The 57,671-nt window shown below is 36.0% G+C and carries 34 protein-coding genes and 1 pseudogene; 8 read left to right on the top strand and 27 right to left on the bottom strand.

Annotation, left to right across the window (positions count from 1 at the left end; genetic code table 11):
- Positions 1–413: 413 nt before the first annotated feature.
- The 7 genes from ABXT06_RS21775 to ABXT06_RS21745 all read right to left on the bottom strand — a co-directional run bounded on the left by ABXT06_RS21775 (position 414) and on the right by ABXT06_RS21745 (position 13,430).
- On the bottom strand, positions 414–1,133 hold the full coding sequence (locus tag ABXT06_RS21775; protein ID WP_289058623.1) for a SusE domain-containing protein: 720 nt from the start codon (positions 1,131–1,133) through the stop codon (positions 414–416).
- 66 nt (positions 1,134–1,199) lie between these two features.
- Positions 1,200–2,807, bottom strand: a complete 1,608-nt coding sequence (locus ABXT06_RS21770) for a RagB/SusD family nutrient uptake outer membrane protein (protein WP_286969941.1) — start codon at positions 2,805–2,807, stop codon at positions 1,200–1,202.
- A 35-nt stretch (positions 2,808–2,842) separates the two neighbouring features.
- On the bottom strand, positions 2,843–5,821 hold the full coding sequence (locus ABXT06_RS21765; RefSeq protein WP_274257207.1) for a SusC/RagA family TonB-linked outer membrane protein: 2,979 nt from the start codon (positions 5,819–5,821) through the stop codon (positions 2,843–2,845).
- A gap of 1,039 nt (positions 5,822–6,860) precedes the next feature.
- A complete protein-coding gene (locus ABXT06_RS21760; protein WP_354592618.1) occupies positions 6,861–8,972 on the bottom strand; it encodes a glycoside hydrolase family 97 protein in 2,112 nt (703 codons plus the stop codon).
- Positions 8,973–9,218: 246 nt separating this feature from the next.
- Positions 9,219–10,853: a SusR family glycan utilization regulator gene (gene susR / locus ABXT06_RS21755; RefSeq protein ID WP_286969943.1), complete on the bottom strand. Its 1,635-nt coding sequence runs from the start codon at positions 10,851–10,853 to the stop codon at positions 9,219–9,221.
- Positions 10,854–10,978: 125 nt separating this feature from the next.
- Positions 10,979–11,386 (bottom strand): hypothetical protein, encoded by a 408-nt coding sequence (locus tag ABXT06_RS21750; protein ID WP_354592617.1) that lies wholly within the window; start codon positions 11,384–11,386, stop codon positions 10,979–10,981.
- A gap of 577 nt (positions 11,387–11,963) precedes the next feature.
- A complete protein-coding gene (locus tag ABXT06_RS21745; protein WP_239457777.1) occupies positions 11,964–13,430 on the bottom strand; it encodes an outer membrane protein assembly factor BamB in 1,467 nt (488 codons plus the stop codon).
- A gap of 154 nt (positions 13,431–13,584) precedes the next feature.
- Here ABXT06_RS21745 and ABXT06_RS21740 point away from each other — a divergent pair, with 154 nt between their 5' ends.
- A complete protein-coding gene (locus ABXT06_RS21740; RefSeq protein WP_142479131.1) occupies positions 13,585–14,649 on the top strand; it encodes a sensor histidine kinase in 1,065 nt (354 codons plus the stop codon).
- A complete protein-coding gene (locus ABXT06_RS21735) occupies positions 14,636–15,361 on the top strand; it encodes a LytR/AlgR family response regulator transcription factor (RefSeq protein ID WP_111376076.1) in 726 nt (241 codons plus the stop codon). Before ABXT06_RS21740 ends, ABXT06_RS21735 begins: the two co-directional genes overlap by 14 nt.
- Before the next feature lie 72 nt (positions 15,362–15,433).
- Here the strand turns inward: ABXT06_RS21735 and ABXT06_RS21730 are convergent.
- Positions 15,434–17,101, bottom strand: a pseudogene (locus ABXT06_RS21730) (BCCT family transporter).
- A gap of 1,006 nt (positions 17,102–18,107) precedes the next feature.
- The gene (locus tag ABXT06_RS21725; protein ID WP_129746996.1) at positions 18,108–18,359 is read right to left on the bottom strand and encodes a hypothetical protein; all 252 of its coding nucleotides are present in this window, start codon (positions 18,357–18,359) and stop codon (positions 18,108–18,110) included.
- Between the two features lie 373 nt (positions 18,360–18,732).
- Between ABXT06_RS21725 and ABXT06_RS21720 the strand changes: the two genes are divergently transcribed.
- The 5 genes from ABXT06_RS21720 (at position 18,733) to ABXT06_RS21700 (ending at position 27,585) form a co-directional block, all read left to right on the top strand.
- Positions 18,733–19,233: a TraB/GumN family protein gene (locus ABXT06_RS21720; RefSeq protein WP_354592616.1), complete on the top strand. Its 501-nt coding sequence runs from the start codon at positions 18,733–18,735 to the stop codon at positions 19,231–19,233.
- A 635-nt stretch (positions 19,234–19,868) separates the two neighbouring features.
- A complete protein-coding gene (locus ABXT06_RS21715) occupies positions 19,869–20,951 on the top strand; it encodes an efflux RND transporter periplasmic adaptor subunit (RefSeq protein WP_129053238.1) in 1,083 nt (360 codons plus the stop codon).
- Between the two features lie 21 nt (positions 20,952–20,972).
- Positions 20,973–24,179: an efflux RND transporter permease subunit gene (locus ABXT06_RS21710; protein WP_129053237.1), complete on the top strand. Its 3,207-nt coding sequence runs from the start codon at positions 20,973–20,975 to the stop codon at positions 24,177–24,179.
- Complete coding sequence (locus ABXT06_RS21705) at positions 24,169–25,605, top strand: TolC family protein (RefSeq protein ID WP_354592615.1); 1,437 nt, start codon at positions 24,169–24,171, stop codon at positions 25,603–25,605. Before ABXT06_RS21710 ends, ABXT06_RS21705 begins: the two co-directional genes overlap by 11 nt.
- A 753-nt stretch (positions 25,606–26,358) precedes the next feature.
- On the top strand, positions 26,359–27,585 hold the full coding sequence (locus ABXT06_RS21700; RefSeq protein WP_354592614.1) for a chloride channel protein: 1,227 nt from the start codon (positions 26,359–26,361) through the stop codon (positions 27,583–27,585).
- Between the two features lie 1,404 nt (positions 27,586–28,989).
- Here the strand turns inward: ABXT06_RS21700 and ABXT06_RS21695 are convergent.
- The 10 genes from ABXT06_RS21695 to ABXT06_RS21650 all read right to left on the bottom strand — a co-directional run bounded on the left by ABXT06_RS21695 (position 28,990) and on the right by ABXT06_RS21650 (position 48,435).
- Positions 28,990–31,035 (bottom strand): kojibiose hydrolase, encoded by a 2,046-nt coding sequence (locus ABXT06_RS21695; protein ID WP_354592613.1) that lies wholly within the window; start codon positions 31,033–31,035, stop codon positions 28,990–28,992.
- Positions 31,036–31,157: 122 nt separating this feature from the next.
- The gene (locus tag ABXT06_RS21690; RefSeq protein ID WP_354592612.1) at positions 31,158–33,281 is read right to left on the bottom strand and encodes a glycoside hydrolase family 97 protein; all 2,124 of its coding nucleotides are present in this window, start codon (positions 33,279–33,281) and stop codon (positions 31,158–31,160) included.
- A gap of 17 nt (positions 33,282–33,298) precedes the next feature.
- Positions 33,299–35,809: a glycoside hydrolase family 31 protein gene (locus ABXT06_RS21685; RefSeq protein ID WP_354592611.1), complete on the bottom strand. Its 2,511-nt coding sequence runs from the start codon at positions 35,807–35,809 to the stop codon at positions 33,299–33,301.
- Between the two features lie 133 nt (positions 35,810–35,942).
- A complete protein-coding gene (locus tag ABXT06_RS21680) occupies positions 35,943–37,703 on the bottom strand; it encodes an endo-dextranase (RefSeq protein WP_129053255.1) in 1,761 nt (586 codons plus the stop codon).
- A gap of 2 nt (positions 37,704–37,705) precedes the next feature.
- On the bottom strand, positions 37,706–39,169 hold the full coding sequence (locus ABXT06_RS21675) for a SusF/SusE family carbohydrate-binding protein (RefSeq protein WP_354592610.1): 1,464 nt from the start codon (positions 39,167–39,169) through the stop codon (positions 37,706–37,708).
- Positions 39,170–39,181: 12 nt separating this feature from the next.
- Positions 39,182–40,660 (bottom strand): RagB/SusD family nutrient uptake outer membrane protein, encoded by a 1,479-nt coding sequence (locus ABXT06_RS21670; RefSeq protein WP_164973668.1) that lies wholly within the window; start codon positions 40,658–40,660, stop codon positions 39,182–39,184.
- A 10-nt stretch (positions 40,661–40,670) separates the two neighbouring features.
- Positions 40,671–43,742 carry a SusC/RagA family TonB-linked outer membrane protein gene (locus ABXT06_RS21665; RefSeq protein ID WP_354592609.1) on the bottom strand — a complete coding sequence of 1,024 codons (3,072 nt, stop codon included), beginning with the start codon at positions 43,740–43,742 and terminating at the stop codon, positions 40,671–40,673.
- A gap of 463 nt (positions 43,743–44,205) precedes the next feature.
- Positions 44,206–45,942 (bottom strand): SusR family glycan utilization regulator, encoded by a 1,737-nt coding sequence (gene susR / locus ABXT06_RS21660; protein WP_354592608.1) that lies wholly within the window; start codon positions 45,940–45,942, stop codon positions 44,206–44,208.
- A 54-nt stretch (positions 45,943–45,996) separates the two neighbouring features.
- Positions 45,997–46,680: a 3-keto-disaccharide hydrolase gene (locus tag ABXT06_RS21655; protein WP_354592607.1), complete on the bottom strand. Its 684-nt coding sequence runs from the start codon at positions 46,678–46,680 to the stop codon at positions 45,997–45,999.
- 693 nt (positions 46,681–47,373) lie between these two features.
- The gene (locus tag ABXT06_RS21650) at positions 47,374–48,435 is read right to left on the bottom strand and encodes an amidohydrolase family protein (protein ID WP_354592606.1); all 1,062 of its coding nucleotides are present in this window, start codon (positions 48,433–48,435) and stop codon (positions 47,374–47,376) included.
- A gap of 353 nt (positions 48,436–48,788) precedes the next feature.
- Here ABXT06_RS21650 and ABXT06_RS21645 point away from each other — a divergent pair, with 353 nt between their 5' ends.
- Positions 48,789–49,748 carry a helix-turn-helix domain-containing protein gene (locus ABXT06_RS21645; RefSeq protein WP_354592605.1) on the top strand — a complete coding sequence of 320 codons (960 nt, stop codon included), beginning with the start codon at positions 48,789–48,791 and terminating at the stop codon, positions 49,746–49,748.
- 3 nt (positions 49,749–49,751) lie between these two features.
- Here ABXT06_RS21645 and ABXT06_RS21640 read toward each other — a convergent pair whose 3' ends face one another.
- The 8 genes from ABXT06_RS21640 to ABXT06_RS21605 all read right to left on the bottom strand — a co-directional run bounded on the left by ABXT06_RS21640 (position 49,752) and on the right by ABXT06_RS21605 (position 56,879).
- Positions 49,752–50,189 (bottom strand): Rid family detoxifying hydrolase, encoded by a 438-nt coding sequence (locus ABXT06_RS21640; RefSeq protein WP_354592604.1) that lies wholly within the window; start codon positions 50,187–50,189, stop codon positions 49,752–49,754.
- A gap of 65 nt (positions 50,190–50,254) precedes the next feature.
- Complete coding sequence (locus tag ABXT06_RS21635) at positions 50,255–51,166, bottom strand: alpha/beta fold hydrolase (RefSeq protein WP_095927785.1); 912 nt, start codon at positions 51,164–51,166, stop codon at positions 50,255–50,257.
- Positions 51,167–51,301: 135 nt separating this feature from the next.
- Positions 51,302–52,123 (bottom strand): alpha/beta fold hydrolase, encoded by an 822-nt coding sequence (locus tag ABXT06_RS21630; RefSeq protein ID WP_354592603.1) that lies wholly within the window; start codon positions 52,121–52,123, stop codon positions 51,302–51,304.
- 225 nt (positions 52,124–52,348) lie between these two features.
- The gene (locus ABXT06_RS21625; RefSeq protein WP_354592602.1) at positions 52,349–52,762 is read right to left on the bottom strand and encodes a cupin domain-containing protein; all 414 of its coding nucleotides are present in this window, start codon (positions 52,760–52,762) and stop codon (positions 52,349–52,351) included.
- Between the two features lie 39 nt (positions 52,763–52,801).
- Entirely contained in the window at positions 52,802–53,275 is a 474-nt protein-coding gene (locus ABXT06_RS21620) for a Dps family protein (RefSeq protein WP_354592601.1), read from the bottom strand.
- A 918-nt stretch (positions 53,276–54,193) separates the two neighbouring features.
- Positions 54,194–55,195: a hypothetical protein gene (locus ABXT06_RS21615; RefSeq protein ID WP_354592600.1), complete on the bottom strand. Its 1,002-nt coding sequence runs from the start codon at positions 55,193–55,195 to the stop codon at positions 54,194–54,196.
- Positions 55,153–55,602, bottom strand: coding sequence for a hypothetical protein (locus ABXT06_RS21610; protein ID WP_354592599.1), 450 nt, complete (start codon positions 55,600–55,602; stop codon positions 55,153–55,155). The genes ABXT06_RS21615 and ABXT06_RS21610 overlap by 43 nt, the downstream gene beginning before the upstream one ends.
- Positions 55,603–56,051: 449 nt before the next feature.
- Positions 56,052–56,879 carry a helix-turn-helix domain-containing protein gene (locus ABXT06_RS21605; protein ID WP_341688313.1) on the bottom strand — a complete coding sequence of 276 codons (828 nt, stop codon included), beginning with the start codon at positions 56,877–56,879 and terminating at the stop codon, positions 56,052–56,054.
- Positions 56,880–57,671 lie beyond the last annotated feature (792 nt).

Genomic DNA, 57,671 nt, shown 5'->3' with positions numbered 1-57,671 from the left:
ATGACTATTTAGCGGAAACATATTACTATTTAGCATTAGCATACAAAAAAGAGAGCAATATAAGTTTGTTCAAAGATTTTTTTAAAAGGCAAAGATTTTTATAAGAAAGGATATGCAATTAAAGAATAATTACACTTATCCCTTGATAAAATTTACTATCAAGAAATAGAAAAATTGTTAAAATAATTTCTTGCCTGATTCTGAAAATAACATGACAAAAAGAATCAGCGAAGCCGATCGAGAAGTGAGCATTATGATTCAAAATATTGTAGCTACAGCAGTGAGGGCTATCAAAAAAAAAAAGAATATAACCTAACTACGAACAAACTATTGATTGGCAGTAATTTCGATTTGTCCCGATAGCATTATTAAAAAAAGGCCATCCTAAGATGGCCTTTTTTAATAATGAAAAATTAATAATTTTTTGTAACAGTGTAAGTTTTTGCAGTGAAGTCAACAACAATAGTATAGTTTCCTGCTGTTACAATTGGAATATTCGTGCCGCCTGCATCTAAAGTTCCATCACTTCCATTATCGCCGTAATTTGTTGCCCAGTCATCATCTAATCTAAATTTGATTTCCCCCGCGGCTAAATCCATCGTGATGGAATATTTTTTAGAAGCTGAATTATAATTTAAGTCAGCATCGGCTGTCCAACCGTCACCACCTGTTGCTGCTGCCGTCGCGCTGCCAATTATGCCCCAGTTTGGCCATGCAGGGTATGGCGTTACGGTGATAGTGTAAAAATTAGATGTTTGCGGCAGTGCGTTAACTGCACCGACTGTAGATCTAATTCGTACATCCAGCTTTCCTTCGACAAAAGATGTAAGCCCAGCATTTAAAGCGACGGCATTTAATTCTTCAACTGTAAAGCTTTTAAATGTAGCGGTGGTTACACTCGCTATAGTAGGATTTTTAAAATCGGTACCAGCTTTTGCCACTTCAATTGTATAATTAATAACTGTTTCAGTTCCCTCATAATGTGCTTCATTCCAAACAAAAGTAGTCGCTAAGCTTGTAGCATTGGCATTTTCGAGCACAATATTAAAATTAGATTGCGGAGTGAGCAGTACTGGCGCAATCCCCTCAGTGATTACCGGTCTGTTTTCAACATCATCAGCATTACATGACACTATTAATATGGCAATTAATGCAGCCAGAATTTTATATATATTTTTCATTTTATTATCTTTTATATGTTAGTTATATCCAGGGTTTTGTTTTAAAGTCGGGTTAGCTTGAATGGTTGTGCTGGGAATTGGCATAATATCTCTGTAGGATTGTGTAGAAGTCCCATTTTGAATGCCTCCCTTCCATTGCCATAGTTTACTTGAACCGGTAAATTTGTCAAATCGAATTAAATCAGTTCGCCTGTGGCATTCCCAAAACAATTCTCTTGCCCTTTCTGCAAGAATAAAATCTAATGTTAAATCGGAAGTTGAAATACTAGTTGCATTAGCTCTTTTTCTGATTTTATTCACGTAACCTAAAGCTGTTGCGATATTGCCGTTTGATGCACCTCTTAAAGTTGCTTCAGCATACATTAAATATGCATCTGACAATCTAAACATAGGAAAATCTGTATCTGGAATATCATTTCTTTGCGCTGCGCTTCCATCAGAATTTACATTAGTGTACTTGGTAACTGCGTAACCGTTTGAAAAAGCGCCTACGTTAGCAATATCTAAGGTTTGTCCATTGGTATAGAAAGTGCCTCTGACATCTCCAGTAGCATTTTCATCGGGAAACAATTGAACAAATTCTTTTCTTGTTCTGATGCCTGACCAGCCCCCATCCATCCCTTGGGTCGCGGCATCCATTGTTCCTCCTATAGAAGCGTGCAAAATGAAGCTCATACCTCCGCCTGTAGCTCTAATAGCATTACCGTCATTGATCACCGGGAAAATAAATTCATTTTGCGCTCCATTGACATTATTGTCAGCTGCAAATAAATATCGGTATGGCACATCTGCAAAACTGTAAGCTGAATTAATAACATCATTGCAGGCCGCTATTGCCTCATCATTCTTTGCCGTTCCGCTATATACTTTTGCATTAAGATAAATTTGCGCCAATAAAAATTTAGCAGCTGTTTTATCTATTCTTCCGTATTCATTTGCTCTTGAAGCGGCAAGGCTTTTGTCTAAATCTTTCAATTCGGATTCAATGAATGCAAAAACTTCTGCTCTTGCTTTTTGTTCGGGATAGAAAAAACCAACTGGGTCCTTCTCCGTGATAATAGGCACATTACCAAAGAGATCCATCAAATTATAGTATGAAAATGCTCTTAAGAAGCGGGCCTCTGCCCTAAAGGTGGTAATTTCACTTTTCAGGCTGGCATCAACACCTCTTTCTGCTAATTTTTCATCTGTGGTTTGCCTTAAAAATTCATTAGCAATACTAATATGGTAAAAAGCTCTGGAATACAATCCATATAAGAATTGATTATTGGTGCTCCACGTCTGAAAATTTAATGCTGGCAGACCATCATCTCCCCACGATACAATAGCTTCGTCCGTTGTAAACTCTTGCATTGCAAACAATAACCTCAAATAGCTGCTAAAATCTCCTCCAATTCCAGCAATATCAGCAATTCCATCACCATCATTTCCTCCGACATATAAACCTGCATACAGCTTAGCCAATCCTTGTTTATAGGATGAGGGGTCTTTAAAAAAGGAATCTGATAAAAATTCATCATCGTCTTTTGGGGTCACTTCTAGGTCGCTTGTACACGAAGTAAGCACCATATTTAATCCAAAAATGAATAGAAGAAAATAAGCTATATATTTAAATGATATTTTCATTTTTATTTTTTTAAAATTTGTTCATGAATGTACTATTACAAATTGGCATTAACTCCAAAGAAGTAAGTTCTGGCTCTTGGATAAACATTACCATCAATGCCATTAAACTGTTCAGGATCCAAACCGTCGTATTTTGTGAAAGTCAAAACATTTTGAACTCCTGCAGAAAATCTCAATGCGGCAGACTTTAATATCTTTTTCCCTAATGCATAGCCTATTGTCAGGTTATCTAATTTTATGAAAGATGCATCTTTTATGAAATAATCAGAATAGTTGCGTTGGGTTCCATTTGAATTAGTTTCAGCATCAAAACCCGTGTTATAATAATCTATAGTAACATTGGCCAAATCAGTTTCTCTTCTTAAGCCTGCCTGCAGGTATCCTTTATCAGAGCTTATATTGTCAAAAACATAATTTCCTAAACTAGCTCTCCAATTCATTGTAAAATCAAAATTTTTGTAATTCAATGTGCTGACAAAGCCAAACGTATAATCCGGTGCCGCTTTGTGAAGCCTGTAACGGTCCTCGGTGTTAATTTGCCCGTCTTTATTTCTATCTGCGTAAGCTCCTTGGATCGGTCTTTTATTTGCATCATATAGCTGCTCATAAACATAAAAGGTATTGGGAGCAAATCCTACAGAGTTAATTTGTATCTGATTACCATTACCACCTGCAATACCTCCAGTGGTATATCCTTGAAAACCCGGAACAGTAAAGCCTAAATTGGTTATTTCCTGTTTAATATAAGTTGCATTAAAAGCTAAATTCCAGTTTAAATTATCATTTTTTATAATGTCTGATTCGATGCTAAATTCAACACCATCTGTCTTTACGCTGCCTACGTTAGAAAAACCCTGATTTCTCATATTCGCGCCATCAGGATAAGCAATAAAAGCTAAAAGATCATTTGACTTTTTATTAAAATAGTTGATGGATCCTGTTATTCTATTATTGAATAATCCATAATCTAAACCTATATTGGCTTCAGCTAATTCTTCCCATTTAATGTCTGGATTATAACCTTCAGTTCTTGCTACCCTGTAGATAGTGTTTCCAAAAATATACTGAGAGTTCACCGTGCCCAAAGTCACTCTTTTTAGATAATCGTACGAAGCACTAATATCCTGCTGTCCAGTCTCACCATACCCTAATCGTAATTTAAGATTTGATAAAGCACTATTATCTTTCAAAAACGACTCACTTGAAATGTTCCATGCGAAAGCAGCGCCTGAAAAATTACCCCATCTGTTTTTTTCAGAAAAACGCGAAGTACCGTCTCTTCTATAATTCAATGTTAATAAATACCTGCCATCATATCCTAGATTTACACGACCAAAGTAAGACTGCAAATTAATATCTGGATCCGTTTGAACATCAGGCTCAGTACCGGGAACTCTTACATTATTAGTTGTAAATCCTTCTCTTTGAAACATTTGATAGTTATAGCCTGCCGTAACATCAGTTTTAAACTTTCCTAAATCTTTGCTATAATTAAAATAGGCATTTAAGTTTTTATTTTGGCGCGAGTCCGTATAATGCGTATTTCCTCCTTTATTCACCCAATTTCCTGAGCTAAAAACATTAGGCTGATATCCAGTGGCACTTTCAGTGCTTATATCTATAAATCCGTTGCTATCAAATTTATCAATGCCCAATTCAAGCACAGCCCTTAAATCTTCAAAGAAATGCAAATTATAATCTAACCTTACATTTCCCCATTTTCTAGTAGAGGTTGAACTGTTGTTCGTCTGATCTAATAAAGCCACAGGGTTCCTTCCTGGCAATAAGGGTAAATTGCCATTTGCTTCTAACCATTCGAAATATCCGCCATAACGAGATCCCGTCTGGTATACTGGCTGCGTAGGATCAAATCCTATTGCATTGCCAATTACAGCGCCTTGATTTTGAAATCTATTTTTACCAAAAGACAAATTACCGCTAATATCAACTTTTAAATGGTTATCAAATAAAACAGGATTCATAGTCAATGAAGCAGTAGTCCTCTCAAAGCTTGTATTTTTTAATATTCCAGGGTTGTTAATGTTGCCTAAAGAAAGCCTAACAGGAAGCTTGCCAAATAGCGCACCGCTTGCGGATACATTATTGTTGGTTGTCAGTACAGTATGAAAAATTTCATCTTGCCAATTTGTATTGGCAGTGCCTAACAATGCCTTCTGAGCTGCTGAACCTTTTTCATTTACTAAATTCCGAAATTGATCAGCACTCAATACATCGACTGTATCAGCAACAGTATCCACGCCGGTTTGAGAATTGAATGAAACCTTCATTCCAGCCTTAGAGCCTTTCTTTGTTGTAATTACAATTACACCATTTGCAGCCCTAGATCCATAAATTGCAGCCGCAGATGCATCTTTTAAAACTGTAAACGACTCAATATCATTAGGATCTATTGTAGCCAAAATACTTGTAGCCCCGTTCGGTACCGCATTACTAGTGGGAAGTCCGTCTATTACAATTAAAGGTTCGTTTGAAGCATTTAACGATGAGCCTCCTCTAATTCTAATGTCCGCTTTTGCTCCAGGCGCTCCTCCGCCTGTTATATTCACGCCTGAAATACGGCCCTTAATTAAACTCTCAGAAGTAACGTTAATCCCTTTATTAAAGTCTTTTGCTGCAATTTGTGAAACAGAACCTGTTGCATCTTTTTTCTTAACAGTTCCGTAACCTACCTGAACTAGAACTTCTTTGAGCTGGTTTGCATCTTCTTCTAAAAAAACATTTAATGTTTTTTGTCCTGTGTAATCAATGGTCTGGGTTTTGTATCCAATGAAAGAAACAACAATTTTGTTTCCGCTTCTAACATTTGACAGTTGGAAATTACCGTCAAATCCCGTAGATGCACCGTTTGGAGCACCTTGTACATTTAAATTTACTCCCGGTATTGGCTGACCCGTCCTTTTGTCAGCAACAGTACCGCTTAACGTGTTCTGGGCTAATACTGTAAAAGGCACCAATAGGAATAAAAATAACAACTTTCTGTAAATTGTTTTCATAAGTTTGGTTTAAATAAGTTTGGTTGTTAGTAATACTGATTTTGCAAAATCGCTATGACCTAAGGAGAGATTATTTCGATTTCGCTGAAACAAAATTATGAAGCGTTTAAAGTCTTAATTTTGACAATAAAAAAAATGTAGCTAAACGAGTTACCGCATATACACAAACACCTTAAAAACAAACAATTAACACCATTTAACACCTGTAAAAAGTAGTGCCTATGTAGTAAAAAATCAGATTTGAGCTAGGCAAATCGCATTTGCAAAAAAGTTAGTTTAACATTAGATTTATTATGCTAGTAAAAATTGTTAATTCTTTAATGCTCTGCGCTTCAATCGAAATATTTTAAATTAAAATGCCTTAAAAAAACTAATTGGTTTGATCTCTCTCAATAATCCTGAAGGCACAAAATCTAATATATTTTGTAGAAGATTTTCTGATTTGATCCTTAAGTGTTGATAATGCAGAATATGCAGGAAGATTTTTAATTCTGTCCACCGCCAAAGGTTTGTTTCAATAGTTTTTTCTTGCTAGGAATCTCCAAAGCCATAACTGAAAATTCATAATTCCCCCAAAAAAAAGTCACAAAACAGGAAGGAGAAACTTTAAGTTATCAGGCTAAATACGCAAAGGCAGATCAGAAATTGAATTTTCAGAGTAGCATCCTTGCCGAAATGGCGGGATCTTTTGAGGCTGATATACCGAATATATCTTTTAATTGTGAATATGGTCCGCTTTTGAATGCTGATGGCTAAAAAGCCATCTATCATTAAAAACTTGAAGGAGACTAAACTTCTAGAAATATTCAGCACCATAATCGTTGGAGGCTCAACTGAAAGAAAGCATTCTAGGAAGTACTTATGGGGATGCATCTTGGAATTGAAATTTTCCGAGTTGAAGTAAAAAAAAATGAATAGAACTGTTTGCACTATGAAGATAAAAACCCCTCAAATTGCTTTGAGGGGTTTAGGGATAATAAAACAGCTTTCGATGCTATTTAAACAATTAAATAGGTAAAATTTCCAAAGTCATTAGTCTCTATTTCAATTCAACAATACTAATAGCATAACCGCCTCCCGGAGCAGTATATTGCGCTAATTTAGATTTACTATTAACTTTTATCTTTCGAATACTATAAGCCTGCGGATTGGTTTTGTAATGCGCTTCTTTTGCATCTGCATAAATGGTTGCTTGGTAATTTTTACCTTTTTCTAGGAAATCCAAAGTAATAGATGAAGTTCTTGATCTTTCACCATTTACGCTACCTATAAACCAATTCTCTGTTCCTTTCGCTTTTCTTGCAACTGTAATGAATTCTCCAGGGTCAGCTTCTAAATATTTACTCTCACTCCAGTCTACAGCAACATCTTTAATAAATTGGAAAGCATCTGGAAAACGCTCGTAATTTTCCGGCAAATCAGCAGCCATTTGCAATGGGCTGTACATTGTTACGTACAATCCTAATTGATTTGCCAAGGTGCTGTTTAAATGCGAAGTGTTTTCTGGATTAATTTTGCTGATATTCATTTCAAAAATTCCAGGAGTATAATCCATTGGGCCGCCAATTAATCTGGTAAATGGCAAAATTGTAACGTGATTAGGCTTGGATCCCCCAAAAGCCTGGTATTCTGTTCCTCTAGCCGATTCATTTCCAATTAAATTTGGATAAGTTCTGCAAATCCCTGTTGGACGAATCGCTTCATGTGCGTTGACCATGATTTTATAGTCTGCCGCTTTTTCAATTGCAAACTGATAATGATTGACAAGCCATTGATTATAATGATTTTCACCGCGCGGAAGGATTGACCCCACATAGCCGCTCTTTACAGCATCATAACCATTGTCTTTCATAAAACGATAAGCCTTGTCCATATGACGTTCATAATTGCGTGTAGAGCCGGAAGTTTCGTGATGCATGATTATTTTAATCCCTTTCGATTTGGCATACTCCTGAATTCCTTTTACATCAAAATCAGGATAAGGGGTTACAAAATCAAAAACATAATCTTTAGACTGGCCAAACCAATCTTCCCAGCCTTCGTTCCAACCCTCTACCAATACCGCACTAAACCCATTTGCAGCTGCGAAATCAATGTATTTTTTTACATTAGCCGTATTGGCGCCATGTTTTCCGTTGGGTTTAGCTTTTGCATAATCGGTAAGCCCTAATTGCACTGTTGGATATTCATCGGTATAGGCCCAAGTGCTTTTCCCTGTAATCATTTCCCACCAAACCCCAACGTATTTCATTGGTTTAATCCAAGAAGTATCCTCGATTTTACAAGGATCATTTAAGTTCAAAATCATTTTTGAAGCCAAAATTTCCGTGGCATCATCACTTGCCATAATAGTTCTCCAAGGCGATTGGCAAGGTGCCTGCATATAGCCTTTATCACCTTTGGCGTCTGGCGTTAACCACGATTCAAAAACCATATTCTTGTCATCCAAATTCAAATGCATACATGAATAATTAATTAAGGCGGCTTCATGCAGATTGATAAAAAGCCCATCTGCTGTTTTCATCATCAGGGCCGTCTGGACTCCTGTCGGCGAAAAAGATTGCTGCGAAACATTTTCGGTAGTGGCTTTTTTAGTCAAACCTCTTATTTCAGACAATTTAGAAGTCGTATAATCGTATTCCTGAGTATCATAATCTCCTGGAATCCAGAAAGCGGTATGGTCTCCATTCATTGCAAACTGGCTTTTTTCTTCTTTAATAATAAAATAAGTTAGATTTTTTTGCAAAGGAAATTCATAGCGAAAGCCTAAACCTTCGTCAAACAATCGGAAACGGATAACCAGCTGTCTATCGGTTCCTTTTTGGTTTAGGGTTACCGCCAATTCATTATAATGGTTACGAATGCTGGCTACTTCTCCCCAAACTGGCTTCCAGTTTTCGTCAAAAGTACTCTTGGCAGAATCAATAACTGTGAAATCATTCAGTAATGATTTTGAATCATTTTTCAGCTCCAATCCCAGTTTGCTCGGCTTAATAACTACCTTGTCCTTATAATTCAAGCTATAAATGGGTGTGCCATCACTTTGTAAAGAAAACTTCATTTGAAATTTTTGATTGGGAGATTTTAATTGCTGCGCCAACAAGCTATTAGATGCCAGGCACAGCAAGGTCAATAGTAAGAAATGTTTCATTTGAATTGAGTTAATAAAATTAATGGTTTGTTTTAGCTTTTTTAGTTTCATCAAATTTAAAGCGTTTTTTCGGCCACAATTCTTGCTATGATGGTTTGGTAGCAAAAAGTCAGCCCTAAAAAGCATAATGAATTTATTTTAAATAACTTAACGATACTTAATCCTACGAAAAAGTAGTAATTTGGTAGAATAATAAAAGCCTTTTTACTATAAGAAGAGTAAAAAGGCGGCAAATTTTAAAAAAAACTATATATTAGTCTCTATTCGCATCACATTTGCTTCAAATTTATCCCGAGGACCTAAAGCTTTATTTCTTAGTTTGGTTCTGTAATTATAAATCGTAGATAAAGAATAGCGCAAAAAATCCGCAATTTTTACACTATCTGAAATTCCTAGTCGGATTAAGGCATATATTCGCAATTCAGTATTCATCAACTCTCCGGGTTTTAATTTAATACACTCATTATCAATAAGCAATTCATTAAATTCTTCAATGAAATTTGGAAAAAGAGACAAAAAAGTCTTGTCAAAATTTTTGTAAAATTCTTTTAATTCCACTTCAATGAATTCTTTAGATTTCACGGCTTTGACTAATTCGGCTGTTTTTCCACTGGAAAGAATAACATTCAATCTACGCTGATATTCCTCTAACTTGCTAATATATAGCGAGCACTGATCCATATAACGCCCAATGTAAATTTCCTTAACCAAATTAGCCTCTATAAGCGTTGAGTTGGCATAATTTAATCTTTCATTAAAACTGTTCAACTCTTTATTTAATTCAACGAGCTTACTGTTTGCCAAACTAATTTCCCTTTTGGCTACGGATTTTTTTTTCATCTCTTTAAATAGCAAAACCAAAGCAACCATTAACAATAGAGATAAAATACTCACACTTATTAAAAACATTATCAATTGCCAACGGTTGGTTTCATTCTGTTTTTGATAAGCTAGATCGATGATAGACAGCATTCTAGAAATTTCGTAGGTCCTCAAACGGGCATTGCAAAAAAGCGCATCTTCCAAAGAGCGTTGGATATATTTATAGGCCCGGTCTACATCATCTTCTTTATACATGATAAAAGCCAAAGATCGAAGTGAAATGTATTCCCTTTTATCTAATTTCAAATCTGAAATTGCCGATTTGATTAACCACTTTTTCTCCTGATGGAAATTTTTCTTCTTTTGGTAGGTTCTAGATATAATATAGGCTACGATTGCTCTATCAGGATCATTTTTATCCATTTTATAAAAATAATCGTGCAACATTTGAAGGGTCTTGTCATATTGCCTTTTTTCAAACAAAATATTCGCTTGAGTAATAACATTCGATTTTGACTCGTACTTAAAAACGGAATCCCGAAACTGTTCGCTCAATTGTTCGTAGCTTTTTTTTTCCTGTTTGGAGGCGGCATATATGGACATATACAGATACAGGGAACTCTGTACGCCGTAGTAGAAGCTCTTAATTTCAGGCGTAGAATGTATATCGATCCCTTGCAAAATATCGGTTGCTTCTTTATACATCCCCAAAGTTCCCATAATAGATGCTAAATTCAATTTTGCAGTATTAATTTTGGTTAAATCCTTTAAGATGTTAGCCGCTATTAAACTTCTACGGGCATAATTTAAAGCTGAATCTGACTGATAAGCCCTGTATTCATTATATAACTTTTCAAATATCTCATATTTCTGAACGTTCGTAGAAGTTAATTTCTTCAAACTGACAAGTTTACTTATTTCAGTTTCCTTTTTATTATGATAGATTTCTCTTTTATCAATAGCAGCATCTAATTCATCTAACAATGAATTAATTTCATCTTGAGAATATAGTTGTGCAGGAAGGCAGATAATAAGGAATAAAGTCCAAAATTTATTCATTCTGTGTTTATTTTGTTTAGATTAAGTTTATAGTTTAATATTATTATCTTGCATTATGAAATCCACCAAAATCAAAAGTCGTGGCTCAAAACGCATCATCATGAAAAGATTTTAAGGATTGATCACTACATAAAAAATCTGCTTGATTTCATCCCCCTGACACAGAAGCCAATATCGTTGAGCTCCAATTCCGGCGAAGGCCAGGTTAGTGTCGCATTATATCGCCAGTGTCCTTCAGCGGCCTTTCCTGCTTCAATCTTTCCTCCCGTCCCCGTAAGTGACGTTCTGCTTTTATCAACAGAAATATAATCAGCATCTACTCTTTGAAACAAATGTGAAATTTCTCTCTGCGTGTTCTTAATCGATTCTCTTGAACCTAAGACATGGCTGGAGATTGCATTTCCATCAATAAAATATTTCCTGTTTTTCCAATTGTGCTTGAAATCCAATCCGCCGGAATACGCTGCTTTTCGCAAAAGCAGAAATTGCGGTTCATCCGTATTTCTGCTGGTTGCCGTTACAATTGCTCCCAAAAAACTATTTCGGCCGTTAAAATCCTTTTAACATAACCAACAAGATTATTGGTAAGCGGTTCTATATGCACTTCTTGTCGTTCTTGACCACTATCGATTTTGACATATTAGTCTGTCATTACACTTTCCAGAATACCGAGAGACCAACCGTTCTTTAAATTAATCACTCTTTACTCTCGATATTTATGACAAATGAGAACCCCGGTCTTTTATCATGGTAGCTGTCAGTATTAACGTCAACCGACCGCCATCAAAGCCATCACTTCTCGACAAACGTTTTATGATTATCCGGTTCATTACCATATTATCTAAAAGCAAAGTACAGGAATTTGGAATCACAGAGTATTTTAGATTTCGTCTGCTCTGTTGGCGGTGTATTCTCATCAGAAAGATTTCCTATAAAATCTGTTTGCCCCCTCAATATCCAAACAGGCATCGTGTTCCTAATGATTTTATGGCATTAACTTTCTTTTCGATTTTGGAAATATCCTATCCTAAACAAATAAAAAGAGAATAGGAATGCCAGAAAAAAAACCGCATTTCATTGTATAGCCGTACAATTTTATTTGGGTTTAAATTATTTGAATTTTGGGTATGAATTATTTCTTGATTTTAGCCCAATTGCGTAACAATTCCCGTCAGCGCTTCCAAAATAAACAGTGTTATTGGAAATAAAAGGAGAAGAAACAATGGAGCCCAATTTATAAAATTGATCCATCACGGTTTTATTGACATCGTAAAAAGAAAAATCAGCCCCTTTGGCAGCATAAGAAAAGTCAAGGAAGCCATTATTTAATATTTCAGAGGCATATAACATTCTGCTATCTGTGCTGAAACAGTTCCATTGCTTGCCCGAAGATTGAACGTTTACTGCAAAGAAATTACCGGTAAAATCTCCAAAGTAAGCCGTATCACCAGCAATCGCCGGAGAAGAATATACATAACCGTTTGCTTTAAACTTATATAATTCTTTTCCACTTTTTGCATCCAGGGCCAACAGTGCAAAAGTGTCGGATGTGCCGACATACAGAACGTCATTCGCTACAACTGGCGAACTGATAATCCAGGAATAAGCCGCGTCATACTTCCAAACCAATTTTCCGGTTTTGGCATTGAGCGCAAATAAAAAAGGATCACGAGCGCCAAAATAAACCATATCATTAGCAACTGCTACGCTAGATTCAATTCCTTTAAAGCCCAATTGCATTCCTGTTGCAAATTTCCATTGCATTTTTCCAGTCTCTGTATCTACGGCATACAGATTAGCATCCCAACTACCAATATAGAGTGTGTTCTTATACAGGACAGGACTGCAGTGAATCGATCCTTTTGCCGCAAATTTCCATTCCAACTCTCCTGTATTTGCATTGAGTGCATATACATTCCCATCACTGCTGCCAAAGAAAATTCTTGGATTTTTATCGTCGGGTTTTATAACAGGAGAGGACAAAAAGAAATCCCACAAATCATCCATGCATTTGTCCACAGGCTTAAAACTCAGAAAACCTATTTCGTCAAACCACTTTTCTCCACCTGTTTTGAATTTCCATTTCATATGACCTGTGTGGATATCAAGAGCATAATAGTAGCCATCAAAACTTCCAATATAGACAGTGTTTTTGAAAACTGCCGGAGAGCTGTGTACCGCACCTCCCGTTTTAAATTTCCAATGTGTTTTGCCCGTTTTCTGATTGATAGCATAAAGATTGCCATCCTCACTACCTATATAAACAATACCATTATAAACAATAGGTGAAGAAAATATTTTTCCACTTGTTTTAAAAGCCCATTTTAAATCGCCTAATAGCATGTGTTTATCTCCGTTAAAAACGCGATTTTGAAATACACTTACAGTTGTGTTTTTTTTCTGCTGTCCAAAAACTGGTAAACTGCTTATTCCAAAAAGAATTCCTATTACTGCAATTAAATACATTGGCTTCATGCTCGGTTTGGTTAGTTTTTTTTTATGACTTGTAGAATTTCTAGCATTTGCAATAAATGCTAAAGACATTAAAATCAAGAAAAAAAAGATTTTTTTTTTCATCTTTGGTTATTTTTTAAGTTAGTTTTTGAACGAAAGTTATTTTTCTTTTTCATTCCAAAAAAAGAATTTATTTAAACAACATGATTTGCATTGCAGACAACAATTTTGATTTGAAATAAAGCCTTATTTTTGCATTAATATAAAACTTGACCAATTGGGGCAAATCAGCTACAATCCCGAAAACAAATCTCAAAAGATAAAACTCTATACCTTGTACTGGTTGGGTTATATTTTACTGTTTAGTATGATCCAGGGACTTCCGGAAGACGATTTCATTATGGCTTGGCGAAACGAATGGTACAGCGTTTTGCCTAAGATACTGTTCGTGACTATTATTGTTGAGTTTTTAATGCCTAATTTGTTATTTAAGAAAAAAACTGCCATTTTTATCGGTTGCTATGTTCTTCTGATTCTAGTTTTTGCATTCTTGCAGCGGCTAATTGACAATTATATAATATTACGTTATTATATGACTTTCTGGAAGAGAGAACCTCTTTTGTCGGCACCAGTCTTTTTGTACAATGTGAGTAAATTACAATTTGTAGTTACAACGCCAATTGCATTTAAACTTTTATATTATTTAGCAGAAGAAAAAAATAAGGTCCAGACGATTTTATCCGAAAAGCTTCAAGCAGAATTATCCTCGCTCCGAAACCAGTTCCATCCACATTTTCTATTCAATGTCCTGAATAGCTTATACTCTAAAATTTTGAACAAATCAGATGATTCTGCTGAAATTGTGATTAAAATATCGGATCTGCTTCGGTTTTCGATTTACGATTTGAACAATAAAAGTATCTCTCTGCAAAACGAAATAGATTATCTCAAAAATTATATTTCGTTACAACAGCTGCGTTTTGAAAATCAGCTTCAATTGAGTTTTAGCCTTTATGGAAATGTTGAGAATCATTTTATTGAGCCTTTTTTGATACTTCCATTTATCGAAAACAGCTATAAGCATTGTTTAGATGAGAACAATCAGGGCTGGATTACAATTGCTATTAATGCAAGCGATGAATGGCTTGTGGTTAAAATTGAAAATAGCCTGCCTGAGCATTATAATACTATAGGAGATAATGTGCGCAGCGGAATTGGAATTGCAAATGTAAAAAGGAGATTAGAGCTGCTATATCCTGCAAAACATACTTTGACCATAAAAAATGAGATGTTAAGTTTTTTTGTTTCCTTAAAAATAAAGATAAAAGATGTCAGCAATTAATTGTATTATAATTGAAGATGAATTACCGGCCTCTATTTTACTGGAACTTCATATTGCGAAGTTTGATTTTCTGGATTTGAAAGGAAAATTTACCAGTGTTTCCAATGCGCAGAATATTTTAAAATCGCACAAAATTGATCTTATTTTTTTAGATATAAATTTACCGGGAAAATCAGGAATAGAATTTGCCAAAAGTCTGCATGCAGAAACCGCTGTAATTTTCACAACTGCTTATACAGAATATGCTGTCCAAGGATTTGAGATTGATGCTCTCGATTATATTTTAAAACCAATTTCTCTAGAACGTTTTACGAAAGCTATAAATAAATACAGTAAAGCCAGAGAGTTCAATGAAACGATATTACATTCTAAAAAACAAGAGAAAGAAAATCCGTTTATTTTTGTGAAATGTGAAAGAAAGATGGTGAAACTTTTTCTGGAAGAAATAAGCTATTTTGAATCTCAAGGCAATTATTTGTTGATTTTTACCACTACAGAATGTTATAAGACCTACCAATCCATTACTGAAATGCAAGAGAAACTGCCTGAAGGTTTGTTCTGTAGAATTCATCGTTCATTTTTAGTAGCAACAAATAAAATAACAGGCTTCAGCACTAGTATTGTCAATATCAAAAATAAGCAATTGCCTATCGGAAGATTTTATCATGCATACGTATCTCGTATCTTAAATTCTTTACATAATTACCACTGATTTCTGTCGATTCCACTCCACTTCTTATGGATGTAATATCCATTACTATTACAGGGGTATGTTATAAAAGTGCTATAGAGGGTTTTCATAGGAATTAATTTTGGCCTGGATATTACTTTTTGCAAATTCGGATTCTAATTCTATAAATGCTTCATGTATACTGGTATTGATAAATTCATCAACAGATGATTTATCATGAAAAGAAACAATCTGCTTTAGGCGCTCTTTCCAAGATGCTCCCGACCAGGGAACGGTAGTGCGGGAAAAATCTTTTTCATAATACTTTCTATCTATAGAAAGAGCTTTCATAAGACTTACTATAAAGAGCAGCATTATTATTGAAAACGGAAGTGCAGTAATCAATGTCATGCTCTGAAGTGCTGCCAAACCACCGGCATTAAGAAGCATCAATGCAAGCACTGCCAAAAGAATTCCCCAGCTTATTGTCTGCCATTTAGGAGAATTTTCAGCATTTTTGGTTGCAATGCTATTCATTACAAAAATTCCACTGTCTGCTGAAGTTACAAAGAAAATAATAATGATCGAAATTACAATGAAACTCAACGCTCTTGTCAGAGGAAGATATTCCAAAAAACTAAACATCAAAGCATCAGGATTACCCGCTAATGCACTCAGTGCGCCGTTGGCTGTATGCAAATCAAACCAAATGGCGCTTCCGCCAAAAACAGACATCCAGATAAAATTAAACAAGGTCGGCAATATCAAAACAGCGCCAACAAACTCTCTAATAGTTCTGCCCTTAGAAATTCTAGCAATAAAAAGTCCAACATAAGGCGACCACGAAATCCACCAAGCCCAGTAAAGAATGGTCCAGTTATAAAACCAAGGCTGGGTATTTTCTTCATAAATGTGCGTATTAAAAGTAAGGCTGAAAAAACTATTGATATAAGTCCCGATTCCTTCTGTAAAACTACCAATAAGATAGACCGTCGGACCCAGAATCAATACAAAAAGAAGCAAAAGTATTACACTTGCAATATTGATTCCGCTGAGAATTTTAACTCCTTTATCCAAGCCACTCACCGCTGAAAAAATGGACAAAGAAACTAATACGGCAACAATCATAACCTGATAAACAAAACTGTTTTCAGGCACAACATTCAACATCTGTAACCCTGAATTGATCTGCACCACACCAAAGCCCAGCGTTGTAGTAATTCCAAAAAATGTACTGCAAAGCGCAAAAACATCAATTATATTTCCCCACCTGCCTTTAATTTTATCTTTCAATTAAGGATAAAAGCAACTCCTAAGCGAGAGCGGCAATCTGTATCGGTATGTAAAATAAGCTAAGGAAAGCCCGACCACTCCATAAATTGCCCAAGCATGGATTCCCCAATGAAAAAAGGTATAAAGCTGGGCATTCTGAGTTCTTTGAACAAGAGTTTTTCCAGCAAAAATTTCATTGGAATAATGCTGCATCGGTTCCCCAACGCTAAAATACATCAAACCAATTCCCATTCCTGCAGCAAAAAGCATTGAAATCCACGAGAAAAAAGAATAATCTGGTTTGCTATTATTCCTTCCAAGCCGGATATTTCCGTATTTGCTTATCATTAGATAAATCAAGAACAAAACAAAAATGGTAACTGACCAAACGTATACCCAGTTCAGATTAACAAAAATGAAATTTTTCATGACATTCAGAAGATCTTCAGTAAAGCCTGGAGAAATAGCCGACAGCACACAAATTCCTATAATAAAAACCAAACTGGGCACCGTAACACCTATACTAAGTGTTGTTTTTTTTTGTGAAATTGCTGCATATAATTTCTAATAATTAGGTTAAATGAAAAATAATCAGAAAAAATCCGATATTAACTTTAAATTCCAAAGAAATATAAAACTAAATACAAGCTGTTACAAATGAAGTTTTGACAGAGAAGATAACAGACCTACCTAACAAATATAAAGAAAATAAATAAAAAACAGGAATTAAATCAAATATGGAGTTGCCTTCAAAAGTACCACAAAAAGTTTAGGCGGATTTGCAAAGAATTTTCCATTTCAAATTTTATGGCAGAATCCTGCCCTTAAGCCTTTACCTTGCACCTAGTTCCTTAAAATCAAGCTCTTCACCGCTGAGATTTGAATGGCAGAGCGTCTTTTTTAAAAAATCAGAAATCATGTAAACCATTCAATGAATAGGCAGATTGCTTTTTTTTTACTGAACTACTTATTAATCTACTGTTCTACTGAAGCTAAAATTTGGTTTGCTTCTCTAATGATCTTTCAAAAAGAAGGGAAACTATTTTTTTCAATTAAAGCCATAGAACGAATATCAATTAGTTTCAACTTGCCAAAATGCTTATAATATTATGGATTATGGTGGAAGTCTTTATTTTTTAAAAGACAAAAAAATAAAATTATCTCAATGAAAGTGAGCCTGTCCAGAGCCCGGAATATAGAATTCATTAAATTACCTTAAACTCTATTATTCAGAATACAGAATTCACAATACCTATTTTACTTAACAAATTATCCCATATTATTTTCTCGGGAATAATTTAAGAAATCATATTGATTTTTAAATCAATCCCAAACAGTACACCCACACCAAACTCATAATGCCAATAAAAGACAACCCCTGCTTGCAGGCCAAATCTCGCCTAGTGCTTAAAATTTTGGTTTAAAAAATTCCGTTGCAATAAAAAAACATACCACATCATCAGACAGCAGGCTCATCTCTCCCTGTCTGGCAGTTTAACTCTTCTCAGCTTTAAATTTAATAGCTGTTTATGGAAATAGTATCGGCAAGATTCTCCGAGCTGATGAATCCCGAAATATATTCCTCCACTTCCCTGCGATGCTCGGGTAGCGTTTCAAAGCTGTTAATATGAAACTCATCGTCCTGGTCCATAATGTGGATAATTTCTGTATAGCCCTTTGATATAAGGCTGCCCTTTAATCTGATAAAGGTGAGCTGCTGGCGGGGGTCCAAATCTTTTCTCACTTTTAATCGTATAGCTTTTTCCATAGCAAAAGATCTGTTGTTTGAAACTTTTTGTATTCTCATCCCAAATATAAAATTTAATCTTTTTCCGAGATAGTGAAGTATGTTAAAAATTGTAGTTTTCCCAATAAAAACAGCTCTTGATTACTCCGCATTCATTTCCGGATGATCTGGCCGCGTCATGTTATCAAAAAGTAGAAGCTCAGAAAAATACGGTAGTGACAGATTTAGGTTCGAAACGGTCCATCCAATAAATCCGAAATATTTTTTTACGAACGAGTTCGAGTCCTTTTCCCGCTAAGGCAAAAAGCTTAAAAGAAACCTGAAGCTTTTTTTTGTTTTTAACGATCTTTATAACTCTCTTTGTCTACATTCAACATAATTTCAATTTATTTAAATGAAAAATACTCTACTACTGGTTATTTTAATTTGCCAGATTGGTAAAGCGCAGAGTTTAAATCAGAAAGTTATTGTTTTACCTGAAAACACTTCGGTAGAAGATTTCTCTTTTTTAAAGGAAGAAATAAAAGAAGCTCAAGTGGTAATGCTTGGCGAAAAAACACATTTTGACGGAAATTTTTTTGAAATGAAAACCAAGATTGTTGAGTCCTTGCATCAAGAAATGGGTTTTAATACCATCTCATTTGAGTCTGGTATTTATGATGTTTGGAAAGCGCAAAAAAACATTAATAAAGGAGTTATTACTAAAGAAGCCCTAAAAAAGTCATTGTTTACAATTTGGGCTAAACGAAAAGAATTTCAAAATTTCATCAATTATTTTAATCGCAACAAAAAAGATTTAAGCTTTATAACCTCATTTACCGCCCACCTATTTCCACACATTTATTGCAGCCCAGCTGCAGTCAAAAATTGTTTTGTCCATCCTTCTCAATCATGATAATCGGGAGATATCAAATAAAATTTTCTAATAAATAAAGTCAAACCATTGCTTTTATGGCATCGTTTGTTTAAATTTGTGACTCTTATGAAAAATTGGTGCACTAAATTTTTACTTTCAATAGTCATTCTCTTAAATGGATATGGGAATGTTTATGCACACAATAACATTGTTTTATATAAAAAGTTTTCGTTCTGTACTCTTGCAGATCATACTCAAAGTGAATCCAAATTAAATCGAGGACGTTCATTTGAATCTTTTAAAAGAAAAATATGCCTTTTCGATAATGAAGAAAACGAGGATAATTTTTCGGCTACCCAAAAACAGCTTGTAAAAAACAACTACTTTTTAATTTTTCATACAAGTAATCATTTTGTCGTTTCTGCGACTGCTTTTACCCAAAAAGTAAATAACTGCAAAATTTTCAGTTTACTTGACAATAAAGTATATCTGTTATTTCAGGTTTTTAGAATTTGATTTTTAACGCTATTGCTTGCCAATAGCCAATCACTTTATAGTTTTATCCTCTGTGTTCTTTAGTTAGATAATAGACGGATATGAACTTCTATAGTCTATTCCCAAAGACCTTTTTATCTAAAATCGAAAATAAATTACGTTTTAATGCTGAAATAATTATGAAGAGAATTTTCATGATCATGACTTTATGCGCCTTAGTTTTTGCGGGCTGCAATTCAAAAAAAGAAGAAGAAAAAGAGGAAAAAACCAAATTTCTGGTTACCAGTCCGATTGAAAAAGATACTACAATTACAAAAGATTATGTATCTCAGATACACTCTATCCAACATATTGAAATAAGAGCCCAAGAGCGCGGCTATCTTGAAAAAATCTACGTTGACGAAGGACAAATGGTAAAAAAAGGACAGCTCTTGTTTAAAATCATGCCTGCACTTTACGAAGCAGAAATGAAAAAATCCAAAGCAGAAGTAAGTTTCAGCGCAATTGAATACCAAAATGCCAAAAAACTAGCCGATGAAAAAGTGGTTTCTCCAAACGAACTGGCAATGGCAAAAGCCAAACTGGAAAAAGCAGATGCCGAACTGGCCTTAAGCAAAGTTCATCTTCAGTTTACAGAAATCAGAGCTCCTTTTGACGGCATTATAGACAAATTTCATGTTCGTCAGGGAAGTCTAGTTGACGAAGGAGAATTGCTGACAGAATTGGCAGACAACAGCTCAATGTGGGTTTACTATAATGTTCCTGAGTCTGAATATCTGGATTATCAAGAAAAAGCAGAGAAAAACGGCAAAATGAAAGTAAATCTTCTAATGGCCAACAACAAAAAGTTTCCCTACACCGGTGTAGTAGAAACTATTGAAGCCGATTTTGACAATGAAACGGGAAACATTCCTTTCAGAGCTGTTTTTCCTAATCCGAAGAGATTATTAAGACACGGTGAAACGGGAAGCATTCAGATGCCTATTGATTTGAAAAATGCAATGCTGATCCCTCAGAAAGCCACATTTGAGGTTTTAGATAAAAAATATGTCTATGTGATTGACAAAAACAATGCAGTAAAATCCAGAGAAGTTGTTATTGCTGCCGAAATGCCCCACCTATTCGTAATTAAAGAAGGCTTGTCAATTAATGACAAAATACTTTTAGAGGGACTTCGTCTTGTAAAAGAAAATGAAAAGATAAACTACGAAGTTGTAAAACCTCAGTCGGTACTGTCAAATTTAGGACTCTATGCAGAATAACCGAATCTAAAAAAAGAACACATGTTTAATAAATTTATTCATAGACCCGTTTTTGCAATTATAATTTCGATTATAATTGTCTTTATAGGCACGCTTTCAATCAAGCAGCTTCCAATATCGCAATTCCCGCAAATTGCGCCCACGACCGTAAACATCTTTATCGCTTATCCGGGTGCAAGTGCCGATGTACTGGTAAAATCCACTTTAATTACATTAGAGAATTCACTAAACGGCACGCAAGGCGTTCGTTATATGGCAACAGATGCCACGAGTGCTGGAGAAGCGACACTTAGAATCATATTTGAACCAGGAACAGATCCTAATGAAGCCGTAATCAGGGTTAAAACAAGGGTAGATCAGGTAATGCCATTATTACCTGAACTGGTTCAGCGTGAAGGAGTTGTTATTACTCCTATACAGCCAAGTATGCTAATGTATGTCAATCTTTACTCGAAAAGCAAAAGCATGGATGAGAAATTCCTCTATAACTATGCCGATGTCAAAATGATTCCAGAAATCAGCCGTGTAAAAGGTGTTGCGAGAACACAGATCTTAGGAAGCCGCAAATACGCCATGCGTGTATGGCTGAATCCGGACAGAATGAGAGCTTATAAAATTTCTGTTGAAGAAGTTATGCAAGCACTTCAGGAACAAAGTATCATTGGCCGTCCAGGTCGATTAGGACAAAGTTCTGGTATAGCAGCGCAATCTCTAGAATACGTATTAACTTACAAAGGGAGATACGACGAACCTAAACAATATGAAAATGTAATTGTACGCGCCAATTCTGAAGGTGAAAGCATTCGCTTAAAAGACATTGCAAAAGTAGAATTAGGAAGTGAGTTTTTCGATATTTACTCCAATTTAGATGGCCATCCTTCTGCCGCAATTGTATTAAAACAAAACTACGGAAGTAATGCAAGTGACGTAATCAATGATGTAAAAGCAAAACTGGAAGAAATGAAAGCGAGTTTTCCTCCAGGAATGGATTATAAGATCAGTTATGACGTTTCGCAATTCTTAGATGCTTCTATTGATCAAGTGGTTCATACTTTGAGAGATGCATTCATTTTGGTTGCTTTGGTTGTGTTTATATTTTTAGGAGATTGGCGTTCTACTTTAATTCCGATTATAGCGGTTCCTGTATCGTTGATTGGGGCTTTCTTTGTTATTCAGCTGTTTGGAATGTCAATCAACTTGGTAACGCTGTTTTCTTTGGTACTGGCAATCGGAATTGTAGTAGATAATGCCATTGTCGTCGTCGAGGCCGTCCATGCCAAGTTTGAAGAATTCCCGCATATTACGCCTTATCATGCCGTTAAATTAGTATTGGGCGAAATTGGAGGTGCCATTATTGCTATTACAGCCGTTATGGTTTCTGTTTTTATTCCCGTTTCGTTTATGTCGGGACCGGTGGGAACTTTCTACAGACAGTTTTCGGTTACCATGTCCAGCTCGATTATCATTTCTGCTATTGTAGCTTTGACCCTTACTCCTGTTCTCTGCGCCATTCTTTTGAAAAACAACCATGGAAAAGAGAAAAAAGGAAATATCTTGACAAAATCGCTTGATGCTTTCAACAGATGGTTTGAAAGGCTTACAGGCCGTTATGTTGCTGTTCTAAAAACAATTGTAAGCCGAAGAGTATTGACTTTTGGAATCCTGATTGCGTTTTGCGCTTTCATTTTTATAGAAAACAAAGTGCTTCCTTCAGGATTTATTCCTAGTGAAGATCAGGGAACCATTTACGGAATCATACAAACGCCGCCAGGTGCTACATTAGAAAGAACCAATCAGGTTGCTCAGAAATTGCAGAAAATCTGCGAAAAGGTTGAAGGCGTTGAATCGGTTTCTTCTCTGGCAGGTTACGAAATCATGACCGAAGGTCGTGGTTCTAATGCTGGAACCTGTCTGATTAACTTGAAATCATGGTCAGACAGAAAACATTCTGTAACAGAAATCATGGAAGAACTCGAAAAGAAATCTAAAGATCTGGGTGCTGTTGTAGAATTTTTTGAACCGCCAGCAATTCCTGGATTTGGTTCTTCTGGAGGTTTTTCTATGCGTTTATTAGACAAAACAACCAGCACCAATTATCAGGAATTTGATAAAATCAACAAGCAGTTTATGGCCGAACTGGGCAAACGTAAAGAACTTTCTGGTCTGTTTACTTTCTTTGCCGCCAATTATCCGCAATACGAACTAGAGATTAATAATGATCTGGCTATGCAAAAAGGCGTTTCTATCGGCAAGGCAATGGAAAACCTAAATATTTTAATCGGAAGCACCTACGAACAGGGATTTATCAAATTTGGAAGGTTTTTTAAATTGTATGTCCAATCTGATCCAAAATTCAGAAGGCTACCATCAGATGTATTGAATCTCTTTGTAAAAAATGATCACGGAGAAATGGTGCCTTATTCGGCATTCATGACACTCAAAAAAACGCAGGGCCCTAATGAGATCACGCGTTACAACATGTATAATTCTGCCGCTATTCAGGGTCAGCCTGCAAAAGGATACACCACGGCAGATGCCATTAAAGCAGTGCAGGAAACCGCTCTTAAAACACTTCCTAAAGGATACGATATTGCATGGGAAGGTCTTTCTTATGATGAAGCTGGAAGAGGCAATGAATCGCTTTATATCTTTTTAGTCGTATTGGCTTTCGTTTACTTTGTATTGGCGGCACAGTACGAAAGTTTTATTATTCCGCTATCAGTAATTCTCTCTATTCCGGTTGGAATTTTAGGCTCTTTTGTCATTCTGCAGATGATGGGCTTGCAAAACGACATTTATGCACAAATTGGGCTTATTATGCTCGTCGGATTGCTCGGTAAAAATGCCGTATTGATTGTCGAATTTGCCGTCCTCAAACATCAGCAGGGCGCCACAATTCTCGAAGCAGCGATTGAAGGTGCAAAGGTGCGTTTTAGACCAATATTAATGACATCATTTGCCTTTATTGCTGGTTTGATCCCATTAATTTTTGCTTCTGGAGCAGGTGCAATCGGCAACAGAACTATTGGAGGATCTGCGCTTGGCGGAATGCTTTTCGGAACCATTTTCGGAGTAATCATAGTTCCTGGACTATATTACATTTTTGGTTCAATGGCCGAAGGCCGAAAATTAATTAAAGGAGAAGAAGAAAGTTCATTGTCAGATGATTTCATACATCATGTAGATGATTTTTCAATAAACAATCAAACGGAGGAAAATGAAGAATAACAGAAACATAAAATACGCAGGTCTTGCCTGCGTATTACTCTCTATAGCGGGCTGTAAAACAACTTCTATTGTAGAAAAAACAGAAAACAAAACAGTACCAGAAAACTATGCAGATAATGGTTTAGATACTCTAAATACAGGAAAAGTAAAATGGAGAAGCTATTTTACAGATGAAAATTTAGAAAATCTGATTGATATAGCATTGAAAAACAATCAGGAATTGAATATTACGCTTCAAGAAATTGAAATTGCTAAAAGCGAAGTAAAAGCACGAAAAGGAGAATATCTGCCTTTTGTAGGCTTTAGCGCTGGTGCTGATGTAACCAAATCCGGAAGATACACCAGCACAGGTTCGGGAGAAGCAACAACAGATATTATGCCAGGCAGAGAAACGCCTGATCCCCTTCCCAATTATCGTTTTGCACTTACATCGAGCTGGGAAATCGATATTTGGAACAAATTGCATAATGCTAAAAAAGCAGCTTTAAACCGTTATTTAGGTTCTATTGAAGGAAAGAATTTTGTAATTACCAATCTGATTGCCGAAATAGCAGATTCGTATTATGAACTTTTGGCTTTGGACAATCAATTAGAAATCATCAAACAAAACATTGATATCCAAACGAATGCTTTAAAAGTGGTGAAAATACAGAAAGAAGCCGCAAGGGTAAACGAATTGGCTGTACGAAGATTCGAAGCGCAGATTTTAAGCACCCAAAGCCTTCAGTTTGATATTCAGCAGCAGATTACAGAAACTGAAAATAAAATCAATTTTTTATTAGGACGTTTTCCTCAAAAAATTGCCAGAAACAGCAGTACTTTCAGCACGATAACTCCAGCTGATGTTCATGCGGGAGTGCCTTCTCAGCTTTTAGAAAATCGTCCAGATATCAAAAAGGCAGAAATGGAATTAATCGCCGCGAAACTGGATATTAAAGCCGCTAAAGCTAAACTTTATCCTTCGCTAGGCATTTCAGCAGGAATTGGATATGAGGCTTTTAATACCAAATATTTACTGACTTCTCCAGAATCTTTATTGTACTCCATTGCAGGTGATTTAGTAGCACCTTTGATTAACAGAAATGCTATTAAAGCAGAATATCTTACCGCGGGAGCCAAACAGATTCAGGCTGTTTACAATTATGAAAGGACATTGGTTAATGCTTATGTTGAAGTGGCCAACCAATTGTCTAAAATCCAGAATACGGCAAAAAGCTATGACTTGAAGTCAAAACAAGTTGAGGCCTTAAATGAATCTATTCAGATATCTAACAATTTGTTTAGTTCTGCCAGAGCAGATTATATGGAAGTTTTATTGACTCAAAAAGATGCTTTGGAATCTAAATTTGAACTTATCGAAACCAAAAAACAGCAGATGAACGCCTTTGTTAATGTTTACAGAGCATTAGGAGGTGGCTGGAATTAGTAGTTTTCATAAATATTTCCATCAGAAAATAGGCCTTCTTTTGTGAAGGTCTATTTTAATTCGGAATGGAAATTGCTGCATTATATTAGAGATATTAAACCCTTTAATTAAATTGATAAAAAAATGAGTTTTAAAGAAGTTATAATTAATGCAGGTGCCCCAAGAGATTTACGGCATCTGCTTAGTTCTTTGCATATAGACCACCAGCAGTCGTTAGAATTATGCTGGGCAATCCGTGGCAGAAAATTGCCCCTTAAAGAATTAAAAATTACGCCGACTGGCATTACAGCAATGAATTGGCCCAGCATTTTGAGATAGAGAAAGAATTTATTTTTCCTATATTAGGAATGGAAAATGAACTCATAAAAAAAGCATTATCTCTGCCAGAAGAATAAAAAAAACATTTTAAAAAAAATCTTGAAATTGAAAAATCATTAAGCCGCATTGAGGAAGATCTTGAAATATTGATACGTTTCGAAGAGAAAAATATATTTGTTTTAATCAGAAACAATATGGCATCTAATCAAATTACAGTAAACACGAAAGGTTTTTTTACAAATAAAATAATAAAGAATGTGAAGACCTCTTTTGGCTTTAAAAAAATCTTTTAACAATCTACTACTAAATTTCTACGTAAAAAATAGAAATTATAAATAACATATTTTAATACATAACCTTGTTTTTTTTAAACAAAAAATATTTACCCGCTCAATGGAAAGACACAAGATAATTCATCGAAATTACTTTAAACTTATGCTTATATCTATTTTTGTTGGGCTCTGTGGGGCATTGCTCGCATTTTCACTAAAAAAGCTGACAGAATTTTTTGAACGCTTCCTGTTTAATATTGCCAGCAATTATTCAATAGGAATAATTTTATTTCCTACCATTGGAATTACCGCGATTTATTTTTTGAGAAAATATGCATTCAAGAATAGGAAAAACAAAGGAATAACCGAAATATATAAAACACTTGATCAGCGCAAAGACCATTTGCCGCTATTTAAAATCCCCTCGCATTACATCAATGGATTTCTAACAGTAATATTTGGAGGGTCAACAGGTATAGAAGTATCCACTGTAGTGGCTGCGGCCACTATTGGGAACTTTGCCTACAAAAAGGATCTGTGTGCAAAAATATATAAAACGGAATTAATCTGCGCGGGAGTGACCGCGGGAGTTGCTGTTTTATTTTGCAGCCCTCTAGCCGGCTGGCTATTCGCAATGGAGGTTATTGCAAGGAAAATAAACAGAACACTGGTTATCGCCTGTACCTGTTCAGCATTGGCAAGTTGGCTGTTTATTTCTTTGTTTGATAATAAGCCTTTGCTCTTATATACCATTGCAGATTGGAATTGGACGGCTTTTCCGTTTTTTATTATTTTAAGCCTTCTTTCAGGGTTATTGGCAGTTTATTTCACACTTTTAGTTACCCGGATTAAAGGCCTTTTCGGGACTATTTCGAACAATTTCATACGCGTTAATTTAGGGGCTTTAACTGTTGGTGCATTAATTTACTTGTACCCAGGCTTATACGGCGATAGTTATGATGCCCTTCATGAGGTGCTGCATGAATCCATAAAGGCACCAGGCGTTTCATTTTTTTTCTTATTAATCATTACAATGCTAAAACCCCTGGCGGCATCCCTTACACTTGGAGCAGGCGGAGACGGAGGCGTATTTGCGCCCAGCATTGTTTCAGGAGCATTTCTAGGGCTGCTTGTCGCCTCTATTGGCAATGCTTATTTTTCAGCAGATTTAATCCCTTTAAACTTTGCCTTGGTAGGGGCGGCGACTGCTTTATCGGCTTCTCTTTCCGCTCCCTTAACTTCTTTGGTTCTGATCTGTAATCTGCTTCCAAACGGATATTTATTGTTTGTCCCTATTGCGCTTGGAACTGTAATTTCGTATTTTTTTTCAAAAAAACTGCTTCCTTATAATGTATATTCATATGACTTTTATCTAACAGCAAAGCAATAGCCGATTAAGTACAGGGAATGAAATTTAGCCTGAACCGCTTTATTTAAAATTAGTTTTTTTATGCCAGCTCAAAAAAACATCAGTTTTTTGCCGCGAAGCAATCAGAATCGGAGGGATTTTTATGGCTGGCACATTAGGTATTAATCCCTCCTTCTAATTATGGTTTGTCGCTTCGCTTTAATAATATTCGAATACATTGGCAAAACTTGTAGCTATACTGTAAATAGTGCTGTCCGGGAACATCATATTATACATGATGGGTAATTGAAAGTTCAAATCTATCGGAAAAAACAATAAATTTAAAAAACATTGCACTTTAAGCTCCAAATAAATAAAAACTAAATACTGTTTTGCCATGCATTCTTTTTGTTGGCACACTTAAGAAGGAGAAATAATCTGTCTGCATTATTTTACACCTGTTGGCTATCAAATAAAAATAGAATTGAGGAACTACTAAAATAACCTTCGAAGTATTTTATTGAAAACATGCTGTTTCATTTTTCGATTCAATTACAGCTCTCAGTAAAAAATTTGGATTGGCTATATAAAAAAGCCTTTAATAGAATTAAAGGCTTTTAATCAACCAAAGTTAGGTTTTAGTATTTACTAGAAGTATTTCAACTATGCTCTATTTTTTTTACACGTACATAGGTTTATAAAACCACGAATTTTAAGAGTATCATTGGTGCCAAACTTTTTTTGGACTTGATACTATGAAAGGGATTACTTTTGTACCACAAAACTTAAATCGCATAAAGTAATTCATAAAGCTAAAGAAAGACAATCCTACCTTAACGATAACAATATTTTCAAATCCTCCATAAATATTTGTAGAATTGTATGCCATAAACCAATTGAGTTTTTATATTTTTTTACATCAATCCCCAACAGGACATCTAAACCAAATTTACAAAGCCAATGAAAGACAGACACTAAATATAGTAAGCCAATTTCTTCAAATCATCCAAAAATGATGTTGTAATTTGTCCCGTCCCCGTCACAAAGCCAAATGGCGCCAATTGAAGACAATTGGCGCCATTTGGCTTTGTTTATATCAGCACGACGCTGAGCTTAAACAGTCTTAAAGTGGCGCTATCAGAGATTTAATCGAAGTTGAACGATGGTTCGAAATCCCGTTAAGGATATAGGATTTTTTTCTCTTTTGGTTTATCGTAATTTTTTGATACTAAATATAGTAATTTTAAAATAATTTTAGCTTCCTTGCCACCTACCTGAATGCCCTCTTTGGAACTACAACAAAGTAATTATCTCTATTTTAATAAAATTTTGAAAATATTCTATAATACCATTTAACTACAAAAACTTTAACTATTAACAAAAAAAAGACGGTATTGGAATTACCCAAACCGCCTATTTTATCTTCTATTAATTAAGATACGAAATTTATTGAGCTTTAATGAAAGTCTTCTTTTCTGTTCCAACTCCCATTATTGTTAATTTTTTCCAATTTTTAGGCAGTACTGATTTGACTTGTTTAACGCCGCCTGCTGTATCTATATCTAAACCTGCGAATCCCATCATAACCGCCTGCAGAACACCGCCAGCGCCTGTTGCAAAATAAGGATTTGTACCCCCCTTACATTCTGCAATGACCCTAAAAGGAGGATTAAGGTTTGGCTGATAAGCATCCTTAAACCAATGATAAGCCTGGTTGCTGTCACCTAAACGGCTATAAAGCAAAGAAAATATGGCCTGCGTCATAGCTGGTGTATCGGAATGCGGTATTTTAGTTTCATAGAATTTTAAATCCTGTTCTATTTGATTTCTGTCAGTTATAATCTGCAATGGATATGCCAGCAGATTGACGTCGGCCTGCTTGATATTTTGATCTGAATAGCTGTCATGTTCCCGAGTCACACCGTTGCTCATCTTGGAAATAGGAATTTTAGCGGCAATCAGATTCCATTCTTTTGGAGCTGTGACGCCCAATACAGCTGCGCATTTAGATGCATACTGCAGATTCCTGATGGCTGTTCCGTTCGTGTAAGCATTATTGTCGATATTCTCAGCCCATTCATCTGCTGCAACGACGTTCTTTATTTCATACTCACCTTTATCATTCTTCTCTACTCTGCTCGCCCAAAATTCTGCAGTTGCTTTTAATATCGGCCATCCTTTTTCTTTCAGCCATTCCTTGTCCCCCGTAACCAGATAATACTGCCAGGCAGCTATAGCAACATCTCCTGTAATATGGTGTTCAAATGCACCCGTTAAAGCATTGACCGGAGTTTCTTCAGATCCTGAATCTGCGCTTTCCCAAGGATACATTGCTCCGTCATATCCATATAGCGCAGCTTTTTTACGGGCCACATCCAGCCTCTGAAAACGATACTCAATCATGCTTTTTGCTATTTCAGGATGAAGCAGCAGCATGGGAGGAAACATCCAGATTTCGGTATCCCAAAACACATGACCGTTATATCCCAGCCCGCTGAGCCCCATCGGTGACGGAGAAAGAGATGTGCTTTTTCTTGTGAAAGAATAAAGATGATAAAGCATACTTCTAACATCCTGCTGAGCCTGCGGATCTCCTTCTATTTGGATATCACTCTGCCAGAGGCTATTCCATTCCTGAATATGCCTGTTTAAAAGCCTTGACTTTCCTTCCAAGGCTGCATAAATGGTCAGCCTTTCAGCTTCATTATAAGGATCATTTATATGATCTGAAGATATCAAACTGCCTATTAAAGTAAAAGAATAAGTCTGGCCCGCTTTTAGTTTTTTGTCAAATGACATGGCATGCATATCAGCATCATTCATTCTATGCAGAATTTCGAGCTGTCCATTTTTGCCTTCATCAAACAGAAATGTATTTGAAACAGCGATTTTAGATCTTCCTTTCGGCGTATAGGCTACAGAGGTCAATAATGGTATATTGACGTGGGCATTTGTAATATTCTGAAAGTAATTCTGCTGATTATTAAGTGAGGAAGGAGTCTCCAAAAGATTCTCCACATTGATATCCACATCTTTTTGCGTATTTATATTCACCACCATCATCACGCAATGCGGAAGATGCCGCAAAGCATAGTAGGAATAAGTTACAGAAGCAAAATCCTTAAATTGAAAAGAACCGGTGAAAGCTCCATTGTGCATATCCAATTCCTGCTTGTAATTATTAATATTATAAGTCTGCACGGATTCACCATTAAAAGCCAGTCTCATATTCAGCAGATTGTAGTTTGGAATGAAACTGCTGACTCTGCCGCGCTTATAGACATCATAAGTTCCTGCCAATACAACTTCTTTCACCTTTAAAGGCTCTGGTGATGATACAATTCCGATCATGCCATTAGCCACCGTTTCTCCATAATAATTATTGGAATCCGGCTTGTCAGCCGAAAGCTTCCATGGATCCTGGCTGTACAGATAATTGCTGCCGCATAGCATCAAAATAAAGAAAACAAGATTAAGTATGTATTTTTTCATCTTTCTTAAGTTTTAGATATTCAAGAGTTTAGTTATAATACATAAAGATCGCTGCAGTCTTTTAACAGCAACGATCTTTAAAAAAACTAATTAATTAAATTTTTAGCCCGTTTAGGTCTTTATCATTTTTTTTTAGCTGAATCAGCTATCGGATAAAAACTGATTGCATATCCTCCGCCCGGAGCCGAATATTGCGAAATCTTTGAATTACTTGTCACAACAACTTTACGGATGGTGTACGCCTGGGTATTATTTTTATAATTTGCATCTTTGGCATCAGCATAAATTGTAGCGGTATACTTTTTCCCTTTTTCAAGAAATCCAAGATCGATTGTGGATACACGTCCTGTTTCTCCATTCACATTTCCTAAAAACCAGTTATCAGTTCCTTTGGCTTTTCTTGCAACTGTAATATACTGTCCCGGTTCAGCTTCAAGATATCTGCTGTCATCCCAATCCACCGCAACATCTTTAATAAATTGAAAAGCATCTGCAAAACGTTCATAATTTTCAGGAAAATCAGCTGCCATCTGCAATGGACTGTACATCGTCACATAAAGTGCCAATTGGTTTGCAATAGTCGCATTTACATGTGAACCATTTGTAACATCCATTTCAAAAATTCCCGGAGTATAATCCATCGGTCCCCCTATTAATCTTGTAAAAGGCAATATTGTAACATGGTTTGCATTATTTCTGTCATTACCGAAAGCCTGATACTCAGTTCCGCGCGCAGATTCATTTCCGATAAGATTTGGATAAGTGCGTGCAATACCGGTTGGACGCACCGCTTCGTGCGCATTTACCATAATCTGGTAATCTGCTGCTTTTTCGATGGCATATTGGTAATGATTATTGGTCCATTGGCTGTAATGCGTCTCACCAAGCGGCAGTATATTGCCTACATATCCGCTTTTTACAGCATCGTATCCGTATTGTTTCATCAATTTGTACGCAGCATCCATATGACGCTCATAATTGCGCACAGCTCCCGAAGTTTCATGATGCATAATGAGTTTTATCTTCTTTGAATGCGCATAATCATTTAACCCTTTCAGGTCAAAATCAGGATATGGCGTTACGAAATCAAAAACGTAATCTTTCTCATGGCCGATCCAGTCTTCCCAGCCTTCATTCCATCCTTCGACCAGAACGGCGTCGAATCCATTTTTTGCCGCAAAGTCTATGTATCTTTTCACATTGGTAGTAGTTGCGCCATGTTTCCCATTAGGTTTGGCTTTTGAATAATCTGTAACTCCAAGCTGGACTGAAGGAAATTCATCAGTGTAAGACCAGGTGCTTTTTCCTGAAATCATTTCCCACCATACACCCACATATTTTGTTGGCTTGATCCATGAAGTTTCTTGAATTTTACTTGGTTCGTTCAAGTTATAAGTCAATTTCGAAGCCAAAATATTACGTGCGTCATCACTTGCAATAATTGTTCTCCATGGCGTTTTGCAAGGTGCCTGCATCTTACCCTTATCCCCATGCGAATCAGGAGTCAGCCATGATTCAAATACAAAATTTTTATCATCCAGATTAAGATGCATGCAGGAATAATTAATCAGGGCCGCTTCATGCAGGTTGATATACAATCCATCCTGGCTTTTCATCATTAGTGAAGTCTGTACGCCAGTTGGAGAGAATGAGGTCTGCGAAGCATTTCCTTTTGTATATGCCTTTTCCATCAAACCTCTTATTTCCGAAAGTTTTGAAGTAGTATAATTGTATTCCTGTGTATCATAATCTCCTGGAATCCAATAAGCGGTATGATCCCCCGCCATAGCAAACTGGGTGCGTTCTTCTTTAATGGTGAAATAAATCAGGTTATTTTGCTGGGGAAATTCATAACGGAAACCTAGTCCATCATCAAACAGACGAAATCTAATGATCATTTTTCTATCTGTTTCTTTTTGGCTTAGGCTTACCGCCAATTCGTTATAATTGTTTCTAATTGATGCAACTTCTCCCCATACAGGTTTCCAATTTTCATCGAAAGAACTGGCTTTGGTATCTTCTATTTTAAAATCATTTAATAAGGACTTATTATCATTTTTAAGGTTAAAACCTAACTTGCTTGTTTTAATGACATCCTTCCCTTTATATGTTAGTTTATAAACTGGAGTTCCATCTGCCTCCAGAGAAAAGTGCATTAAAAATTTGCCGTCAGGCGATTTTAAATCCTGTGCATTGACAGAAAAAATGCTAAACCACAAAATAGCGGTGAGAAAAAAGTGTTTCATTGTGAGTGTAATAATATTTAATTTTTAATTGTGATTACTGCATTTTTTCCTGAATCAGGAATTCTTACGGAGATAACATTTTCAGCTTCATTCCAGCTCCAATTTATTTTTGTAAAATCGGCTTCAATATTTTTCTCCAACGCATCCGGTTTAACATTTCTAAGTTTTTCTCCACCTGCAAAAACATCCTTAGGTTTGCTGGATACATGAATTTTTAGATTGAAATTTCTTGGGCCGGCAGGACTATATCCTTTAGATTCACGCTCACCTACAGTAATCTTGATATCTTCATTTGTTGCCTTTGCACTTATCTTGGTTTTACAGAAGATATCTCTTTCGTAGTCACGGCTTTCCCCGTCGTCCTCATAGAATGTAAATGAAGTCTCTTTATTCAGGTTAGCTGGAAATATTTCAAATGTAACCGGATACACTTTCTTTTCATCAATATACTGCATTACAGGCATCTGCGGAATTATACTTCCTTTCTTCACAAAGACAGGAATTGTATTTAAGGGGGCATCAACAGTAATCCATTGCTCGCCTTTATACTTGGTTTTACCATTATTAAAATCAATCCACTCTCCTTCAGGAAGATATACATCTTTAGTAACAGCACCTTGTTCTACGACCGGTGCTACCAGCAGTTCTTTTCCAACAAGAAACTGTCCATTTAGTTTAAATGTTTCTTTATCATTCGGATATTCCAACAGCAAGGCTCTCATTATCGGCAGTCCAGTATCATGAGCTTCGCGGGCATAAGTGTATAGATATGGGAAAAGCTTATATTTCATCTCTATGCTTTTTCGGCTTATATCTTCTGCCTCCGTTCCGAATTTCCATGGTTCAACTGCGTTACCGCCTTCATGATGGGCGCGGCTTAATGGAGTAAAAACACCAAACTGCAGCCATCTTACATATAATTCCGCCATAGCATCATAATCCTTTATATCCCCGCAATAACCTGAAATATCACAAGTCCAAAACGGAATTAATCCCATACCTGCAGAAAGACCCACAGGAATCTGATTGGCCATTTGTTTCCATCCATCCAATACATTACTTCCATTTCCCGAATCGCCGCTCCATCCGAAAGTATAACGTTGCAATCCCGCATAGGCGGATCTGGTCATTTGAAATATTCTTTTATTTGGATTATGCTTGTAAAACTGCTCTGTAACAACTTTATCCCAAGTAAATCCATATACATTATGAATCTCGTTATGCATTCCAAGATGATGTTTCATATTGAGTCTGTCAACAGCATCTTCATTGCTCCATGCCGGTTCCCCCATATCTGTCCAAAATCCGCGGACCCCATCATTTAAAGGCTTCTGCTGATAGCTTCCCCACCAATCTGCAACTTCAGGTTTTGTAAAATCTACAACCCCGCAATTGCCTCCCCAAGGCCATGGCATATCATAAGATTTGCCTGTACGGATATCTTTTACCAGATGGCCAAGCGTATCAGCCTCTTTCCACTGTTTCTGGTTTGCCTGCGAAATGACAGGATCCTGTGAAACAATCATTTTGAAGCCCATATCGCTTAAATCTTTTACCATTCCTTTTGGATTGGTATAATTGTTTTTTCTCCAGTCAAAATCCTGCAGTCCATCCGTCCAGCCAATATCCTGATAGATAATATCACATGGGATTTTTCTTTTTCGGAATTCTGCAGCAATTTCCCTTGTCTGATCCTCACGTGTATAATCTCCCCTGCATTGCGAAAAGCCCAGTGCCCATTTAGGCGGCATAATCGGTTTCCCTGTCAAGGCTATATAGTTTTGTATAATCTGTTTGTAATCATTACCAAACATAAAGTAGTAGACCATCTGGCCAGCCGGCGCTTCGAATGAATAATAGTCATTGCTCTCGCTTCCGAACTTAAATTCTGTCTTATAGGTATTGTCAAAGAAAATGCCGTAACGGTAGCTGCTCATAAAAAAAGGAATGCTTTTGTAAAGCGGGTCTTCATTAACGCCATAACATGGCTGATCGCTGTTCCACATTTTATAAGCACTTCCGCGACGATTCAGGTTCCCTGATTTTTCACCCAATCCAAAAAATTGCTCGTCATTTCGCAAGACTTTATTGGTTCTTATTTTGCCATTGTCATAAACAAATCCTTTTTCAGCATAATCGCTGAAAAGAAGTTTTTGATACTTATCAAATATCTGCAATTGGAATGGAGCCTTATTTACCCGTATTCTCAGCTGCTCGGTAAAAATTTCATAGGTCGATGGTTCTTCCTTTACATTAACTGTGCCTTTCCAGCCCAGATCTTCTTCTACAACTGCAAAAGATTCATTATTCCTAACAAAATTGCCATCAGCTGACACCCATATTTTAACGACTTCGCCACTGCATAACTGAAGCATTACTTTTGAATTATTTGCACAGCTAAAGACTACTTTGTTTCCATTTACTGAATAAGCGGTGCAATTTCCCAAATACTGCTCTTTCTTTTGCGTGTATGCTTTAGAGACCAGAATACAGAAAATTACACAGCAGTAAAAAATAGATTTTTTCATAATATAACATATCGATTAGTTTAAGCACTGAAATAATATTCAACACTTGCAGAAATGTGTTCTGCTTGAAAAGCTTAACGCGGGGTTATAGAAATTGCCCCATGGAAATGGGGCAATCCTCTATACCTTTGGGTTATTCAATTACAATCATTCCCCAATATTGAAGTGACGGCACTTTAAAATTCACCTTGTCCCCATTTTGAGAAAATGAAATTTCAACAGCTGCACCTCCATTATAGTCTGGTGAAGCGTACCAGATTCTGGTAACTTTGCCACTATGGTTCAAATTAAGCATTGCCTGCTTAATTACATCCGGAACTTTTTGCGTTCCATCAGTATCTCTCCAATTCAAAGAATTAGCATTGGTAAAATTCAAAAGATGGATTACTTCTCTGCTTCCAACTTGTTTTCCTACTGCAGCAACTTTGCCCATAGTTGGGGGCCAAATTCCTAGATTCAACTTTCCGTCACCTGTAGCAATAGTCGGATTTGTAAAAGTTCCGCCATCACGAAGAAGGTTTTGGTAAGCCGTCATGAAATCGTAATATTCCAGCAATGATGATTTCAGCTCTGCACTCATGCTTAGGTTTTTGTTTGGAAAGTATTCCTTGCCCAGCATATGCTCGCCTAATTCCAAATGCGATCCTCCAAAAGCAAATATGACAGCATCCGTCAGTAGTACTCCCGGAGTATTAAACATTCCCTGATTATTGGCTTTATTATAGTTCATATAGGCTGCCAATACGGTAGTTTTAGTATTATTGCTGTAAGCCGCATTGTCGGCCAGAACTTGTGTTAAATCTTTAAAGCCCTCATTAGGAGACCAGACTTCAGTGTACAAAAAGTCCAGCTCTTTACCGGCCATCTCTTTCTGCCCATATTGATTGACTGCGTTCATAACCAGCTTTTTATCGGTATTGGCAGACTTCATGGCTGAAATAAAAGAAGGGAATGCATTTTTCAAATCAGCATTTGTGCCATCATATCTGAAAACATTACCTCTGTCGCCAAGCTGGTCAATATGGAAGCCATCAAAATCATAAACTTTATACACATCATCATTTTTCTGCGCCAGATACCCCTGCCATGCTGTATTGGCAGGGTCAGTAATGTAGATGTTGCTAATGAAGGGCCATCCCAACTCATGCTTGTCCTTATCATTATGATTAGCATCTTTATAGACAAACTGCTGCGGTTTGATAAGATTTGGATCATAATCGTTCAAAACTCCGTAAGCAAGATTATAAAACATTGCTTTCATATTTTTGCTGTGGGCCTGAGCTATATAACCAGAAACTGTGCTTCCGTATATGCTGCGATTAATTATGTCGTTCCATACCGCCATTGGATTTGAGACTGTACCTGCCAATGGCTGATGCTGTCTGTACTGCCAATCATAGAATTGGATCCCGTTAATGTGATAATCCTTTAGATTATCTATCACTGCTGCTCTGTCCGATTCTGAAATATTGCCAAACTCTGAGAGAAATCCATAACGGGGGAATTTAGCCCAATCTGATGACACGTCAATACCTACGGTACCCAAAATAGTTTGGGTACCATCAGTATTTGTTTGGTAAATGGCAACCATATACCCTTGAAAATCATCAGAAGGCGGCACCCAGCTCCATGAAGTTCCGCTAAAAGCTTCCTCCTTAATAACTTTTCCAAGATGGGTATAACGGATAAGAGAACTATTAAAAACTTTATCCGCCGTAAAGTTTACCGTTTCACCTGGTTTATAAGTGGCTTTATCTGTTTTAAGGGTAATTTTTGCAGTAACTGCGTCTTCTGCATATTCAATCTTTCCATTATCATCCTCACTCTGGCATGATGCAAAAGTTAGAAAGAGGCAAAGAAAAAACAGCTTTATTATTCTATTTTTAATACTCATCTTTAGTTGATTGTAAGGACATTTGTTGAAAGATCTAATGTAATGGTATGGTTGCCGGCCTGCGCTGCGCTTACCACCCATTTGTTATCGTCACCATCACATTTGTCACGTTTAGTAAAATTTGTATTGTTAATCGCCTGGTTTGCTGAAACTGCTGTAATCTCAGTACCATCGCACCAATTGGTATTGTATTTTGTAAATTTAAATTCACCTGCTGTCAAAGGCCCGCTGTAAGTATACACGCTGCCGCTTTTGGTCATCGGAAGCAATGACCCCATATTCCATCCATTTGGCGTGGCACTGCCGATCAGATAAACTTCAACAGGGGTAATTTTGATAACATTCGTACTTATATCAAGTGTAATTTTGTATCTGCCTGCAGTCTGTGCCGTTACCTGCCATTTATTATCGACATCACAGCCGGAATTCTGAGCTACGCCTGTTTCGGTCAGGCCTTGGTTATCTACCAGCGGTCTGTACCATTGTCCGCACCAGCTTCCTTTTGTACCGGCCATTATTTTAAAGTTTCCTGGCGTTAAGGTAGCTTCGTACGTGAAAATAAAAGGATTGTCTGTAACCATAAAGGCTTCCGGCGTATCAACATTCCATCCGCTCGGACTTGCATCGCCTACAATCCATAATTGTGTAAAAGCCGGAGATTCCTGTTCTTCAATAACTATAGTCAATTTTAATAAGTTGACTGTAATTTTGTACAATCCTGCTTTTGTAATTTCCCATTGAAGATCAGAACCGCTTCCGCCGCTGTTATAAACTATCTTCCCCGAATCAGTGGCATCTTTTGTATAAAAGTCCTGGCACCAGCAAGAGTCCGTATTTACTGCAAATTTAAATTTACCTTTGCTTAATTGGCCTGAATAAATAAAGACCACAGGGTTCGATGTCTGAGCAGTCAAAGCAGAAGCCTTTGTAATATCCCATCCATTTGGCGAGGCATCACCCACCATATACAATTCGCTTGATAATGGCTTGTAAGGTGTTAAGTTAAAATCTACTGTTGAAGTTTGAGGCGTCACGCTCTTATCTCCAAAAGTTGCTGTAATCCTTGCCTGCAAAGCAATCGCTTTTCCAGCCTCTCCGTTGAAAGTAGTAAGGAGTATTGAATTTAATGTTGCCACATTGATATCAAAGTCGTATCTGTTTTTTCCAAAATCATATTCGACCGCATTAGCGAAATTATTTTCTTTCTTATCAATTTCCAGTTTATATGAAATCGAAGCGCCTGTTCCCTTGTTATCGCCTGTACTCCACTTAAAACTGAATTTTTGCTGAAACATGCTTTGGTCCAAAACCATGTCGGTGCTGCTCAGCGTCAGCTTTAACACATCAGCACTAAAATTTTTAGCCTGAAGATCATCATTGCTGCAGCTTGATAAAGCTGCAGATAAAAACAACAAGAAAACAATCGCGAATCTTGTCCAAACTATATAATTTTTATTTTTTTTCATAGCAGTGCAATTTTAGTAACCTGGATTTTGGCTTAAATTAGGATTTCTGTCACGCTCAATTTGTGGTATTGGAAGAAGCAAATGATGCTGATCAGCATTTGTTTTACCAATAGAATGAAGAAAATCCAATCCATATTGTCCATTTTCCACTCTTATAAGGTCAAACCATCTTTGCCCTTCAAATGCTAATTCTATTCTCCTCTCATGCAGAACTGCATCTCTGAATGCAACTTTGCCAAGTCCAGTAGTAATGTTGGCCAAACCTGCACGTCTGCGCACCAGATTAAGCGGTGCTTCTGCCTGTGAGGTATTACCTAATTCATTAAGAGCCTCTGCCTTCATTAATAAAACATCCGAATAGCGAAGTACAGGGAAATTCAGCGGGCTGTTATCATAAGAAGGTGAAATGCTCAGTGGCACTAAAAACTTTCTTAAATTGTATCCTGTCAAGGAATAGGAAGCACTGTAAGGAATTCCGGCAAAATCAGGACATCCCTGATACAATACAGTTTTATCCTTACGAAGATCCCCGTTCTCATAACTGTTAAAAAACTCCTGAGTCGGCTGGCTCCATCCGTAAGCTCCTGCTACCATATTAGAACTTCTTGGCCCTGTAAAAGTGCTTGCCCATGAAGCCTGATTTTCATTGCTCCAAAAATCATATCCTGCATTGGCGGCATATTGAACTTCAAAAAGAGATTCCTTGGAATTTTCGGTTTCAGTCCTGAAATTGTCGCTGTAATCTGCATTCAATCCATATCCCATTGTTTCCAGTTTTGTCGTTAAATCGACAACCTGCTGCCAATTGCTCAATGTAAGATTTACTTTAGCCAATAGACCAATTGCAGATCCTTTGCTTGCGCGTCCTTTATCTCCCTCTGACATTTCCTGCTTAGTAGGAAGCATGGCAACAGCTTTTTCCAAATCGCTTAATATCAAAGCATATACTTTATCTTTTGATGTACGTGACGGATAAAGATCACTGTTTGAATTTTGCGGCTCAGTAATTAATGGAACGTCGCCAAAAAAACGAACTAAAATAAAGTAATACTGTGCTCTTAAAAAGTACGCCTCACCTAAACATCTATTCTTAACTGATTCGTCAATATTTAACTTTGGTCCGACCGATAATACAATATTGGATCTCAATATTCCTGGCCATGGTCCACGCCATAAATCCAATACCCCTTCGTTGCTTGGAGTTGTAACGAAATTAGACAAGTTCGTGGTTTCAATCCCATCTTCACCTCCACCGGCACCAACAATACTGTTGCCTGCAAATATATCACTGGTCCACATTCTGAAATTATATAGTTTTGGCCATTGCAATGGCTGATAAGCACCATTAACCATTGTGATTAATTCCTCAGCATTGGTAGGATAATTTCCGGTATTGATAGTATCGGGTTGCGTTTTGTCTAAAAAATCATCACTGCACTGCACCATTACAAATGACAGCATTACCATTAAGCCTATTTTTATGTGTTTCATTTTCATAATTTTAAAATCCAAGATTAAGTCCAATAGAGTAATTTGTAGTAACCGGGTACACGCTATTATCGATACCGTTTACCGAAACTTCAGGGTCAAATCCTTTGTAGTTTGTAAAAGTCAAAACATTCTGCGCTGAGAAGTATAATCGAATTGATGAAAATACATTGTTAAATACGCTCTCTGGAAAATTATAACTCAAACTCACATTTTTTAGTCGCAGATATGAACCATCTTCTACAAACCTGTCAGAAACTCTGGCATTGCTGTTAGGGTCACCATACACTGCTCTTGGCATACTATTACTCGTTCCAATGCCTGTCCATCTTCCTAAAGTTGCCACTGTCTGATTATTTGCAACCGACATAGCTTCTGTATACATACGATTGGCATTGTAGATGTCATTTCCGTATACTCCTTGAAAATAAACTGTTAAGTCAAAATTCTTGTAAGAAAATGTATTGTTAAGCGAATAGGTGAATTTTGGATTAGGATTGCCTAAAAACGTTCTGTCTTTATCGTTAATGATTCCATCATTATTAAGATCCTTGAATCTTACATCTCCAGGCGCAGTACTTGTTGCCGTATTAGAGCCAGGCATCTGCACTGCATGATTATTTACATCAGTCTGTGTTTGAAAAATACCGTCAGTTACATACCCATAAAAAACGTTTACAGGGTACCCAGCCTGAATTAGGGAAATGGTACTGTTCAATCCTGTGCTTCCAGTTATAATTGGCGTATCACCGTTTATACTATCAACTTTGTTTTTGTTATAAGAAAAAACAACATCTGAAGACCACTTGAATTCATGCACCAGATTTTTTGTTGATAATGACAATTCAATACCTTTATTTTGAATTTTCCCTGCATTTATTGATGGCACATAAATATCTGAATATCCTGAAGTTACAGGAACAGACATCGGGACTAACATATCATTGGTGTTTTTTACATAAGCATCAAAAGTTAAATTAATTCTGCTGTCAAAAAATGACGCATCCAGACCAACATTAAATTGTTCCTGACCTTCCCATTTTACATTTGTATTCGGAAGTACAGTAGGCACAACTGCGCTTACATAATTGTTATTAAAATTATACATAACCGTATTGTATGATGAAGAGAAAGCATAGTTACCAATATCCTGATTTCCGGTAATACCGTAACCAACTCTTAATTTCAAATCATTAATAGCTGTTACTTTCTCCATAAATTTCTCTGATGAGATCCTCCATGATAAAGCACCTGATGGAAACCATCCCCATTTATTTCCTTCACCAAAACGAGAAGACCCATCTCTTCTGATTGTACCGGTTATATAATACTTGCCGTCATAGTCATAATTCACCCTTGCCAAATAAGACATAATTGCCCATTCAGAAGCATTACCTCCTACTGTCGGCTGTAATGTACCGTTGTCTATCTGCTGTGTTTCATCACTTGCAAATTTCTGGATAGAACCGTTTAAGAAATCATACTTGTTAGACTGCGAACTGCTTCCCACAACTGCATTTACATTATGTGCGCCAAAATGAGCATCATAAGTCAGCGTGTTATCCCAAAGAACAGTAATGCTTTTATTTGTCCCCTCATAAAGATATGAGTTGGTCTGAACATTAGAGCCCCATGAATATTTAGGCGACCATGTTCTGTCAAACCAAATATTTGCCTCAACTCCTCCTAAAGACTTAAACACTAAGTTTTTCAGCAGATTGATTTCTGCGAAAAGATTCCCTTGAAGATTATATCCTTTTGTTGATCTTTCGACAGTAGTGGCTTTTCCTATAGGGTTGGTGATATCTCCATAATAAAGAGGATTTCCAGTAGGTCCGGTAAAATTTCCATTTTCATCATATATTGGCTGGGTAGGATTCGCCAATAACGTGCTGCGGATATCATATGCACCGCTTTCTTTTATATCGTGTGCAATTTTAACACTGTTTCCAAATTTTACTTTGCTGGTCACCTTAGTATCAGAATTAAACTGAACAATGAATCTTTCATAGTCAGTATTTAAAACGATACCCTTCTGGTTAAAATAATTGGCAGAAACATAGATATTGGATTTTTTTGTCTTATTGCCATAAGACAACGTATAACTGGACATCATCTCTGGATTGAATAATGTTCCAACCCAGTCGGTTCCTGTTCCCAATGAAGCGGGATTTGTCCATAATGGATTAGGAGTAAGTCCTCCATTAGTCATCATATCATTATTTAAAGATGCGTATTGTGAAGCATTCAGCATCTTTACCACGTTTGAAGCATTTTGTACTCCCGTAAAAGTATCAAAAGTCAAAGTTGAACCTTCTTTTGTTCCGCCTCTTTTAGTGGTTACAATCACAACTCCATTTGCTCCCCTGGAACCATAAATTGCTGTAGAAGAGGCATCTTTAAGTACGCTGATTGATTCTACATCATTCATGTTTACTTGGTTAAGGCCTCCATTTAAAGGCATTCCGTCCACTACGATAAGGGGGTTGTTATTAGCAATGGTACCTGTTCCCCTCACTCTAAAAGTGACATTAGATCCTGGTTCCCCGCTCGAAATGACCTGTACACCTGCTGCCCTTCCCTGCATAGCTTCGCCAATATTGGCAACAGGCTGGTTTTTCGTTTTGGCTACATCGATTGAGGCAACAGCCCCGGTTAAATCTCTAGCTTTGGCTTTTCCGTACCCGATTACTACAATATCTGTCAGCGATACTGCTTCTGGTGCTAGCTGAATCTCCAAATTTGTACCTGCTGCTGAGATTTCTTTGTTAGAATATCCAATATAAGATACTACTAAAACAGCATCGGCAGCATTTATTTTAATAGAAAATTTTCCGTCAAAATCCGTTGTAGTGCTTGTTGCACTACCTTTTATTGTTACTGTTGCACCAGGTAAAGGCTCGTGCTTTTCATTATATACAGTTCCTGTAATTATCTTTTGAGCACTTTTAATCGCAGGTCCTTCCTGCTGTTTTACAACGGCAAAAGCACTATTGCTGCCGAAAAATGCGGCAAGCATAAAAAGTACCAGGATAAAATCTTTAATGGATGTCCTGTGAACATCGATTTCATGATATGATCTCATTTATTTTTTTGTTTGGTTAGTAAATTGTTAGTGTTAGTTTTTTGAAGTAAGATTGTTTTTTCTATAATCCCGATTTGTTACATATTTTTAATTAATAATTCACGTGTTTTAAAAGGCCTTTAAAAAACTACGAAATCCAATAATACATTCGGATCAAAGCAAAGGAACAAAAAAACACATGCGAAAAATGCATGTATACAAAACGTATAGAAAAAACAAGCAATAAAGTCGATTAAAAAAACCATATATACCTAATAAATAGACTTTTACATAAAAACACACAGTAATAATTATATAGATTTTAATATTTAAAACAATAAGAATTCAAGCATAAAAAAACATATTTTGCAATATTTTACTATAAAAAATATATTATTCTCATTGAGACAAACAACATAAATGGGGCGCAGAAAAAAAAGTCCCGCTGTTGAACAGCGGGACTTTTTATTAAATATTTGATTAATTAGGTAATTTTTACAGAAGTAATTTTCATCAATTTTTTATCAAAGCCTTCATTTTCGATTATGGACTTATTACGAACTTTAGTTTTATAGGCATAAATTGAATTGACTGAATAACCTAAAATTTGCGCAATTTTCTCATTGTGTTTGATCCCTAAACGGATCAAGGCAAAAATTCTCAGCTCTTTATTAAGAATCTGCCCTTCTTTTAGCTTTATCTGCTCCCCGGGTTTCATGAGCGAATTGAATTCAGCAATAAAATCAGGAAACAGATTGATAAACGCTGTGTCAAAATTATTGAGCAGTTTATCCTTTTCCTTCTTCAAATCATATCTTGATATTCTGTATTTTGCTTTAGCATAATCTCCTGAATCAATATCCCTTTCTATGTAAGATGTAAATTCATTAAACTTTTCAAAAATATCATCATATTCCGTAAAGAAAAAACCAATATATTCTTCATTAATCTTATTAGCTTCTGAAAGACGATTGTTAATCAATTCAATTTGGCTGTTACGCGCCTTTATTTCTTCGTTTACAACAACAAGTTGTTTATTTACATTCTGCAGATCTGTATGCGCAACTCCAATTATCTTTTTTGCTTTTTGAATTTTCCTGAATTGCATAAAAGTAAGGATTAAAAAGCAGATTACAATTACTGAAAAAACAATTGCACCTATATATTGAAAGTAAAGTCTCTTTTTTTCTCTTTCAATATTCTGGACTATTTCTTCTTCAATGTGCGGCAGGATCGCTCCTACTTGTAGTTTTCTCTGCTGTGCCCCATAAAAAACAGCATCATCATATGCTTTTTTCACTAGCGAAGATGCACTCTGCAGATTCTTTTTTCTAAACAAGAGCTCTGATAACCTTATTATAGCCAGTGATTCTTTTGTTGAGATACGAATATCTGAAATAGCGGCTTTGCTGTAATAATCAAGTGCGCGATCTCCCCTGCCCGACTCATTGCAGATCTCTCCAAGCATGTAATTTAATAAGGCTTCATCCCTATCACTAACATCAGAATTAAGAAGGGACAGAAAGCCTTTTTCAGCAGAAGCTAAATCACCATCCTTATATTCGTTAAAAAATTTTAAAAATGAATTGAAAAAAGTACCTTCAGCTGTTAAATTTAATGCCTTAATTCTGCACTCCTTAGCAAGCTGGTTGTACTTTTTACTAAAGATCGGAATACTGCTGTATTCTGCCATATCACTATAGCACCTGCCAAGCAGTCCATAATATAAAGATCCGTTCTCATTGTTTATCTCTTCGGGTTTAATCAAAAGAAGGTAATCCAACCCTTCTTTATACATACCCGCAGAAACACTGATATTGGCCAAATTAATATTGGACTTCATCAAAAAGGATTTATCATTAATTTTTTCTGATAACTCTTTGACTTTTAAGGCATAATCAAAAGCAGAATCTCTCTTAAAAAGTACATACTGATCAAAAAGCTGCTGGTTTAAATCCAATAACTTGTGGCGATCATCTTTAACCAGCCTAAGCTGATCCTTTAAATCCTGAATGGCCTTTCTCTTGCTTTTATCATAAATGCTCGAGGAATCTATTACCTGATCGAGCCTTTTTAACAATTGCTCGCTTTGTCCATAAAAACTGTTTGAACATAATAGTAGAATAGCAATCAAAATGAAATTTAAGCTAAAACGTAAAAGGAATTTTTCTATAAAAAATTGCTTAACCATGCCATACATTAGTGATTTTAAATTAAACATTTTTTTTAGTCAACAAATTTTCACTGATACATATAATATCAGCACATTATATTACTAATCTAATTCTTTAATCATAATATTGCGAAACCAGACATCGTTTCCATGATCCTGCAAAGCAATTTTTCCTTTATTGAATGTGCCAAAATCCGGCCAATCTGCAAATTTGCTTCCCGCTACGATTTTTTTGAAATTATCATCCCAAAGAATAGTCTCTACCACTGTAACTCCATTAAGAATAAGTGTTAATTTTCCTTTCCTGCTGACAATTTCGGCAGTATTCCATTCTCCAGCCTGTTTGACAGGCTCTGATCTGCTTTGAACCAAATCATACAAATCTCCTGCTCGATGCTTAAGAATTTTTCCGTCCGGATGGCCCTCATTATCTAAAAGCTGCATTTCGAGTCCAGTACTATAAGTATTTTGGTATTTTACAGGATTCTCATTTACATAAAAAATTATACCGCTGTTCCCGTTCTGGGCTATTTTCCAATCCAATTTAAGATGGAAATCCCTAAATTCAGCATCCGTTACTAAGTCCCCGCCCTGCCCATTGTTTGCTTCTTTTGAATCAAAATGCAATATGCCATCTGCCGCCTTCCATGCTTTTCCAGCGGATTTTTTGCCATAGGAATGCCAGCCCTTTGTCGATTTGCCGTCAAAAAGGGGCTTGAAACTTTTCTGTGCCTGCATCGTTTGCAGTCCAAACAAAACAACTAATGAAACTATAATTTTTTTCATTTCAATATTTTTATTAATCAGTTAAAACTATTCTTTTATTGTAACAGGCGGGAGAGAAACCAAATCTTTCAAAAAAGTAAAATTAAAATTTTATTCTGCGCAAACAAGATATAGCCAATTATAAAATTTTCAGCCATTATTTATGTTTTTCCAATTACTGAAACAAAAGCCTGCTAATTCAAGATCAATGTGCTTGAAAGGAATTACTTTTGTGCCACAAAACCTAAATCGAATAAAGTAATTCATAGAGCCAAAGAAAGACAATACTATCTTAACTTAAAACAATCTTTTAAAATCTTCCATAAAATTTGTAAATTTATATATCAGTTTAATTCGATGAATCAACTGAGTTTTTACAATCTTTGCATCAATCCCCAACAGGGCATCTAAACCAAATTTACATTGCCAATGCAAGACAGACACTACATATAGAAAGCCAATTTCTTCAAATCATCCAAAAATGATGTTGTAATATGTCCTGTCCCTGTCACAACGTCAAATGGTGCCAATTGAAGACAATTGGCGCCATTTTTTTATTTAAATTGTTAAATAAAGTAACTTTGGGCTATTTTTTTAGAATCAAATAAAAAAACAACTGATAAGGAAACCTCCTTATTGCTTAAGAAGGTTTTTATAGCTAATAAATAGAGTAATTTACAGATTCAAATTTAAAAATTACGCGATTAGAAAAAATTAAATAGTATTGCCGTCCAGTTTTATATCCACTCCTTCTTTCCATACATGTAGTATTGAAAGCGAATCAGAAATACTTGTGGTAGGATCGCCTTTTACCAAAAGCAAATCAGCTCTCATTCCTTCTAAAATTTGTCCCCTGTCTGAGAGGCTGAATCTTTTCGCAATTACAGAAGTAGCAGATTGTAAAGCTTCAATCGGACTTAAACCCGCTTCGACCAATAACTGCAATTCATGATGCACGCTTACTCCGTGGGCTAGGCCTCCTAAATGCGCCATTGGTACCGATACATCTGTACCCACCAATATATCTACACCAGCGTTATGAAGATCTTTGACATTGTTGTAGTTGTCCTCCATATTGCCTGAAGGAAAAGTGTTGAAACAAGAACACATGGTCATTTTCCAATCTTCATTAAGCTTGTGGCTTACCCGTTTGTCATTCGCAACATGGCAGGCAGATTTACCAATTATCGAGGAGTTTAAAACCAGGCATGGTGTTACAAATATCCCTTTGTCTGAAATGGATTTGATAAGTTCAGGAGTCCAATCCGGTCTGTCGATAAAAAGGTGTGCCAATCCATCGACACCTACATCAACAGCGGTTTTAGCAGCTTCTGCGGTTAGTACATGCGCTATGGCAATTTTACCCAATTTATGAGCTTCATCAACTGCTGCCTTCAAAACATTGGGTTTTAACATAGGCAAACCTGGCGCATTCATTACAGTTCCTTCTTCAATCATAATTTTGAAATAATCGGCACCATTTTCCATTTGCTGATGCACAAACTGAACTGCACCTTCAACGGTCGTAACATCCAGCTTTTCACCTTGTTCATTTTCTCTTTCTTCGAAGGCAGCAATGAAATCCTTTTTTTCCTGCTCGGTCATCTTCTCCATTTTTTTCAGGATAAAGCTTGGAATCCCTTCTTCTTTTGGAATTAATTCATCTGGATGTCCGCCCGGAGCTGTCAAAGCCATTCCGGAAGAGCGGACGTCGGCAATGTTTGAACTGTCTTTTATTTGCAGTTCACGTCCTTTTTTTGTCATACCGCCCTGCATTTCCAATTCGGTTGTTACACCAAACTGTATGGCATCCCGCAGCGAATCTACCGAAGTATGAACATGCGCATCAATCAGTCCCGGCAGAAGTGTCGCCCCTTTTCCGTCAACTATTTCATCAACTCCCTCTGGCAGTTCATCGCAGATGGAAGTGATCTTTCCATCACTGATAATAACAGTTTTTTTGCCTATTACTTCTTTGCCATCAAATACATTTGCATTGACAATGGCTGTGGTTTTTATTGTATTCATTTTTTTTATTTATTACTATTAGATTTGACAAAAATATATGATCAATAAGAGATAAAATACCTATATTTAACACATTAATAGTTACAAAAGGTCAGTTTAATATGGAGTTAAACGTAAAAAAAGAATTCGGTTTTTTAGAAGGTTTTGCAGAATTGATTGGTTCAGAAGTAATAAATGGTGTACTGACGATTCCGGAAAACAAAGGAAAAGGTTATTTCAGAGGGTTTAGGCTTGACAATTCCATAAGCATGATAGTGAGTAATTATGAATTTAATGACGATCTGTTGGCAAAACGATTTGGAAGTGAAAATTCATTAAAGAGAATTTTGTTTTCTTTTAATTCCATTTTTCCAGACACTAATCCTGCAATCAAGAATGCAAACAATGATCTGCCTTCCATACAGGTATTTAAGGGAAAACTGAACATTGAAACATTTTATCCTAACAGAACAAAATTCAAATCTATTTTTATTGCAATTGATTCTGATATGCTGGTTAAATTTTTGGGTTCCAATGGAGAGAATGCTATTTTCAAAAAGATCATTAGCAGCGAACAGCCCATTCTTTTTGAAGAATCCATCTCACCAAAAATACAAGAAGTGGCCTTGGAAATTATTGAATCGGATGTACCTGATACGCTGGCTGACTTTTTCTTTAAAATTAAAGCCGAAGAATTAATATGTTTGACGTTAAAAGAACTTTTAAAAAGGGAAAAAACCACTTTACATGTGCTGAATGAAATTGATGTCCAAAAAATTTATGAAGTCAGGGATGCAATTTTAAACGAAATTCATGTTCCTCCTGTCATAAAAAACCTAGCTTCACAAATAGGAATGAGCGAGTCAAAATTTAAAAGACTCTTCAAACAAATATTTGGAAACAGCTTTTTCAGCTATTATCAAAAGTTGAGAATGAAGGAAGCCTCCCGATTATTAAAAGAAAATAAAATGTCAGTTTCCGAAGTGGGTTATGCTTTGGGCTTTTCTAATCTAAGCCATTTCACCAAGGTTTTTGAAGAACATAACGGGACCAAACCTAAAGCTTTTCAAAAAAACAGATAACTTTTATTTTTTCACCGCAATACATTCTATTTCAATGCTCGCGTTTTTTGGCAATGAAACCACTTCAATTGTGCTTCGCGCGGGAAAGTGATTGTGGAAGTAGCTTCCGTAAATGTTGTTCACGGTTTCAAACTGCTTGATGTCCGTAATAAAAATCGTGGTTTTTGCAATATGATCCAAATCGGAATTGTTGTTTTCGAGAACGGCTTTTAAGTTTTCGAAAATCTGAACGGTTTGTTCTTCAATTCCATTTTTCAAAGTGTTTGTTTTTGGATCAATGCCTATTTGCCCCGAGACAAACACTAAATCTGCAAAACTGGTGGAATGGCTGTATGGGCCAATTGGTTTTGGCAGATTGGAATGGTTTACAGTAATTATGGATTTGGTATTACTGCAGGAAGCGAAAACTAATATGGCTAGAAATAATGCTATTCTTTTCATCTCTATTTTATTTTAAAGGATAAAAAAAGAGGCTAATTTTTTAAAACTAACCTCTTTATGAATTTTTATTTTTTTACAAATTTCAATAACTCTGAATTGAATTTATCCAATTCTTCGATGAACAAGGCATGGCCGCTTTTTTCCAAAGGTACCAATGTAGAATTTTTTAATAGGGAGTGCATTTGTTCAGCTAATTCATAAGAACATATTTTATCCAATTTTCCGTGAAGGATTAGTGTTGGGATTGTGATGTTTTTCAAATCCTCTCTCAAGTCGCTGTCTCTAAGCGTTTTTAATCCTTCGGCCATTGCATAAGGCGAAGCTTGCGCCTGAATAGTACCTAACCATGCGCCATATCCGGGAGAAACGCTTGTTTCGTTAGCAGGGAATATTTTTCCAAAGTTTTCCAATAATTGAGGTCTGTTGGTATTGTTCAATTGGATTAATCCGTCCACATCTTCTTTACTCCAAAAACCATAATTAAAGTCGGCTCTTTTTGTCCATGTTGGCGCTGCCGCTCCGAATAAAGCCAGTTTAGAAACATGTGCCGCTTTGTATTTGGCCACATAATGCACTACAGTTGCACCTCCCATTGAAAATCCTCCGATTGTTGCGTTTTGAATGTTCAATTTGTCAAGAACCACTTTGATATCGTCTGCAAAAACATCGTAGTTGTATTTTCCTGCCGGCTTGTCAGATAATCCGAAACCTCTCAAAGTAATTCCGATAACTCTGTATCCTTGTTGAGTAAAATAAGCATATTGATACTCATACATTGCATCGCTCAATGGCCATCCGTGGATCAAAACGATTGGCTGTCCCTCGCCAAGGTCGGTAACGTGAAGCTTTACATTTTTTTCAACTTCTACATATTCTTCTCTTCCATAAGATGCTGGAACTCTTTTTGTCTGTGCAGACGAAACGCTGCTAAATAATACTGCTGTAAATAAACCGATTGATAAAATTAAATTTTTCATGTTTTTCTAAATTTTAGATTGTTATTTTTTTAATAATTTGGTTATTGTTATTTGATGTTGCAAAGTTGGAGCAAAGTGCAGGAAAGGACAATGGATGGTTTTCTCTTTGAACTGCACTTTTTTCCCTTTCTTGATTTATGACTGGATAAATTCCAAAATGTCTTTGTTGATAGTCTCAGCTTCAGTAGTCGGCATACCGTGTGAGAAGCCAGGATAAATGATCAGTTTTCCGTTTTTCAAAAGCTCGGCCGCTTTTACAGCAGTTGTTTCATAAGGCACAATCTGGTCGTCGTCACCATGCTGAACCAATACTGGAACATCAATACTTTTAAGGTCTTCAGTAAAATCAGTTTCAGAGAAAACTTCAATACAATCATATTGCGCTTTTATGCCGCCCATCATTCCCTGTCTCCACCAGTTGTCCTGTATTCCTTTTTTTACATTCGCACCTTCGCGGTTGTAGCCATAAAAAGGAACAGTCAGGTCTTGGTAAAATTGCTGTCTGTTGTGTAAAGTATTGTGTCGGATATCATCAAACACCGCCAATGGCACACCATTTGGATTTCTGTCGTCTGCAATCATATAAGGGGTAATGGCACTGATCAAAACGACTTTTGACACACGTCCTTTTCCATATTGTGCCGCATAACGCAAAGCCTCTCCACCGCCAGTTGAATGCCCGATATGGATTGCATTTTTAAGATCCAAAAACTCAACCAGTTCAGCCACATCCTGTGCGTAAGTATCCATGTCGTTGCCTTTATATGTTTGGGCAGATCTTCCATGGCCTCTTCTGTCGTGGGCGATTACCCTGTAACCCTGATTAAGGAAAAACATCATTTGGGCATCCCAGTCGTCAGATGACAGCGGCCATCCGTGGTGAAAGAAAATTGGCTGTCCTGCTCCTAAATCTTTGAAGTAAATTTCTGTTCCGTCTTTTACTGTAAACTTGTTCATGTTTTTTATATTTAAATGTTATTGCTTTTTTGATAAGGCAAAGTTGGGATTAATCCGGGCGCCCATCAATGGATGGTTTTCTCTTTGAACTGCACTTTTTTCCCCATGCTTTAAATTTTATTATTTCTTGAAGCATGCACTTGTCTTTGCCACGGAATGAGTCCGCTGTCCGTTTCAGGTTTTGTACAAATTCCGGCGCGCCAGGCTCTCAAATTCTGCTTGGGATTATTTATTTTTCAATACAAGAAGAGGCTTGTTCTTCTCCACAATGTAGGTGGCAAGCTCCGAAGCTTTACCGTTGCCTACATTTTTTGCGGAATGATTCTTTCCTTTGGGAATAAAAAGTACGTCGCCAGCTTTAAGAATAATGGGTTTTTCTCCTTCAATCTGATATTCAAATGTGCCTTCCAGCACATAAATCAGTTCCTCGCCCGGATGGTTGTGCATCCCAAAAGCGGAATGTGCTTGAAAGTCTATCCGGGCCTGAATAGTTTCATATCCCGAAACCGAAATGTCATGTCTCTGCAGATTAGTGCGGCTAATACCTGACTGCTGTGCAGAAGCGGTCGCTGGAGTTAAAAATGCAGTCAGTCCTGCCAATGCAGCTGCACTTAATAATAAATTCTTATATGTTCTCATCTGTCTATTTTTTATTTTTAATTATTTTTCTTGTTGTTACTATTTTAAATGTGCCCTTAAAATCCAGGCTGTTTTTTCGTGTTCCTGCATCAATCCGGTGATGAAATCGCTGGTTCCTAGATCCTCATAATCGTTAGCAAAAAGATTGATGTTTGACCTTATATGATTGATTATAGCTTCATGCGCTGAGAGCAGTTCGCTTATAAAACTTTGGCTGTCGTTTTCAGCAGGAGCATTTTCTGTAAGATGGCTCTGTTCCAAAAACGCTTTTAGAGTCCCAGGAACCAAATGTCCCAAAGTGCGGATGCGCTCAGCAACGCTATCTATTGTTTCTGCAATCTGCCCTGCCTGCTCGTCAAACAGTTTATGCTTGTCATAAAAATCATTTCCTTCTACGTTCCAATGTGCCTGTTTGGTTTTGGTAAAAAGGACAAATTCATCTGCCAGTATTTTTGATAATATGTTCGCTACGGATTTTCTGTTTTCTTCCGAAATTCCAATATCTGCTGTCATAATTAATTGTTTTTGTTAATTTGATATTGCAAAGTTGTGGCAAATACTTCCCCACAACAATGGACGCTTTTCTCTTTGAATTGCACTTTTTCCTTTTATACTAGATTGTAGTTATTTAGATTACGCCTTAAAAATGGACTAAATCTTACTGATGAAAATTTCAGAAAAACTAAATTTTCATTCCATTGAAGCGTAATAAACTACTTCTTCTGGTTTGAAAAAGCACAAACAGTTAATTGAAAAAATGTACAGTACATTAAAAAATAGATGTTATAACCAAATAAAGAGATGGTTAAAAGCAAAAAGAAAGCTTATTAGAAAGTGATATCTATCGATTCAGGATTAATCGGTAAGCGTTTGATAATTCAATCTTTGCTTTTGTGTCAAATGGAGATACAAATTCTTGTGCTGAAAGCAAAACGGGAAGCAATAATGTAATTTTTTCATTCTCTTTTTAGTCATTATTAAATTAAGTTTTCTCAAATCGCAATTGTCTAATTTGAATACGAAGACATTTACGTTGGAGCAAAATTGAACATTACTGAAAAATAAAAATGAATTTCAATGCCTAAAAAACGTGACAGGTGTTAAGAAAAAATGTGACTTTTAATATTTAACGACTAATTCTAGAGAGGTATTCATAAAATGACATGCTTTTATCAATCTCCATTTTGTTAAAAATTCGCTCCTTTCTCTTTCTGCAAGCCTCTTGTGTAATATTGAAGATTGAGCAAATCTCTTTGGAGCTCAAATTCATATAAACGTAACATATAAAACGAATGTCATTAGCTGTAAGGTTCGGATGTTTTTCTTTTAAACAATTTAAAAATACTTGATTGACTTCTTCAAAATGAATGATAAAATTGTCCCATTCTGAATTTGATTTCAAATGTTCTTTTAAGGACTTAATATGGCTCTTTAGCGTATTATCGTGAGAAACATTTGGAATTTCTGAAAGGAGTTAACAACTTCCTCTATCATGTCATTTCTCCCGGAGAGATACAATGCTTTTGCCAACAGTTTTCTGTTTTTTTGTTCGATCTCGTTTTTAAGACGTTCTTGCTCTAAAAGTGCCCCACTTTCAATCTCTTTTATCTGTTGCTCCAGCATCCGCTTGTTACTCTTTTCACTCTCAAGTTCAAGGTTAATGATTTTTTGCTCTCGCTCTATAATAATTTTCTTTTGTTCTTGTTTAATTATCCTATTTCTGTGCATTCTAAACAAAAAAAAGAGCAATAAAATAAAAAAGACGATTAAGACGCCAAATATTTTATGCTCAAATCTTGATTTTTCTCTCGATATCTTCAAATCGTTTTTATAATTCAATACATCAAATTTCACTTTATTAGTTTCGTAAACATTCTTCTGAGTCATATTATCTAATGAATCTCTCGTAGAAACCATCATTCTCAATGTAGCTAAAGCCTTACCGTCTTTTTTCTGAAGCACATACACATCAGAAAGTTGATCATACAGTCTCATTCGACCTTCCAGATCTCTTGTTGCTTTCAAGCATAAATTGATATAGTAAACACATTTGTCATAATCTTTTTCCAAAAAAAAGGCCCTAGCTAAAAGATTAAGAATCGTTGAATTAATATTTCTATTTTCAAAATTGTTTTCTTTATTTTTAGCTTGTAAATCGAATGCTATTTTCTTTCCTGCTTCAAAATCACCTCTGCATAAAAGGTTTTCAGCCAACATCGCTTGCACCTGAAGTTCTAGAGGCTCATTACCTTTAGCAAACACTGCTGCCTCATTCAAATAATCACTAGCAACATCTAGTTCATTAAGCCAGTTGGATACTTTTCCTAAATTAACACCATACAAAGCCAACTTGTTTTTATCTCCCAATTTTTTTGCTATATCGTATGCTTTTAAATAATATTCCTGAGCTTTTTTGTATTTTTTTCCAGGCAATAAAGCACGGCAATATTATTTAATATGGCTGATTCCTTATTTGATTCGAGGTGCTGTGTTGCAACAATATAGGCTTCTAAATAATAGTTCAATGCTTCGCCATAATCAGACAAATTCATGTAAACAACTCCGATTTTATTCTTTGTCTCAAAAATTTGAAGATACCAATTGTTCTTTTCGGCAAGCAATTTTGCCTTTGTCAAATCTTTCAAAGCTTTCGCATAATCGAACTTATCCATTGCAGCTAATCCCGATTCTTTGATTTTTATACAATCTTCAAGCGTTTGTGCGTAATTGTTCAAATTAAAAAACAGACAAAAAAGTAATGTGAAAAATATTGATTTCGGACTTTTTACAGTAGTAAAAATATTATGATCGTTAATTCTGTAAAAAACTTTCTTTTGCATAAATGATTTTTAATAATTGTATTTCTTTTGGTGACAAAAAAGCAAACCTACAGCTTCTAACATAATAAAACACGTAATAATACTTTGTTTTTCACTGCTAAGCCAATTACTTTTTGTTGTTGCTTTATTTCTTTTTCAGTAAAATATTTAATTTATAATCACTATGAATTTAGACAATATTGATTTTTAAATTGTTGCTATTTCTGAATCATTTTTTAAATATTGTTAATTCAAATAAGGTCTTGCTTTTAATTAAACGTTAGTCTAGATTAGATACTGCAAAGTTGATCAATTAGGGAAATTTTATCATGTTTTTCCTTTGAATTGTACTTTTTTCCTTTTAATGCTAAAAAGCTACTATTCGTAATAATTTAAAGCGTGAAATCTAATTCTAAGACATAAAAAAGTATGATTGGGATATCATACTTTAAAAATGGAGCTTCTTAATGTTAAAATTGCTTTCTAAATGATAATGGAGAGATACCTGTGTTTTTTGTGAAAAACCGGATGAAATAGGCATCATCGTCATAGTTTAAACTGAACGCTATTTCTTTTACCGTAAGGGCGGTGTGTGCTAACAATCGTTTACTTTCCAGGATAATTCTGTTTTTTATGATGTCATTTGGCGTGTCTTTGCTAACCATGCCAATTTTTTTTCCAAGGTTCTTAGGGGTTATAAACAACATTTCGGCGTAATCAGCAACAGTGTGATGTGTTTTGTAATGCTGTTCGACAAGTTTGCTGAATTTCCTTAAGAACTGAACATCAGACTGCTGGTCCTTCTCAGCTAAAAGATGCTGTTGTTTCCAGATTCTTGTTGATTTTAAAATGATAAGCTTTAATAATATCCGCAGCATTTCTTCTGTATTTGAGTCTTCATCTTCCATTTCAGATTTTATTTCATTAATTATATTCTGAATGTCTGCCGACTGGCTCTCATCTAATTTAATAAATGGAATTTCAAAAACATTATTGTAGAGTATTCCGTCACAGGCGACTTCCTGATCGTGAATTTCGATACAATAAAAATCACGGTTAAAATGGAGTAAGACTTCTCCTCCGAATCCGGTCACGGGCTTTACTATAACTTTTGGGTTGATGAAAAGCAGGCAGTCTGTTTCGATTTGAAACTCCTGAAAATCGACATGAACTTTGGTTTCTTTTGGTAAAAATAAAACTTTTATGTGATCGTCAATTTTGATCAATGTACTTTCATCAAGGCATTGTTGACTAAAACTAAGATTTCCAAACTGTTTGTATGAGAATTCTTTGAGCATTTTATATTTGGTTTAAAGCAGTTACGGGGTTTAACATATCAAAAGAAAAAACTAGAATCAGGGCGCAAATATAAAATTATAAATAAATAAAAAAAGTTCTTTAGTTTAAGAATTCCGAAAAGATTTGAATGCTATCCCACAATAAAAAATTACTAAAATTAAAAGCTAACCTATAATAAAAAGCAAATTTGTCTAATAGGCACGGAATCTTTCAGATGTAAATCCTTTAGCGACAATTAATCATCAACATCGAAAATTCTTGTATTCCCAAAAGCATACTTTCACTATTCTAATCTTAAAATTAAACGGACCTTTTTCCTCCACAGAAAGATACTGCGAATTTTAAAGGTCTTTTAACTTTCATATTTTTATATAAACGTGATCTTTTTTAGAACTGCCATATTTTACTAAATCAAAATTCAAGGCTGTATCCTTCAGTAGACTAATTATTTACATAAAGAGTCAAAGAGAGACCGTTCTACTTTAAATAAGCCACTCTCTTAAAATCCTCCATAATATTTCTAGAATTGCATATTAGTTCACAGCCATAAAACCAATTGAGTTTTTATATTATTTGCATCAATCCCCAACAGGACATCTAAACCAAATTTGCAAAGCCAATCAAAGACAGACATTACATATAGTAAGCCAATTTCTTCAAATCATCCATAAATGATGTTGAAATTTGTCCTGTCCCTGTCCATAAAACGCAATTGGCAGGCAGTCAAAACGGTCATTAAAAACAATTGCAAAATTTCAGATGTGCAGATTTGGGAGGATTATTTGGAACTA

Origin of the sequence: Flavobacterium sp. UW10123, assembly GCF_040538975.1 — a bacterium.
GTDB lineage: Bacteria > Bacteroidota > Bacteroidia > Flavobacteriales > Flavobacteriaceae > Flavobacterium.
This window is presented reverse-complemented; position numbering and strand designations above follow the sequence as displayed.

Excerpts from the sequence above, each read along its gene's own strand:
- ABXT06_RS21770 (WP_286969941.1), bottom strand. The coding sequence starts at position 2,807 with ATGAAAATATCATTTAAATATATAGCTTATTTTCTTCTATTCATTTTT.
- ABXT06_RS21765 (WP_274257207.1), bottom strand. The coding sequence starts at position 5,821 with ATGAAAACAATTTACAGAAAGTTGTTATTTTTATTCCTATTGGTGCCT.
- ABXT06_RS21760 (WP_354592618.1), bottom strand. The coding sequence starts at position 8,972 with ATGAAACATTTCTTACTATTGACCTTGCTGTGCCTGGCATCTAATAGC.
- susR (WP_286969943.1), bottom strand. The coding sequence starts at position 10,853 with ATGAATAAATTTTGGACTTTATTCCTTATTATCTGCCTTCCTGCACAA.
- ABXT06_RS21745 (WP_239457777.1), bottom strand. The coding sequence starts at position 13,430 with ATGAAAAAAAAAATCTTTTTTTTCTTGATTTTAATGTCTTTAGCATTT.
- ABXT06_RS21735 (WP_111376076.1), top strand. The coding sequence starts at position 14,636 with ATGTCAGCAATTAATTGTATTATAATTGAAGATGAATTACCGGCCTCT.
- ABXT06_RS21725 (WP_129746996.1), bottom strand. The coding sequence starts at position 18,359 with ATGGAAAAAGCTATACGATTAAAAGTGAGAAAAGATTTGGACCCCCGC.
- ABXT06_RS21720 (WP_354592616.1), top strand. The coding sequence starts at position 18,733 with ATGAAAAATACTCTACTACTGGTTATTTTAATTTGCCAGATTGGTAAA.
- ABXT06_RS21715 (WP_129053238.1), top strand. The coding sequence starts at position 19,869 with ATGAAGAGAATTTTCATGATCATGACTTTATGCGCCTTAGTTTTTGCG.
- ABXT06_RS21710 (WP_129053237.1), top strand. The coding sequence starts at position 20,973 with ATGTTTAATAAATTTATTCATAGACCCGTTTTTGCAATTATAATTTCG.
- ABXT06_RS21705 (WP_354592615.1), top strand. The coding sequence starts at position 24,169 with ATGAAGAATAACAGAAACATAAAATACGCAGGTCTTGCCTGCGTATTA.
- ABXT06_RS21700 (WP_354592614.1), top strand. The coding sequence starts at position 26,359 with ATGCTTATATCTATTTTTGTTGGGCTCTGTGGGGCATTGCTCGCATTT.
- ABXT06_RS21695 (WP_354592613.1), bottom strand. The coding sequence starts at position 31,035 with ATGAAAAAATACATACTTAATCTTGTTTTCTTTATTTTGATGCTATGC.
- ABXT06_RS21690 (WP_354592612.1), bottom strand. The coding sequence starts at position 33,281 with ATGAAACACTTTTTTCTCACCGCTATTTTGTGGTTTAGCATTTTTTCT.
- ABXT06_RS21685 (WP_354592611.1), bottom strand. The coding sequence starts at position 35,809 with ATGAAAAAATCTATTTTTTACTGCTGTGTAATTTTCTGTATTCTGGTC.
- ABXT06_RS21680 (WP_129053255.1), bottom strand. The coding sequence starts at position 37,703 with ATGAGTATTAAAAATAGAATAATAAAGCTGTTTTTTCTTTGCCTCTTT.
- ABXT06_RS21675 (WP_354592610.1), bottom strand. The coding sequence starts at position 39,169 with ATGAAAAAAAATAAAAATTATATAGTTTGGACAAGATTCGCGATTGTT.
- ABXT06_RS21670 (WP_164973668.1), bottom strand. The coding sequence starts at position 40,660 with ATGAAACACATAAAAATAGGCTTAATGGTAATGCTGTCATTTGTAATG.
- ABXT06_RS21665 (WP_354592609.1), bottom strand. The coding sequence starts at position 43,742 with ATGAGATCATATCATGAAATCGATGTTCACAGGACATCCATTAAAGAT.
- susR (WP_354592608.1), bottom strand. The coding sequence starts at position 45,942 with ATGTTTAATTTAAAATCACTAATGTATGGCATGGTTAAGCAATTTTTT.
- ABXT06_RS21655 (WP_354592607.1), bottom strand. The coding sequence starts at position 46,680 with ATGAAAAAAATTATAGTTTCATTAGTTGTTTTGTTTGGACTGCAAACG.
- ABXT06_RS21650 (WP_354592606.1), bottom strand. The coding sequence starts at position 48,435 with ATGCAGGGCGGTATGACAAAAAAAGGACGTGAACTGCAAATAAAAGAC.
- ABXT06_RS21645 (WP_354592605.1), top strand. The coding sequence starts at position 48,789 with ATGGAGTTAAACGTAAAAAAAGAATTCGGTTTTTTAGAAGGTTTTGCA.
- ABXT06_RS21640 (WP_354592604.1), bottom strand. The coding sequence starts at position 50,189 with ATGAAAAGAATAGCATTATTTCTAGCCATATTAGTTTTCGCTTCCTGC.
- ABXT06_RS21635 (WP_095927785.1), bottom strand. The coding sequence starts at position 51,166 with ATGAAAAATTTAATTTTATCAATCGGTTTATTTACAGCAGTATTATTT.
- ABXT06_RS21630 (WP_354592603.1), bottom strand. The coding sequence starts at position 52,123 with ATGAACAAGTTTACAGTAAAAGACGGAACAGAAATTTACTTCAAAGAT.
- ABXT06_RS21625 (WP_354592602.1), bottom strand. The coding sequence starts at position 52,762 with ATGAGAACATATAAGAATTTATTATTAAGTGCAGCTGCATTGGCAGGA.
- ABXT06_RS21620 (WP_354592601.1), bottom strand. The coding sequence starts at position 53,275 with ATGACAGCAGATATTGGAATTTCGGAAGAAAACAGAAAATCCGTAGCG.
- ABXT06_RS21610 (WP_354592599.1), bottom strand. The coding sequence starts at position 55,602 with ATGCAAAAGAAAGTTTTTTACAGAATTAACGATCATAATATTTTTACT.
- ABXT06_RS21605 (WP_341688313.1), bottom strand. The coding sequence starts at position 56,879 with ATGCTCAAAGAATTCTCATACAAACAGTTTGGAAATCTTAGTTTTAGT.